Origin of the sequence: Pseudomonas sp. URMO17WK12:I11 (genome assembly GCF_007677725.1) — a bacterium.
Classification (GTDB): domain Bacteria; phylum Pseudomonadota; class Gammaproteobacteria; order Pseudomonadales; family Pseudomonadaceae; genus Aquipseudomonas.
In genome coordinates, this window is sequence record NZ_VEDF01000012.1 from 57,672 (window position 1) to 115,342 (window position 57,671).

Sequence of the window (57,671 nt, forward strand, 5' to 3'; positions counted from 1 at the left end):
AGCGATCACAGTCTGTATCTGCTCAATGAGCAGAGCCGCAACATCTGGATCACGCCGGAGAACTATCAAGAAGTGGCCGTGGTGTTCGACCAGGCTTTTCTCGCCCGTCATGGGGTGGATCCGCAGCGTCTTGAAGGGTTGTTCATGGTGCCGTTGGGCAGTGGCCAGAACGCATTGTTCGGCAGTTGGCTGAGCGCAATGCTCACCCGCCTGGGGCAGGCTGATTGCCGGTTGCAATCGCAGGCGCTGGCCGAGCAATTGCTGGAGGACTGTCTGTTCATCCTCGATAACGCCTGTCAGCGGCTGCAGGGTGGCGCGCTGGGGCGGCGGGATGAAGAGCGGGCGATCATGCGGCGGGTGAGTCAATGGGCTGCCGATTGTCCTGAGGATACGCTCAATCTTGTCGAGCTGGCCGATGTGGCTGGGGTGTCGTTGCGGCAGTTGCAGCAGGCGTTCAAAGGGTTTACCGGGATGCCGCCTGGGCAGTGGCTGCGAATGCGGCGGCTTAATGGGGCGCGTCGGGATTTGCTGGTGGGTGAGGGTGTGACCGTGGCTGAGGTTGCCATGCGTTGGTCGTTTTGGCATTTGGGAAGGTTTTCAGAGAGTTATCGGCAGTTGTTCAAGGAGTTTCCGAGTGAGACTATTCGGCGGCGGGGTAGGGCTTCTGTTTGAGTTGGGCTGCGGTTCTGGTTCTGGTTCTGGTTGTGGATCCGGTTCGGATTCGAATTCTGGCATTGGCTTTCACGTACGGTGCGCATTCATTGGCGATGTGGGCGCATAGGCACCTTTTCGCCTTTACGGCGAGTCCTTTTTGACGGGGCAAAAAGGAACCAAAAACCCCTGCTCCTACATCCGGCCCCTGCGCTGCGCTCCGGGGTTCCCTCACTCCGGCGCCTTGCGGGCCCTGCGCGGCCACAACTTGCTACGCAAGTCGTACAGCTCGCGTCCTCCGGCTACGCCGTCGGGGGTGCTACGCACCCTGGGCCCTCCAGACGCCTACGTTCGGCCTCCTGAAGTCGCGATCTGCGTCGCTTGGACTATCGCGCGCTTAGAAGCAGAAGCAGAAGCAGAAGCAGGAGCAGGAGCAGAAGCAGAAGCAGAAAGTATTAAGTCGTGAACTTCAATTGATAACAAACGGCGTTAGCATATTGGACCTGCTTTTCTCGCAGCCTCTTTGCTTTGCTTTGCTTTGCTTTGCTTTGCTTTGCTTTGCTTTTGATCCTAAGCGCGCGATAGTTCAGGCAACGCAAATTGCGACCTCAGGAGGCTGAGCGTAGGTGTCTGGAGGGCCCAGGGTGCGTAGCACCCCCGACGGCGTAGCCGGAGGACGCGAGCTGTACGACTTGCGAAGCAAGTTGTGGCCGCGCAGGGCCCGCAAGACGCCGAAGCGAGGGGACCCCGGAGCGCAGCGCAGGGGCCGGATGTGGGAGCGAGGGGTTTTTGTGGGCTTGTCCCGTGACAACGGACGCCAAGAAGCGATACTTAAATCGTTCTCTTGGAGGTTGCCATGTATCCATCAACGCGCCGCAACTACACCGATGACTTCAAGGCTCAGGCGGTAGCCCTCGCTGAAACGGTGGGCAGAACCGAGGCTGCTCGCCAGTTGGAAATTTCCGTCAAAACCCTCGACAACTGGGTCGATGCCGTTCGCAGAGGCAAGCCATTGAGCTCACCTGAGCGCAAACCCGTTACCAAGGAAGACAGCGAACTTGCCCGCCTGCGTGCCGAGGTCGCAGAACTGAAAATGGAGCGTGAAATCCTAAAAAAGGCGGCGGTATTCTTTGCCAAAGAGTCCAGGTGAGATACGCCTTCGTCGCTGCTGAGAGGACTCGATACCCGGTGCGAGTGTTGTGCCGGGTGATGGAAGTCTCGGTTTCAGGCTTTTATGATTTCACACATCGTCGGCTTCGCCCTGACCCTGACAATCAGGTTCGCATTGATTTACGCAGCGTTTTTGCAGCCAGTCGAAACACCTATGGCCGACCTCGACTGGTCGCAGCCTTGCGTCAGAAATCGCATTCAGTGGGCCACAAACGGGTCAGGCGGTTGATGCAGGAGGAACATATCCGGGCCAAGTCCAAAGGCGGATTCAGGCCCTGTACCACGGACAGCAGCCATCATATGCCGGTGGCTGGTAATGTGCTGGATCGTCAGTTTTCCATCGATAACCCCAGGCCAACCTGGGTCAGTGACATCACCTACCTTCCCACCAAGGAAGGATGGCTCTATCTGGCTGTCGTTTTGAGCATCCAGACGCGCCAGGTACTGGGCTATAGCCTTTCGGATCGGATGCCGGACACGTTGGTTGAAAACGCCTTTCTGAATGCGTGGAACGCTTGCTCCGGCACGGGTGGAGAGATCTTTCACTCGGACCAGGGCCGCCAGTACGCTAGTGGCAAGTTTCGGCAGACGTTGGCTTCTAAAGACGTCCAGCAAAGCATGAGTCGTAGAGGAAATTGCTGGGACAACGCAGTGGCTGAGAGCTTTTTCGCTACGCTGAAAAGGGAGGAAGCCTGTGGGGTCTACCCCACCAAAAGACACGCTCAGCTGGGGATTGCTAGCTACGTGCATGGGTTCTATAACAGCAGCCGACTGCACTCAGCGTTGGGTTATCGTTCACCTAACGATTACGCGAGGTGGTTGAAGCATAAAGCTGTGTAGCTGGCTTCTTGGCGTCCGTTGTCACGGGACAGGTCCATTGGTTCCTTTTTGCCCCGTCAAAAAGGGACTCGCCGTAAAGGCGAAAAGGTGATTACGCGTCGCTATAGCAATTGAATACCGCAGCAGTGCTCAAAACAACCACGGCCTCACACTAGCAGTCACAAGTTCCAAGCCGCAAGTTCCAAGTAAAAGCAGACGGCATAGACACCAGGACCAAGTTGGCTTGCAGCGCACAGCTCGAAAGGCCAGCGCGGCAGTCAACATCACCCCAGCCCACCCCAGCCCAACCCCCAGCATCCAAAGCGGAAACTTGCTATCGTGCACACCAGTTTCCACCCGAGATAGCTGATGTTCTACCTGCCCCTGACCAGCGAGCAAGCCGACCACCTGGCCACCCCATCCGACGCCACCGATTTCTTCAAGGCCGCCAGCCTGCTCGAAGCCGCCGCCGTGTTGTTCGTGCAAAACGTCCCCCGCCAGCCGGCCAATGCCACCGCGGACACCCAGGAACGCCGTTTCGCCGAGATCGTGCGCATCGCCAATGACGTCGAACAAGCAGCCCCTGACCGCTTCCAGAGCCACGTCGCGCAGCGGTTCGAGCGCGAAGCGTTCGCCATGGGCCTGGGCCTGCTCGGCGAGAACGGCGTCGCACTGGTATCTGCCGAAACCCAATACCAGCCCGCCGAATTTCTCGACCCCGACGGCCAGTGGAATTTCCAGTTCGCCAGCAGCTACCGGCAACGCGTCACCCCGCTGCACCCGGTGCACCTACCCGCCCTGGCCAGCGACCTCACGCTCAGCGACCAGCAGCATCGCCTGCTGCGCGAGTTCCTCTGCGGCGTCGAGGAGTCGGTGGCCGTGCAGGGCTTCGCCGGTACCGGCAAGACCTTCCTCATTCACCAGTTCGCCCGCCTGCTCGAGCCCCAGCGCACCCTGTTGCTGGCCCTGACCGAAGGCCAATTACGGGCGCTGCGGGCACGCGTCAAAGACCCCGAGGCCTACACTGCATTGACCTTCGGCCAATTGGCCGACGAAATCCTCAACCGCGACCTGACCAGTAATGGCTGGCGGCTGCGCGACCCGTATCGCACCAAGCTGTCCTGGCGGCCGCAGGAAGCGCAGGTGGTACGCTGGCTGAACATTCCCGACATTGGCCCGCTGGCCGCCTGCGACGTCGTCGCCCTGTGCATCAAGGCAGTGCGCAGTTTCTGCCGCAGTGGCGACAGCGACGTGCAACTGCACCACTTGCCATGGGCCGGGCCGGGCAGCACGCCGTTGGACCAGCAGGTGCTGTTGGAGAAGGCGCGGCTGTATTGGCAGGAACTGATACGCCCATCCGCGCGCGAGATCCAGTTACCGGTGCGTGATTATCATCGGGTCAAGCTGCTGTCGTTGACCGCTGAGGTGATCGACAGCCGCTACCGCCATGTCATCGTCGATGAAGCCCATGAACTGTCCGCGCCCATGCTGGCGTTGCTCGATCGCAGCCCGCAGTCGGTCATCGCCCTGGGCGACGAGCTGCAGAACCTCAACGGCCTGAGCCCCCACCATGGCAGCTTCATCCGCCAGCGCTGCATCGATCACTCGCTGCGCGCAGGCCCTGCCATGGACGGGGTGCTGAACCCGCTGATCCAGGCCCATCCGGCAGCGATTCAAGGTGCCTTCAGCGGCAGCGCCGAGCACTACACGCGGGTCAGTTTCTTCGACACGGTGAGCGTTCCCGAGCAACCTACCGCGTTGATCGTCGATGACGAATGGGGCTTGTTCGGCTGGTTCCAGCGTCTGACCCACCAGGGCGTGCCGTTCGTGCTGCTCAAGGGCGCGCGCAAGGACTTCGAACTGTTCGTCGAAGACTGCATCGAGCTGTACCGCTACGGCACCCGAGCACGTCACCCGATGCTGTTTCGCTATCCCAGCTGGCACGCGTTGGAGCAAGACAAGGGCGACGACAAAGCCTTCATTGCCGTGGCCGGCATGCTGCGCAAGGGCTATACCGCTGAACACTTCGCCAAGGCCAAGGGCCGTTATCGCTGGGACAAGGCGCCCAAGCTTTTCCTGGGCCGGGTCTGCGATGTGAAGAACATGGAGTTTGCCCGGGTGATGGTTTCGCCCGAGCTGATGGTCGCGCCGGGCGCCGCCGGCAACCGCAACGAGCGTGCGCGCATGCTGGCAGGGCTGTACACGGCCTGTTCGCGTGCCCGGCACGAACTGATCGTACCGGGTGGGATGCTCGATTGGGTCAAGGACCAGACGCGCAGTTGAGCGTCGGGGCTGCCAGGCAGCCCCAAGGGCTGATCAGTTGCGATCCAGCCAAACGGTCTGGGCGTTGGTGAATTCACGCACACCAAAGTGCGACAGCTCACGCCCAAAACCACTCTTTTTCACGCCGCCAAAGGCGACCCGTGGGTCGGAGGCGCAGTAACCGTTGATGAACACCGCGCCGGTATCCAGCGCTGCGGTCATGCGCTCGGCCAGCGCATAGTCGGCGGTGTAGATGGTCGAGGCCAGGCCAAATTCACTGTCATTGGCCAGCTCCACGGCATGCTCGGCGTCACGCGCGGTGATGATCGCCGCCACCGGCCCGAACAGCTCCTGCTTGAACGCGGTCATGTCCGGCGTGACGTTGGCGAACACGGTGGGCGCGTAGAAGTTGCCCACGCCTTCGAGCTTGTTGCCACCGAGCAGCAGCGTCGCGCCTTCGGCCAAAGTAGCCTGCACCTGGCCATCGAGCTCGTCGCGCAGGTCATAGCGAGCCATGGGGCCAATGTAGGTGTCGTCCTGCAACGGGTTGCCGATGTTCAGCTGGCGGGTGGCCGCGACGAATTTCTGAGTGAACGCCTCGGCAATGCTCTGCTCGACGATCAGGCGCTTGGCCGCCGCGCACACCTGGCCGGTGTTTTGGTAGCGGCCGATTACCGCCGCCTGCACGGCCGCGTCCAGGTCGGCATCGGCGAGGACGATGAAGGGGTCTGAGCCACCCAGCTCCAGCACGCATTTCTTCAGCGCAGCCCCGGCTTGCGCGCCGATGGCCATGCCCGCACGGACGCTGCCGGTCAGGGTCACGGCGACGATGCGCGGGTCGTTGATGGCACGGGTCACGCCCTCAGGGGTCACGTTCAGCACCTCGAACACGCCGCTTGGCACACCGGCCTCCCTGAACAGCTCACCCAGCAGGTAGGCGCTGCCCATCACGTTTGGCGCGTGCTTGAGTACATAGGTGTTGCCCGCCAGGATCGCCGGTACCGCACCGCGCAGCACCTGCCAGATCGGGAAGTTCCAGGGCATCACCGCAAGGATCGGGCCCAGCGGGCGGTATTCGATACGGGCTTTTTCCACCTGCGTAGGTTCGGCAGCGAGCATCGCCGGGCCATGTTCGGCGTACCAGCGGCACAGACCGACGCATTTGGCGACTTCACCGCGGGCCTGGGTGATCGGCTTGCCGATTTCACGGCTGATCATCTTCGCAAAGGCTTCGGTCTTGGCCTCAAGCGTGCTGGCCAGGGCAAGCAGGTATTCGCTGCGCTGACCCAGCGACACCTGCCGCCATTGGCCATAGCCAGCCTTGGCGCGTTGCAGCGCCGCTTCCAGTGCGGCGTCGGTGTCATAGGGATAGGCGCCAATCTGCTCGCCGCTGAACGGGTCGACGGAGATGGCGTGGGTCAGGCTGCTGATCGCGCTCATGGCTGGACACTCTCACTGCTTTGGTTAGTGAGTCCAGATTAGTGGGCTATGGGTTTGATGAAAACTGAATAATAATGAGCGAAACATTCACGTTTGGAGAATGACTGTGGACTTGGTGCAACTGGAAATCTTCAAGGCGGTGGCCGAGCAGGGCAGCATCAGCGCTGCCGCCCAGCATATACACCGAGTGCCGTCCAACCTGACCACGCGGATCAAGCAGCTGGAGGAGGACCTGGGAGTGGCGCTGTTCATCCGTGAAAAGAGCCGCTTGCGCCTGTCTCCGGCCGGCTGGAATTTTCTTGAATACACTCGGCGCATTCTCGACCTGGTGCACGAGGCGCGCTTGACCGTGGCCGGCGAGGATCCTCAAGGCACTTTCGCCCTGGGCTCGCTGGAGAGCACCGCTGCAGTGCGTATCCCGGCGCTACTGGCCGCCTATAACCAGCGCTACCCTAAAGTCGACCTCGACCTGTCCACCGGGCCATCGGGGACCATGCTCGAAGGGGTTCTGGCCGGGCGCCTGGTAGCCGCCTTCGTCGACGGCCCGGTACTGCACCCCACGCTTGAGGGCATCCCGGTATTCGAGGAAGAGATGGTCGTCATCTCGCCGCTCAACCATGCGCCCGTCAGCCGTGCCCAGGACGTCAACGGCGCGAGCATCTATGCATTTCGCGCCAACTGCTCGTATCGCCATCATTTCGAGAACTGGTTCGTCCAGGATCAGGCAGTGCCCGGCAAGATTCATGAAATGGAGTCCTATCACGGCATGCTCGCCTGCGTCAGTGCCGGCGCGGGCCTGGCCATGCTGCCGCGCAGCATGCTCGACAACATGCCCGGCTGCAGCACCGTGTGTGCATGGCCCATGCAGGAAGATTTTCGCTACCTAAAGACCTGGCTGGTATGGCGCCGCGGCACGGTATCGCGCAGCCTGAGCATGTTCGTGAAACTGCTGGAAGAACGCCGTGCTCAGTGAAGGTGTCCGGATGCGCTCAACATTGGGCAGAAATGGCCGATAAATATCAGACGATAGTGGCATTTCACTTTCATCTTTCTGATTAACTGGACAATAATCAAAAAAGTATTACGTCTTGTGACAGATGGCGACATCTGTCACTGAAAAATCGAGGGGCATGAGCCCCCAATTGCCAGCAGCCGTCACCGTACCGGTCACGGCTCTTTGGTATTGACCATCAGGAGAAGTCGTTGATGAAAACCCGTCTTGCCAGCACCCTGGCTGCTGCGCTATTGGCCTTGGCCGGCACAAGCTTCGCCCAGGCCGCGCAGATTTCCGGAGCCGTGGGTGTCACCAGCCAGGGCGACATGACCTACCGCGTCGGCATGTCGTTCGACTGGGACAAGAAATGGCTGCAAAGCGACGTAGGTTACGTGTCCGGCTACTGGGATGCGGCCTACACCTACTGGGAAGGCGGCGAAGCCAGCGCGGCGCATTCGCTGTCGTTCAGCCCCGTGTTCACCTATGAATTCAGCGGCTTCACCTACACCCCTTACATTGAAGCCGGTATCGGTATCGCTGCATTCTCCAAGACCGACGTCGGTGATCAGCGCCTGGGTTCCTCGTTCAACTTCGAAGACCGCATCGGCTTCGGCGTGAAACTGCCGGGCGAGCAGAAAGTGGGCGTGCGCGCCATCCATTATTCCAACGCCGGTATCAAGGAACCCAACGACGGTATCGAGTCGTACTCGCTGTTCTACAGCAAAGGCTTCTGATGCACAGGGGGCCGCCTCGCGGCCCCCGCTCATTCAGAAGGTGTAGGCAATCCCTGCCTGCACCGTGCGCGGCGCGCCGGGGTAAGCGTAGGTGTTGAAGGCGCCTTCGTCATAGCCTTTGTTGAACAGGTTCTTGACGTCCAGGTTCAAGCGCACGTGCTCGTTGAGCTTGTAGAAGCTCAGCAGGTCGACCACGCTGTAGCGCTGCATTGTGTAGGTACTGGCGGCTGTCTGCCCAGCGCGGTCATCGACGTACTTCACCCCCATCCCCAGGCCAAGTCCTTTGGCCAGCCCATCCTGAAACTCGTAGGTATTGAGCAGGCTGAAGCTGCTGCGCGGGATGTTGGCCAAACGTGTACCGCTCGGTATGACGTTGTCCTTGGTCACCTCGGCATCGACATACGCGTAGCCCCCGATCATGCGCCATTCAGGCGTCAGGTTGCCGGCCACATTGATGTCCAGGCCGCGACTGCGCACTTGCCCGGCTGCCACGCTGTAAGTCCCGCTTGGGTCGTTGGGGTCGCGGGTCAGCACGTTTTCCTTGACGATGTGGTACACCGCGGCATCGATGCTCAGCTGGCGATCGAGCGCCTCCCACTTCACGCCGAGCTCGTATGACTTGCCTTTTTCCGGGTCAAAACCGCTGCCTTGCAGGCTGGCGCCACTGTTGGGCTTGAACGAGCGCGCGGTGTTGGCATAGATCGCCAGCGTATCGGTCAGATCAAAGATCAGGCCCAGGCGCGGGGTCACGCCGTTCTCGCCTTTGCTGAAATCGCCGGCATTGTTCAGTTTGTTGTCATAGTCGTGTTCGAAGCGTTCGAAGCGCACCCCGGCCAGGGCCTTGAGGCGATCGGTGAGCGCCACCTGGTCCTGCACGAACGCCGCCCAGGTCTTGAGGTTTTCCTTGTCGTGGGTGGTGGTGCGGGTGAGGGCAGGGCGCGCCTGACCCAGAACCGGGTCGAAAATATCGATCGGGTAGGCGCCGGCACCTGCCGCCGAACGCTGGATGATCGAGTTGTAGTCATAATCCTCATACTCGATGCCGGTCAGCAGGGTATGAGAGAAACTGCCTGTGTCGAAGTAGCCGGTGAGGTTGAGCTGGTAGTCGCGGTCGGTCCATTGCAGCTTGCGGTAGTTGAAGTTGCGTCCCAGGGTACGGCCATCGGCCTGCAGGCCGTTGGCTTCCACCGCATTGCCCTTGAGCGAGCCGTCCAGCCACTGCATGCCACCGCCCAGTGTCCAGTTGTCGTTGAGCAGGTGCTCGAAGCGCAGCTGGGCCATGTTGTTGTCATTGTGCAGCAGGTTGTCGCTGCCTTTCTCCCAGATGTTGGTGTCGCGCGAAGCGTTGCCGCGCTGGCCGGGCAGGCGGGTCAAACCCCGGTCCAACGGGTGGTTGTTGCGCATGAAGTCGCCTTCGAAGATGACCTTGGTGGCCTCGTTGACTTGCCAGCTGAGCACCGGCGCGACGTCATAGCGTTCGCTTTCGACGTCGTCGCGAAAGCTCTCGCCGCCTTCGCCAAGTACATTCAGGCGATAGGCCAGCGAGCCGTCGGTGTTCAACGGGCCGCTGGCATCCAGGGTGGCGCGATGCATGCCTTGGTCGTTCAACTGACTGCCCAAGGTCACCTTCGGCTCGGCCAGTGGTTGCTTGCTGACCACGTTGAAGGTCCCGCCCGGATCGCCACGGCCATACAAACTGGTGGCGGGGCCGCGAATCACTTCCAGGCGCTCGACGGTATTGGCGTCAGGGGCATTGGGGTAGCCACGGTTGATCGGAAAGCCGTTGCGGTAGAACTCACCCGTGGTAAAGCCGCGTACGGTAAACGTGGTCAACCCCTGGCCGCCGAAGTTGTTGGCGCGGCCGACGCCACCGGCGTAGTCGAGGCCGTCTTGCAAGCGGGTGGCGCCGGTGTCTTGCAGCACGTCCTTGGGCACCACGCTGACCGATTGCGAGGTGTCGTGCAGGGCGGTATCGGTGCGCGTGGCAGAGGCCGAGCGGCTGGCTTTGTAACCTTCGACCGGGCCGTCGACGCGTTCGCTGTCAGCGGCGCTGGTGATGCTCAAGGCCTGGAGTTCGATGAGACTTTGGCCGGGAAGCGGTTCGGGTTCGGCAAAAGCCAAGGGGCAGACAGCGTGAAGCACACAAAGCGAGACGAATGTGCGGCGCATCGACGGTACGATCCTGATCAAGAACGCTAATGGGAAAGTAAAAGCGCCGCGAAAGTACTACGAACCATTATCAAACGCATTATCTTTATATGGCACGCGTGTGCCAGATAGCCCGCCGCTGTGCGCGTCGCGCCACCCCCCGCCCAGGGCGCTATACAGATTCACCTCGGCCACCAACTGGGCCAAACGGTCGCCGATCAAGTCCTGCTGGGCGCTGAACAACGAGCGCTGCGCATCGAGAAACGTCAGGCTGCTGTCCACGCCGATGCGGTAGCGGTGCTCGGCCAGTCGGTAGTAACGCTGATTGGCCGCCACCCGTTCGCGCTGCGCCTGTAACTGGCGCTGGTAGGTCGCGCGTGCGGCCAGGCCATCGGCGACCTCCTGGAAGGCGCTTTGCAGGGTCTTCTCGTAGTGCGCTATCTGGACGTCCTTTTGCACGGCGGCGTAGTCCAGGCTCGCTTGCAGGCTGCCGGCGTTGAAAATGGGCAGGTTTATCTGAGGCTGGAACAGCCAGGTGCCAGTGCCCGCATCGAACAGCCCAGCCAACTGCCGGCTGCTGCTACCGGCGTTGGCGGTGAGGCTGATGCTCGGAAAAAACGCTGCCCGCGCAGCGCCGATATTGGCGTTGGCGGCACGCAACTGATATTCGGCCTGGTTGACGTCCGGGCGCCGGCGCAGCAGCTCGGAGGGCAGGCCTGCTGGCAGACCAGCGATCTGTTCGGCGGCCAGAGGAAGGGCAGCCAGTCGCTCGTTGACGTTGACGCCAACCAGCAGGGTCAGCTGGTTGAGGTCTTGGGCGGCCTGGCGCCGGTAACGTGCTACCGCAGCGCGCGTGCTGTCGACGCTGGTGCGCGACTGGATCTGCGCGAGCGCCGATACTGAACCTGCGCGGCGCTGGGCGCTGGTCAAGCGCAGGCTGCGCTCATCGGCGGCCAGGGTTTGCTGTGCCAGCACCAGCAGCTCCTGGTCGGCTCGCCACCTCAGGTAGGCGCTGGCCACGCTGCTCACCAGCCCGAGCTCAGTGGCGCGTTGCGCCTGTTCACTGGCCAGGTAGGTCAACAGCGCCTGATCGCTGAGGCTGCGTACCCGGCCGAACAGATCCAGCTCATAGGCACTGATGCCCAGCGTTGCGGTATGGGCCGAACTGATCACGCCCTGACCGGTGCCGGTCATGCCACGGGGCAGGTATTGGCGTTTGCCCTGCGCATTGGCCGCGATCTTCGGCAGCAGCTCGGCGCGCTGGATGCGGTACTGCGCGCGGTAGGCTTCGACATTCAAGGCCACTTGGTGCAGGTCACGGTTATGCGCCAGGGCGCTGTCAATCAACTGGCGCAGCGCCGGGTCGAGAAATACCTGGCGCCAGTCCTCGGCCTCTGCGCGCCTCGAGGCATCGCCTTGATAGGCCGGCCCCTGCGGGAACTGATCGGCAACGGGAGTCGCTGGGCGGTGGTAGGCGGGCGCCAGGGCGCAGCCGCCGAGCAGGGCGGCACAGAGCGTGAGGGCGGGTCTGAGCATCGCAGGGGTTCTCGTGCAATCAGGCGCCGGCCATCCATTTTGCCAGCCCGTGGCGGCCACTGACCCCGAGCTTGGCGGTGGCGCGCTTGAGGTAGGTTTCGATAGAGCTGTTCTTGACGCTGAGCTTCTGCGCCATCTGCGCCACGGTCGCGCCGGTCAGCAAGCCGATGCAGACCTCCTGTTCGCGGCTGGAGAGCTTGGCCCCTTCCTGTGCCAAACGCTCGTTGAAGGCGCAGCGCAGTGACCCAACCTGGATGTCGTCCAGCGCTGCGCCCGCTCGCCGTGGCAGGCCTTGGTCGAGCAATTGCCCGTGATGCTCGACCAGCGGCAGCAAGGTGTCGGAAAGGCTCTTGAGCTGCGACAGTTCCGTCAGCGAGAAGGCGCGTTGTTCAGGCAGTCGGTGGAAGCAGATCATCCAGCGACGGTCGCCACTGCAGGACACCAGGTGGCACTGATGGGCGCGCTGGGCGTCCAGCGGCGCCTTGAATTCGATCAGCAACGGGTCATCCATCTGCATGATGCTTTGCAGCAAAGGGTGGCGCAGGGTCTGCGGGCTGGGGCGCTGCGGTTGCACACCGGCAGTGCCCAGCAAGCGGATACGGCTGACACTGGCCTGGCGTGGGTCAAGCGTCCATTCGCTGATCTCGAGTCTGTGGATTGGCACCTGGGCATCGACCAGGCGCAGCATCTGCGAGGCAAACCTGTCAGCGCCGGTGCTGGCGATCAGTTCGCCCAATTGCAGGTAGAGTTGCGGATCGGCGTGGTGTGCGAGGCTGGCGGTCAGCTTCATGGAGGTTCTTCCTTGATTTAAAGCATTACGGCGGGTGATCTCGCGCACTCCGGGTTAGGGCTCTGTGGCGCTATTCAAGCGGTCGGCGGGGTGGCCGTCTGTAATGGAAAACCGGGACACAACATGCCAGCAAACTGGGCCGGCGGGCGTAGCCGTCACCCGTGCGGGCCTACGCACACTCTCCCCAAAGCCGGCAATTGCCGGCCCTGCGGCGGCCGTTCGGCGGTTTTCGCGTTGGGGCGGCAGGCAGGTAAGCCTTTCGAGGAGGCGCCCTATGGCTGTTTTCCTACACGGATTTCAGCCTCTGTAACTGCACGGTGCCGTGTCCGGGTTAATGGGGCCATACAGCGTGCAAGCGCGATGCTTGAATCCGCGGTTATTCAAGCCAACAAGGATGTGCCACCCCATGCATGCCGCCGAAACCTTCGCCCTGACCGCTGCCCAGCGTGACATCTGGCTGGACCAGATCGGCCATGGCCATTCGCCGCTGTACAACATCGGGGCTTACGTCGAGATCCATGCTGCTGTCGAGGTGCAGCGGTTACGCCAGGCGTTGGCACATCTTGTGGCGCAACACGAAGGCCTGCGCACGGTGTTGTTAGCAGGCGAAGGGCAGGCTGGCCTACCGCGACAGCGCTTTGCCCGAACGCTGGAAGCGCCCTTGAGCGAGCATGACCTGCGCGCCGAACCCGATCCGTTCGGCGCAGCCCAGGCGCTGCTCGCCACGCGCATGCAAAGGCCCTTCATTCAAATGGCTGATGCCCTGTGGGCGACTCAGCTGATTCGCCTGGGCGAGCAGCGCTACCTGCTGGCGTTGCAGGCTCATCATCTGATCCTCGATGGCTGGGGCGTGGACCTTTGGTTCAAGCAGCTCGCCGATGGTTACGCCCGCCTGGGTAAGGGCCATGCGCTGTCCGACGAAGAGGCGCCGGCCTACCGCGCGTTCATCGAAGACGACAGCCGCTACCAGAACTCTGCGCGCCGTGACCGTGACAGAGACTATTGGTTGGCGAAGTTTCGTCAATTGCCCGATGCCTTGCTCGCGCCACGCGGGCGCACGATGACCGTGGGCGGCACGCCCAGCGCCGCCCTGGAACTGGCCTTCGACGGGCAACTGCTGGCACGCATGCGGGCGCTGGCGGGCGAGCTGCAGGCCTCGGTGTTCCATGTGTTGCTGGCGGCCATGCATGTGTGTTGCACACGCACCTGGCAGTGCGACGAATGGGTCGTCGGCATGCCGGTGCGCAATCGCGGCAATGCCCGTCACAAGGCAACGCTCGGCTTGTTTACCCAGGTCAGTGCCGTGCGCATGGATTTCGGCCGCGATCTATCCTTTGCCGCGCTGCTACGCCGCATTGGCGAGGCGCTGAAACAAGATTTTCGCCACCAGCGGTTTCCCCTCAGTGAGGTCAACCGCGCCCTCGGCACCTTGCGCGAACAACGCTCGCAGCTGTTCGAACTGATGGCGTCCTATGAAGAAGACAGCCATGCCCTTTGCTTTGGTGAGGGGTACGGGCACACGGTGATGACCTGCAACGGCCATGAGCCCACGCCATTGAGCCTGCACCTGCGTTGCAACGTGCACAGTGGCGAGGCGCGCCTGCACCTGGTCCACAGCCTGGCCTGGTTCGGCGAAGCCGAGGTCGCCGCGTTTGCCGAGCGATTGCTGCAGGTGCTGGCGCAAGGGGTGCGACAGCCCGAGCTACGCATCCGCGACTTCGAGGTGCTCACCCCTGGCGAACACCAGCGCTTGCAGCAGTGGAACCAGGCCGCCGTGGTCGCGGGCCAGCCAGAGCAGTTGATCCACCGCCGTGTCGAGGCCCAGGCCCGGCAACGCCCCAATGCATCGGCGGCGCTACACGACGGTCAACAGCTCAGTTACGGCGAACTCGATAGGCGCGCCAACGGCTTGGCCAAGCGTCTCATCAAGCTGGGCGCAGGCCCAGAGCAGCGCGTGGCCGTGGTGGCCCAGCGCGGGCTGGATACCCTTGTCGGGCTGCTGGCGGTGCTCAAGGCCGGCGCTGCCTATGTGCCGATCGACCCGGCGCACCCCGCCGAACGTCTGGCCTACCTGCTCGAGGACAGCGGGCCGTGTGTGGTACTGACCCAAGCGCGTTTCAGCGCGCGCCTGCCCAAGCAGGAGGTAGTGCAGATCGAACTGGACCGCCTGGTTTGGGAGGACATGGACCAGACCCCGGTGAGCCCGGCGCCTACCCCCGATAACCTGGTCTACGTGATCTACACCTCTGGTTCCACCGGCTTGCCCAAGGGTGTGATGGTCGAGCACCGCATGCTGGCCAACCTGGTCGATTGGCACTGCGCGACCTTCGACCTGGGCCCGGGCCGCCACCAGTCGAGCGTGGCAGGTTTTGGCTTCGACGCGATGGCCTGGGAAGTCTGGCCTGCGCTGTGCAGCGGCGCCACGCTGCATCTGGCGCCTGCGCGCGAAGGCGCGGAGGATGTCGAAGCGTTGCTGCGATGGTGGCGCGCGCAGCCGCTGGACGTGAGCTTTCTGCCAACGCCGGTGGCCGAGCATGCCTTTGCTCAGGGCGAGTTGCACCCGACCTTGCAGACTCTGCTGATCGGCGGCGACCGTCTGCGCCGTTTGGCGCGTGAGCGCCGCTACCGGGTCATCAACAACTACGGCCCCACCGAGACTTGCGTGGTGGCGACGTCCGGCCAGGTGCAAGCCGGGCAGGCGCTGCACATTGGCAGCGCCATCGCCAATACCTGCTTGTATGTGCTCGATGAACAACGCCAGTTGCTGCCCATCGGTGCCAGCGGTGAGTTGTACATCGGCGGCAGCGGGGTGGCGCGCGGTTACCTGCACCGTCCGCAATTGAGCGCCGAGCGTTTTCTGCATGACCCGTTCAACCCGACGCCTGGCGCGCGCATGTACCGCAGTGGCGACCTGGTGCGCTGGCGTCCAGACGGTACCTTGGAATACTTGGGGCGCAATGACGACCAGGTGAAGATCCGAGGCGTGCGCGTGGAGTTGGCGGAGATCGAAGCCGCCCTGTGCAGTCACCCCGCACTGCGCGAGAGCGTGGTACTGCTGCGCGAAGGCCAACTGCAGGCGTGGTACCTCGGTACACCCTTGGCACCGGCCGACCTGCACGTCCACCTGCGTGAGCGCTTGCCCGCGGCGTTGCTGCCGGTGGCCTATGTGCATCTGCCGGGCTGGCCGCTGACCGCCAACGGCAAGCTCGACCGCCGTGCCTTGCCCAGCGCAGACGATGCGCACCGGGTGCGCGGCGAGCATCAAGCGCCGCAAGGCGACATCGAACAACGCTTGGCGGTGCTATGGCGCGAGCTGCTGCAGGTCGAGCAGGTAGGGCGCCAGGATCACTTCTTCGAGCTGGGCGGCCATTCACTGTTGGCCGTGCAGTTGATCGAACGCATGCGCGAGCAGGGTCTGCAAGCGGACGTGCAGGTGCTGTTCGGGCAATCGACCCTGGCTGCGCTGGCTGCGGCAGTGGTGCAGGGCGAGGCCATGCATGTGCCCGCCAACGCAGTGCCACCCGGCTGTGCGCGCATAACCACAGATATGCTGCGCCTGACCGTACTGGACCAGGCTGCCATCGACCAGATTGTCGCGCAGGTGCCGGGCGGCGCGGCCAACGTTCAGGAAATCTACCCGCTCGCGCCGCTGCAGCAGGGTCTGCTCTATCACCATGTCACCGACGCCCATGACCCGTACCAGCAACAGGTCTTGTTGGCCTTCGCCAATGCCGCCCAACTGCAGGCGTTCGTCACCGCCTTGCAGCAGGTCATCGACCGCCACGACATCCTGCGCACGAGCCTTGCCTGGGAAGGCCTGGAACAACCGCAACAGGTGGTCTGGCGCACGGCGCAGCTGCCGCTCGAGCATTGGGCGGGGGCCTCAGAACCAGGGAATTGCGCGACGCAGTTGTGCCAGGCCTACGCTCCCCGACGGCGGCCGTTGGATCTGCGCCAGGCGCCGATGATGGCCATGGTGAGCGCCGAGGATCCGGCCCACGCCCGCTGGCTCGGCTTGCTGCGCTTCCACCATCTGGTCAACGATGCGGTATCGCTGCAAGTCCTGCTCGGTGAACTGGACGCGCTGATGCATGGGCGCGCTGCGCACCTGCTGCCAGCAGTGCCGTATCGCAATTACGTTGCGCTGAGCAACGCCGCCAAGCGCCAGGCTGAGCACGAGGCTTATTTCCGCGAGCGACTGGCAGGTGTGCAACCGGCGCCGGTGCTGGCCGGATTGGGCGCAGCGCCTGTCGACCACGACGACCTGCATCGCCATGACGCCGAACTTGACGCCGGACTCACCGCTCGCTTGCGCCGCCTGGCCCGCCAGCATGGCGCTAGCCTGGCCAGTGTCATGCACCTGGCGTGGGCACAGGTGCTGGGCAGTCTGGCCGGGGCCGATCAGGTGGTGCTGGGCACGGTGCTGCTGGGCCGCGCCACGGCTGGCGAGGGCGCCGAGCGCGCCTTGGGCATGTTCGTCAACAGCTTGCCGCTGCGCCTGGAACTGGCCGGCTTGACCCTGCCTGAGGCGCTGACCCTGGCCCACGCAGGCCTGGCCGGCTTGCTCGCGCATGCCGATGCGCCGCTGCTGTTGGCCCAGCGCTGCAGTGGGCTGCCCGTAGGCACGCCCTTGTTCAGCGGCCTGATCAATTATCGGCAAGGGGCTTTGCCCGCCGGCGAGGTGCTGCCGGGCGTCACGTTGCTAGAGGCCAGCGAAGTCCATAGCCACGCGCTGGTGCTGAGCATCGATGACCTGGGTGACACGCTGCAGCTTGAAATACGGGCGCCGCGGGCGCTGGGTGCGGCTCGGGTTCTGGACTTTTTGCTGACCACACTCGGCCAATTTGCCGATGCCCCAGAGGCAGCGCTGACTGCGCTGTGCAGCGTGCCGGCCAGCGAGCGCCAGCGCCTGCTGCACAGCTTCAACCAGAGCGATGATCCCCTGAGCCCGTTGAGCTGCACCTGGCCCGCGTTGTTCGAGGCGCAGGTACAGCGCAGCCCTACGGCGGTTGCCGTGCAGACCGACGCAACGAGCCTGGACTACCGCAGCCTCAACGCCCGGGCCAACCAACTGGCCCATGCGCTGATCGAGCGGGGCGTTGGCCCGGACGTACGGGTGGCAATCTGTGTCGAACGCGGTATCGAGCTGATGGTCGCCTTGCTGGCTGTACTCAAGGCGGGCGGCGCCTATGTGCCGCTGGATCCCGGCTACCCGACCGCGCGCCTGCGCTTCATGCTCGAGGACTGCACCCCAGCCGTGCTCCTGGTGCATGACGCGACCCAGGGGCTGTTCGACAGCCTGCAAGCGCCGCTGCTGAACCTGGACACCGATGACTGGCGCACCGGCCGCGATGACAATCCGCACGTGCAGGGTCTGGGCCCGAGCAACCTGGCCTACGTGATGTATACCTCAGGCTCCACCGGCACGCCGAAGGGGGTGATGATCGAGCACCGGGGGCTGTGCAATTTGATGCACTGGGGTTCCCAGATCTGCCCGCCAGGTACCGACGATGCCTTGCTGCAACGGGCGCCGTTCAGCTTCGATGGGTCGGTGTGGGAACTGTTCTGGCCTCTGGTCGCGGGCCTGCGTCTGGTACTGGCTCGGCCCGATGGCCACCGCGATCCGGCCTACCTGGTACAACGGGTGCAGGCTTGTGGCGTGACCACGGTAAAGTTCGTTCCGGCCTTGCTCCATGCGTTTCTCGACGAGCCTGGCGTGGAATGCTGTACCAGCCTCACGGATATCTTCTGCGGCGGGGGTGAATTGACCTTGGCACTGCTGCAGCGCGTGCGCCAGCGCTTGCCCCAGGCGCGCGTGCACAACGTCTATGGCCCGACCGAAGCCACCGTCGATAGCACAGCCTGGAGCGTGTTGCCTGATCAGCCGCTGCCGCAGCAGGCGCCACCGATCGGTCGGCCGATCGCCAACACGCGCCTCTATGTGCTCGACGCCCATGACCGACCGGTGCCCTTGGGCGTGGTGGGGCAGTTGCACATCGGCGGTGTCGGCGTGGCGCGCGGTTACCTGGGCTTGCCGGCGCTGCAAGCCGAGCGATTCATCGACAGCCCTTTCGTCGCGGGCGAGCGTTTGTACCGTACCGGGGACCTGGTGCGTTATCGTCACGACGGTGAACTCGAGTTCATCGGCCGCAATGATTTTCAGGTCAAGCTACGCGGTTTACGCGTGGAGCTTGGTGAGATCGAAGCGGGCCTGGCGGCGCACCCGGCCGTGGCGCAAGGCGTGGTACTGATGCGTGAAGAGCGCCTGGTGGCCTATTTCACCTGCCGGCCAGGTGGTGTAGCGCCAACGCCCCAGGGCTTGCGTGCTCATCTGCTCGCGCGCATGCCAGAGTACATGGTGCCGCAGGCCTTCGTGGTCCTTGCCCAGTTGCCGCTCACTCCGAACGGCAAGCTCGATCGCCAGGCCCTGCCAGCGCCGGGCGCCGAGGCGATCATCAGCCGCGACTACCAGGCCCCCGAGGGCGAGCTGGAAACGGCGCTGGCTGCCATCTGGACCGAGGTATTGAAAATCGAGCAAGTCGGCCGCGAAGACAATTTCTTCGAGTTGGGCGGCCATTCCTTGTTGGCGGTAAGCTTGGTCGCGCGTATGCGCCAGGCCGGGCTGCATGTCGATGCGCGCACGCTGTTCAGCCAGCCGACCCTGGCAGAACTGGCCGCCAGCACCCAGCGCCAGCGCGCGGAGGTGGCCATTGCGCAAACCACCATCCCGACCCTGAGCAAACGCAGGCGCCTGTGAGGGGCAGCGCGAGGCTGCAAGCTTCAAGCTTGCAGCTTGCCGCCGCGCGCCCGGATAATGCCCGGCAATTCGTTATGCACGGCCAAAACACGGTACCCCTCGCATGGAAATCAAAGTCAACTTTCTCGACAACTTGCGCCTAGAGGCCAAGTTCGACGACTTCACCGTCATCGCCGACCAGCCCATTCGCTACAAGGGCGACGGCTCGGCGCCCGGCCCATTCGACTATTTCCTCGCCTCATCGGCCCTGTGCGCGGCTTACTTCGTCAAGTTGTATTGCCAGACCCGCAACATCCCGACCGACAATATCCGCCTGTCGCAGAACAACATCGTCGACCCGGAAAACCGCTACCAGCAGATCTTCAAGATTCAGGTCGAGCTGCCCGAGGACATCAGTGACAAGGACCGCCAGGGCATCCTGCGCTCGATCGACCGCTGCACCGTGAAGAAAGTGGTGCAGACCGGCCCCGAGTTCGTCATTGAGCACGTCGAGAACCTCGACGCCGATGCCCAGGGCCTGCTGATGCCGGTTGCCGATACCCGCACCTGTATCCCTGGCAAGGACCTGCCCCTGGAGCAGACCATCGGCAACATGTCCGCCATCCTCGCGGGCCTGGGCATGAAGATCGAAATTGCCTCATGGCGCAATATCGTGCCCAACGTCTGGTCGCTGCATGTGCGGGATGCGCAATCGCCGATGTGCTTTACCAACGGCAAAGGTTCGACCAAGGAAGCGGCGCTGGCTTCGGCGCTGGGCGAGTTCATCGAGCGCCTGAACTGCAACTTCTTCTACAACGATCAGTTCTGGGGCGAAGAAATCGCCAATGCAGCTTTCGTGCATTACCCCAACGAGCAGTGGTTCAAGCCAGGCCCCGGCGACGCGCTGCCGGTCGAGATTCTCGACCCGTATTGCCGGCAGATCTACGACGCCGACGGCGAGTTGCGCGGCTCGCACCTGTATGACACCAACTCTGGCAATACCGAGCGAGGCATCTGTTCGCTGCCATTCGTGCGTCAGTCCGATCAGCAGGTGGTGTACTTCCCCTCCAACCTCATCGAAAACCTGTTCCTGAGCAACGGCATGAGCGCTGGCAACACCTTGGCCGAAGCCCAGGTGCAGTGCCTGTCGGAAATCTTCGAGCGCGCGGTCAAGCGCGAGATCCTCGAAGGCGAGCTGTGCCTGCCGGACGTGCCGCAAACGGTGCTGGCCAAGTACCCAGGCATCGTCGCCGGTATTCAAGGGCTGGAGGAGCAGGGCTTTCCGGTGCTGGTCAAGGACGCCTCGCTGGGCGGTGAGTTCCCGGTCATGTGCGTGACCTTGATGAACCCCCGCACCGGCGGTGTGTTCGCCTCCTTCGGTGCGCACCCAAGCTTCGAGGTGGCGTTGGAGCGCAGCCTTACCGAACTGCTGCAAGGGCGCAGTTTCGAGGGGCTCAACGACCTGCCGCAGCCGACCTTCGAGAGCCATGCGCTGACCGAGCCGAACAACTTCGTCGAACATTTCATCGACTCGAGCGGGGTGGTGTCGTGGCGCTTCTTCAGCGCCAAGGCCGATTTTGAATTCGTCGAGTGGGACTTTTCAGGCCAGGGTGAAGATTCCAACGCCGAGGAAGCCGCGACGCTGTTCGGCATCCTGGACGACCTGGGCAAAGAGGCGTACATGGCCGTGTATGACAACCTTGGTGCCACCGCCTGTCGTATCCTGGTGCCGGGTTACTCGGAAATCTATCCGGTGGAGGACCTGATCTGGGACAACACCAACCGCGCCTTGGCCTTCCGCGCCGACATCCTCAACCTGCATAGCCTCGACAACCGCGCCCTGCGCGCGCTGCGCAAGCGCCTGGAGAACTGCGAGGTCGATGACTACACCACCATCACCACCCTGATCGGCGTCGAGTTCGACGACAACACCGTGTGGGGCCAGCTCACCATCCTTGAACTGAAATTGCTGATCTGCCTGGCGCTCAAACGTTTCGAGGATGCCAAGGAATTGGTCGAAGCGTTCCTGCAATTCAACGACAACACTGTCGAACGGGGGCTGTTCTACCAAGCGCTGAATGCAGTGCTCGAGGTGCAGCTCGATGACGAACTGGAACTGGCCGACTATGAGGCTAACCTGCGGCGGATGTTCGGCAACCCACGCATGGATGCGGTGTTGGGTTCGCTCGACGGCAGCGTGCGCTTTTACGGCCTGACCCCCACCAGCCTCAAGCTAGAAGGCCTGGATCGCCATCAGCGCCTGATCGAGAGCTACAAGAAGCTGCATGCTGCTCGGGCCAGGATGGCCTGACCGAGCGCTCGCCAGGGGTGTCGCTCAGTGCTTGCACTTGGCCAACACCACCTGGCAAGTGTTTGGCGTGCCACCGGAGCGGCCTGCATAGCGAATGCAGTTGTTCAGCGATTTCTGCCGCGCGACGCTCAGGCTGTTGCCCCATGCCAGGCCGCCTTCGCCAGAGCGCGGTACGGCCTTGGCGTAGCAGTTGGCGGCAGGCACGGCAGCGTAATGCCGCGCCTTGTTCGCCTTGCTCGCGCACCCAGCGGTGAGCGCCAGGGCCAGTACCAGCAAGGCCGGCGCGGACAGGCGCGGGAGGAAGGTCGAGCGGTGACGGTTCATGCTGGTGTTCTCGCTGTGGCGTGGCAAATTTTTCAGAATATTTCTATCAAGCCAAGCGCTGAACTATCCGAACGTCAAGGTGATCCTTTCTTAAGCGCACCCCGCGCATGCCTGATGGACCAGACCCTGTCCCGGTCCGCCAGCCCGGGTCACCGACTGATTAAGGAGGCGCCGTGACCGCTACCGAGCAATCCCTCTACCGATGCACGCCCAGTCCGCTGCATGCCATTCTGCTGGCCGGCACGGTTCCGCTGTTTCTCGGCGCCTTGCTGAGCGACATCGCCTACTTCAAGAGCTACCAGATCCAGTGGAGCAATTTCGCCGCCTGGCTGATTGCCGGGGGCCTGCTGTTCTGCGGCCTGGCCCTGCTGTTCGCGCTGGTCAACCTGATCCGTGCCCGGCGCAAAGGTGGCCGGCCAACCCTGTACTTCCTGCTGTTGCTGGTGACCTGGGGCCTTGGCCTGGTCAATGCCTTCGAGCACGCCAAGGACGCGTGGGCGGTGATGCCCGCTGGACTGGTGCTGTCGATCATCGTCACGGTCCTGGCCTGCGTCGCGGCCTGGCTGGGCATGAGCAACCTGCGTTCGGGAGATGAAGCATGAAGCCACTGCATGGTCTGTCGATGTTGAGCGTGGCGCTGCTGCTGGCCGCGTGTGGCGGGGAAGGCGAGCCTAACCAGGCATTGGGCCCTGACCCGAAGTTGCCGGCGCCTGAGCGCGGCCTGTTGCCGAGCATGAAGATCGCCGAACCTGTGTTGTGGGGCGATCAGAAACCCACGGTGCCTGAAGGGTTCAACATCACCGCGATCGCCACCGACCTGAAGATCCCGCGCCAGACCCTGGTGCTGCCCAACGGCGATATTCTGGTGGCCGAAGGGCGCGGCGGCAGTGCCGCCAAACTCAAGCCCAAGGACGTCATTGCCAGCCAGATCAAGGCCAAGGGCAACACCCAGGTCAAGGGCGGCAACCGCCTGACCCTGTTGCGCGATGCCGACGGCGATGGCACCTACGAGGTCAAGACGGTGTTCGCCGAGGGCCTGAATGCACCGTACGGCCTCGCGTTCGCCGACAACAAGCTGTACGTCGCCAACCAGGACGCGCTGGTACGCTTTGACTACACCGAAGGTCAGACCAAGGCAGGTGGCCCGCCCACCAAGCTCACCGACTTGCCGGCCGAGGTCAATCATCATTGGACCAAGGCGCTGACCATCAGCCCTGATGGGCGCTACCTGTATGTCGGTATTGGTTCGAACAGCAACATCACCGAGCGCGGCATGGAGGTTGAAATCGACCGCGCCATGGTCTGGCAGATCGACGCCGTCAGTGGCGCGCACAAGCCCTACGCCACAGGCCTGCGCAACCCCACGGCGCTGGCGATCCAGCCAGACACCGGGCAACTGTGGACCGTGGTCAACGAGCGCGATGAGCTTGGCCCGGACCTGGTACCGGACTACCTGACGTCAGTGCGCGAAGGTGGCTTCTATGGCTGGCCTTACAGTTACTGGGGGCAGAATGTCGATGAGCGGGTCAAGCCGCAGAATCCGGACAAGGTCGCTGCGGCCATCAAGCCGGATTACAGCCTGGGTTCCCATGTTGCCGCGCTGGGCGTGGACTTTTCCATCGCCGCCATGGGCGAGCGCTTTGCCAATGGTGTATTCGTCGGCGAGCATGGCAGCTGGAACCGACCCAACCCGGTGGGCTACAAGGTGATCTTCGTACCATTCAGCGGCGGCAAACCGTCGGGCGAGCCGGTCGACTTCGCCACCGGCTTTCGCGGTGAAGACGGCAAGACCCGGGGCCGCCCGGTGGGCGTGACGGTTGACCCACGCGGTGCGCTGATCATCGCCGACGACCTGGCCAACACCATCTGGCGCGTGACCCCCAAATGATCGGCTGAGTCACGCCGCATCGGCGCCGCTCCCGCAATCGCTGCCGGAGCGGCGTCATTCGCCAGCGCCAGGGCGGCTCCCACGCCCGCTCGCACATGGGTATACTCGCGCCCCTGTTCTACAGTAATCCGAGTATTCCAATGGGTCTTTCCACCACCGCCACACCCGAACCGCGCCGTCTGGGCGCGCCCCTGATCGCGCTAGCCTTGCTGCTGGCCGGTGCCTGGTTCCTCAATCTCAACGTCGGCTTCAAGCACGTGTTGCTGCTCGTGCTCGGCGCCGCGCTGGGCCTGACGCTCTACCATGCCGCCTTTGGCTTCACCTCGGCGTGGCGCGTGTTCATCAACGAACGCCGCGGTGCCGGTTTGCGCGCGCAGATGCTCATGCTGGCCTTGGCCGTGCTGCTGTTCTTCCCGGCGCTTTCGGCCGGCAGCCTGTTCGGTAATCCGGTAACCGGACTGGTGGCCCCGGCAGGCGTGTCGGTGATCTTCGGCGCGTTCATTTTCGGCATCGGCATGCAACTGGGCGGCGGCTGCGCGTCGGGCACCTTGTTCACTGTGGGTGGGGGCAACGCGCGGATGTTGGTGACCTTGCTGTTCTTCATCATCGGTTCCGTAGCTGCCACGCACCACGCCGACTGGTGGTTTGCCTTGCCGTCGCTGCCGGCCACCTCGATCGTCCAGGCTTGGGGCTTGATCCCCGCGCTGCTGGTAAGCCTGGCCGTATTCGCTGTCATCGCCTGGCTTACGCTGGTGTTGGAAAAACGCCGCCACGGAGCCTTGCAAACGCCGGTGAGCAGCGCGCACCACGGCCTGCGCCGCTTCCTGCGCGGGCCCTGGCCGCTGGTGTGGGGCGCCATCGCCCTGGCCGTGCTCAATTATGCGACCCTGGCGCTGGCTGGTAGACCCTGGGGGATCACCTCGGCCTTCGCCCTGTGGGGGGCCAAGACGCTGTCCAGCTTCGGTGTCGACGTGGGCAGCTGGGTGTTCTGGCAGGCCCCGGCCAATGCCAAGGCCCTAGCTGCACCGGTATGGCAGGACATCACCACGGTCATGGATATCGGCATCGTCCTGGGCGCCCTGCTGGCGGCCGGGCTGGCGGGTCGATTCGCGCCGAGCTTGAAGATTCCACTGCCGTCACTGATCGCCGCGGTGCTTGGTGGCCTGCTGCTGGGCTATGGTTCGCGATTGGCCTACGGCTGCAACATCGGGGCCTACTTCAGCGGCATCGCCTCGGGCAGCGTGCATGGTTGGCTGTGGCTGATCGCCGCCTACTGCGGCAACGTGGTCGGTGTGCGCTTGCGCCCGCTGTTCTTTGCCGGTGAGCGGCCAGCGACCGCATTGAGCGGCTGTTGAGCGCAATCTAGAAATTGTTTAGATAAGCCTTATAAACAACTGATTTATAAGGCTTACCGCTTGGCGACTGCATGCTGGACGCATTGCTCGTAGTAGGTTTTCTTGATCGCTGCAGGCTTGAGGCGTGAGCGACTGTTGTAGGTCTGCTCGGTGATGCCGAAAGCCGTCATGCGCATCCACGGTTTGGCGAACCTGCGCACTTGGAGTTTTTTCCGCGTGGCGTACAAGGTCACCCCCGACAGCTTGGCCTGCTGGGCCTCGGCCGCGATCTGCGAGCCCCAGTTGCAGGCCTGGCGATCGTTCGCACTAAGCGCCTTGGCTTGGGCGCTGCAGCCGGCCATGGCCAGTACGCAACCGGCTATCGCACCTAGAATGTTTCGCATGTTGCTGTCCTAAGCATCTGAAGAGGCTCGAAGTTTGCCTTCACTCTCGATGCCTAGGGGCCATTATTTTCCCATCAGTCAGTCGCCCTCTGCAGGCGCGCCGTCGGCGCCCCGCGCATGCTGCTGACCGCCAGTGCCGCCACCCAGAGCACACAGATGCCATAGTTGAGGCGCTGGTACAGGCCGAACAGCTGGCCGCTTTCGGCCGCCTGGGCCATCATCATCACGGTGAGCAGCGAGCCGATCAGGCATACCAATGACCCTACGCTAAGCGCTCCGGAGCCCGCGAGGCGCGCCCCTAGCCAGACCCATAGCGCGCTGGCCACCGTCAGCGAGAGAAACATCACCAGCCCGCTCAGATTGTGCAGGAGCTGCGAGGTGGAGGGATGTACTGGCGCGCAGCCTTGATCGCAGGCGAACACACCGGTGCCAAGGCTGCCGATACCGTGCAGGAGCACCAGCAGCGCGCTGGCCTGGGCAAGCCTGGAGCCCTGCCAGCGGCGCGCCAGCCCCCAGGCGAAGGCGATGAACAAGACGGCCAGCGGAAAGTTGTTGAGCGCCGCCGACCATGAATGGGTCGGCGCACCCACCGCGCCAAGCTGGCTCATCGCCTGTTGCAGGTGGTCGTAGCCAGGGTAGAACCTGGCGGTGAGCCAGACGCCTAGCAGCAACCACACTGGTATGAACAGGCCAGCGGCGAGCAGGACGCGGTCGAGCGCTTTCATAGGGGACTTCCTTCCTTGGAAAAGCGCCCACAGTACGTGAGAATGCTGGCGCCTGCATGCAAATAAATAGCGCGTTGCGCGTATGTGATCGTACAACTGCATGCGCTATGATGGCGGTTGTCTTTCAAGGTGAAATACAGGGCATGACAGAGCAGCAGGTACAGGCCAGGGTCCGGCGCAAGCCGCGCAGTCTGGCCCAGGAACTGGTCACGGTGCTGACCGAGCGCATCCGCAGCGGGCAGATCAAGCGCGGCGAGAAGCTGCCGACCGAGTCGCAGATCATGGCCGAAGAGGGCGTCAGCCGCACGGTGGTGCGTGAGGCCATCTCGCGGCTGCAAGCGGCCGGTCAGGTGGAAACGCGGCACGGCATCGGCACCTTCGTGCTGGACGCACCCACCACCGGCGGTTTTCGCATCGACCCCGCAACGGTGGTGACGTTGCGCGAGGTGCTGGCGGTGCTGGAACTGCGGATCGCGCTGGAAATCGAGTCAGCCGGGCTGGCCGCGCAGCGCCGCAGCGATGAAGCGCTGGCTGGCATGCGCGCGGCGCTGGATGAGCTCAACGAGGGCGCGGCCCATGCCACTGACGCGGTGTCGGCGGATTTCCAGTTCCACCTGCGCATCGCCCAGGCCAGCGGCAACCATTACTTCGCCGACATCATCAATCACTTGGGCACCAGTATCATTCCCCGGACCCGTTTGAACTCGGCGCGTCTGGCCCATGATGACCAGGCGCATTACATGAGCCGCCTGAGGCATGAGCACGAAGCGATTTATGAGGCGATCGCGCGAGGCGACAGTGAAGGGGCGAAGATGGCCATGCGCATGCACCTGAGCAACAGCCGCGAGCGCTTGCGCCAAGCCCATGAGCAGGCGCAAGCGCAGCCGGATTGAGTCATTGACGATCGCTGGGGTTGCACAGCGCCCCCAGCGATCTCTCTACCTCACAGCCATCAGACCGCTGCTTCGCTCCACTGGCCATTGACCAGGCGACGCAGCCCCAGCGGGTTTTCGTCGCGCAGCGCTTCAGGCAGCAGTGCCTGCGGGTAGTTCTGGTAGCAAACCGGGCGCAGGAAACGGTCGATGGCCAAGGTGCCGACCGAGGTGCCACGGGCATCGGAGGTGGCTGGGTAGGGGCCGCCATGGACCATGGCGTCACACACCTCGACCCCGGTTGGATAGCCGTTGACCAGGATCCGGCCAACCTTTTCTTCCAGCAGCGGCACGAGCCAGGCGTAGGCCTCGAAGTCTTCCGCCTCGCCGATCAAGGTGGCGGTCAACTGGCCGCGCAGGCCGCGCAGCGCCGCGCGCAGCTGAGCATCATCCTTGGCTTCGACCGCGACCGTGGTTGGGCCGAACACCTCTTCCTGCAACAGCGGGTCTGAATCCACCAGCAGCCGCGCATCGGCCTTGAACAGCTGGGCGCGCGCCTGCTTGCCCTGTTGCGTCTGGCCGGCCAGGTGCTCGATACCGGCGTGGGCTTGCAGGTGCTCCAGGCCGCCCACGTAGCTGCGCAGACCCCCAGCGTTAAGCATGGTCTGGCCGGCCTGTTGCTCCAGGTGCTGGCCCAGATCGCTCAGCAGCTGGCTGAATTCTGCCGATTGCAGGCCGATCACCAAGCCTGGGTTGGTGCAGAACTGCCCAGCGCCCATGCACACCGAGCCTGCCAGTTCACCGGCAATGGCCTTGCCACGCTTGGCCAAGGCGCCAGGCAGGACGATCACCGGATTGATGCTCGACATCTCGGCAAATACCGGGATTGGCTGCGCACGCTCTGCGGCCATGCGGCACAACGCATCGCCGCCCTTGAGCGAACCGGTGAAGCCTACGGCCTGGATGGCCGGGTGCTTGACCAGCGGCTCACCGACGCCTGCGCCGAATACCATGTTGAATACACCCATGGGCATGCCGGTGCGCTCGGCGGCGCGCTGGATGGCACAACCCACCAGGTCGGCGGTCGCCATGTGCCCGCTGTGCGCCTTGAACACCACCGGGCAACCGGCGGCCAGGGCTGCGGCGGTGTCGCCACCAGCCGTAGAGAACGCCAGCGGGAAGTTGCTGGCGCCAAATACCGCGACCGGTCCGACACCGATGCGCATCTGGCGCAAATCGACCCGCGGCAGCGGCTGGCGGTCTGGCAGGGCAAGGTCGATGCGTGCGCCAAGGAAGTCGCCACGGCGCAGCACGTGGGCGAACAGGCGCATCTGCCCGCTGGTACGCCCGCGCTCGCCTTGGATACGGGCGGCGGGCAGGGCGGTTTCACGGCAGACGATGGCGACGAAGGCGTCGTCCAGTTCGTCGAGCTCGGCGGCGATGGCGTCGAGGAATTCAGCGCGGCGGGCCGGGGCTAGCTGACGGTAGGTGACGAAGGCCGCCTGGGCCGCCTTGGCAGCCTGGTCGACTTCCGCCTCGGTCGCTTGCGCGAAGCTGTACGGCAGCGCTTCGCCAGTGGTGGCGTCCAGGCTCTGCAGGCGTTGCGAACCAGCGGCGCTGCGCTGGCCGGCGATGAAATTGTGGCCGAGGATCTCAGGCATGGGGTTACTCCTGTAGATGAGTGAAGGAAAAATCAGCAACGAGCATCAGGTAATCGGTGCCGGGTTGAACAGCGTGATGTCGTTATGCAGGCGGTGTCGTTCGGCCCAGGTCTGTTTGCGGCCACTGGCGACGTCCAGGTAGTAGTGGAACAGCTCCCAACCCAGCTCCTCGATACTCGAGCGGCCGCTGGCGATGCGCCCGGCGTCGATGTCGATCAGGTCCGGCCAGCGCTGCGCCAGTTCGGTACGTGTGCACACCTTGACCACTGGGGCCATGGCCAGGCCATAAGGTGTGCCGCGCCCGGTGGTGAACACGTGCAGGTTCATCCCGGCGGCCAGTTGCAGGGTGCCGCAAACAAAGTCGCTGGCCGGCGTTGCGCAGAAGATCAGGCCTTTGCGCTCGACGCGCTCGCCCGGGCCGAGCACGCCCTGAATGGCGCCACTGCCAGACTTGACGATGGAACCGAGGGACTTTTCGACGATGTTCGACAGGCCGCCTTTCTTGTTGCCTGGCGTGGTGTTGGCGCTGCGATCGGCCGCGCCTTGTTGCAAGTAGCGGTCGTACCAGTCCATCTCACGCACCAGCGCCTCGGCGACCTGCTGATTCTCGGCGCGCGAGGTCAGCATGTAGATGGCATCGCGCACCTCGGTGACTTCCGAGAACAATACCGTGGCACCTGCGCGCACCAGCAGGTCGGCGGCAAAACCGAGCGCAGGATTGGCGGTGATGCCGGAAAACGCATCGCTGCCACCGCATTGCATGCCCAGGATCAGTTCGCTGGCAGGCACCGTCTCGCGGCGGCGCTGATCGAGCTTGTTCAGGCGCGTTTCGGCCAGCGCCATGATCTGCTCGATCATCTCGGCAAAGCCCAGGCTGGCGTCCTGCAGGCGATACAGCCAGGGCTCGCTGAGGTCGACCGAAGGGTCGTTGTCATGCATCACCTGGCCCGCCTGCAGCTTCTCGCAGCCCAGGCTGATCACCAGCGCTTCGCCACCCAGGTTGGGGTTGCGCGCCAGGTTGCGAACCGTGCGAATGGGGATGTAGGCATCGCGCGCATTGATCGCCACGCCGCAGCCATAGCTGTGGGTGAGGGCGACCACGTCGTCGACGTGCGGGTATTTAGGCAACAACTCGGCGCGGATGCGCTTGACCGCGTGTTCGAGCACGCCAGTCACGCACTGCACGGTGGTCGTGATGCCGAGAATGTTACGCGTGCCGACCGTGCCGTCGGCGTTGCGGTAACCCTCGAAGGTGAAGCCTTGCAAAGGTGGCAACGCATCGGGCACCGCATCGCAGCGCGGCAGGCTGTCCAGCTCGGGCGCAGCAGGCATGGCCAACTGGCTTTCCTGCACCCAGCTGCCTTGACGCAGGTCTTGCAGCGCATAGCCGATGATCTGGCCGTAGCGGCGCACCGCTTCGCCCTTGGCGATCGGCACGGTGGCGACCTTGTGGCTCTGTGGCACGCCCTCGACCAGGGTCAAGCCGTCGGCGAAGCGGGCGCCTTCGCCCAGGCCGCCATCGTTGACCACCACCACGACATTGTCATCGTCGTGCAGGCGGACGTAGCGGGGCGAGTCGGAGTGTTCGATCAACTGCATGTGTGGGCCCTACTTGTCAGGTTCTCAGGCTTTTGTACATCCGCCCGCGGCGGCAGAGGCCGGCGCGGGCGTGTCACTTCAGGGTCGCGAGCTGGCCAGTTGCGTGGCGGCTGGCTCAGGCTCGGGCTTAGGGTCATCCTCGCGCAGCTCGATGCGCTTGATGGGACCTACGATCACCAGGTAGCTGAACACCGCTACCAAGGCATTGGCGCCCACATACACCAACGCCCATTTGAACGAGCCAGTGGCGCTGATGATGTAGCCGATGACGATCGGTGTAGTGATCGAGGCGATGTTGCCGAAGGTGTTGAACAACCCCCCGGACAGCCCGGCGATCTGCTTGGGCGAGGTGTCGGCGACCACCGCCCAGCCCAGCGCACCGATGCCTTTGCCGAAGAAAGCCAGGGTCATGAAGCCCACCACCATCCATTCGGCGTCGACATAGTTGCAGAACACCATGGTGGTGGAGAGCATCAGGCCGCAGACGATCGGCAGCTTGCGCGAGAAGGTCAGCGAATTGCCGCGACGCAGCAGCCAGTCGGAAATCACCCCGCCCAGTACCCCGCCGATGAAGCCGCACACGGCCGGCAAAGAGGCGATGAAGCCCGCCTTGAGGATGGTCATGCCGCGCTCCTGCACCAGGTACACCGGGAACCAGGTGAGGAAGAAGTAGGTAATGGCGTTGATGCAGTACTGGCCCAGGTAGACGCCCAGGAGCATGCGGCTGGTCAGCAATTGCTTGATGTAGCCCCACTTGGGGCCGTCGTTGCCGCGCTTCTGGTCCATGTCGACCAGGCCGCCGTTGTGCTCGATGTGCTCGAGTTCGGCGGGGCTGATGCGCGGATGCTGACGCGGGTTGTAGATGGTTTTGAGCCAGACCATGGAAAACACGATGCCCAGTGCGCCCATGACCACGAACACGTGCTCCCAGCCGAAGCTGAACACGATCCAGCCCATGATCGGTGCGAATAGGGCGGTGGCGAAGTACTGCGCCGAGTTGAAGATCGCCGACGCGGTGCCGCGTTCCTGGGTCGGGAACCAGGCGGCGACGATGCGCGCGTTGCCGGGGAACGAAGGCGCCTCGGCGAAACCAACCAGAAACCGCAAAGTGAACAGCGTGACCACGGCCCAGGCCACGGGCAGACCGCCGACGAAGCCCTGCAGGAGGGTGAACAGCGACCAGGTGAAGATGCTGAAGGCGTAGACGTTTTTCGAGCCGAAGCGGTCCAGCAACCAGCCACCGGGGATCTGCCCGGCGACGTAAGCCCATCCGAAGGCGGAGAAAATATAACCAAGGGTGACGGCGTCGATGCCGAGGTCTTTCTGCAGGCTGGAGCCTGCAATCGCGATGGTTGCTCGGTCTGCGTAGTTGATCGTGGTCACCAGGAACAGCATGAACAGGATCAGGTAGCGCACATGCGTCTTTTTAGTCGCTTGCATGCTGTAAATCTCCCACTAGTTATTTTTGTGCGGGCTCACGAGTTGTAGCCGGAGCGGGCTGGCCCACTCCGGTTGCGGCATTGGCAGGCCGCGGGGTGCGCTTATTGCGGACCCATCTTGTCCATCAGTGCGGCGAGCATTTCGTATTCTTCGCCGGTCAGGTCGGTCAGTGGCGTGCGTACTGGGCCTGCGTCGTAGCCGGCCAGCTTGGCCCCGGCCTTGACGATGCTGACGGCGTAGCCGGCCTTGCGGTTGCGGATGTCCAGGTAAGGCAGGAAGAAATCATCGATCAGCTTGGCCACGGTGGCGTGATCGTCCCGCGCGATGGCGTGGTAGAAGTCCATCGCGGTCTTGGGTACGAAGTTGAACACGGCCGAGGAATAGACCGGCACACCCAGCGCTTTGTAGGCCGCAGCATACACTTCGGCGGTCGGCAGGCCACCCAGGTAGCTGAAGCGATCACCCAGGCGGCGACGGATCGACACCATCAGCTCGATGTCGCCCAGGCCATCCTTGTAACCAATCAGGTTCGGGCAGCGCTCGGCCAACTGCTCGAGCAGGTTGGCATTGAGGCGGCAGACGTTGCGGTTGTACACCACTACGCCGATGTTGACCGACTTGCACACCGCCTCGACATGGGCGGCGACGCCGTCCTGGCTCGCTTCGGTCAGGTAGTGCGGCAGCAGCAACAGGCCCTTGGCGCCCAGGCGCTCGGCCTCTTGAGCGTATTCGATGGCCTGGCGGGTCGAGCCACCGACGCCTGCCAGGATGGGTACCGAGGTCGCGCAGGTGTCGACGGCAGTCTTGATCACCTGGCTGTACTCGCTGGCCGCCAGGGAGAAGAACTCACCGGTGCCACCGGCGGCGAACAGCGCGCTGGCGCCGTACGGGGCGAGCCATTCCAGGCGCTTGATGTAGCCTGCCTGGTTGAAATCGCCTTGGGCGTTGAAGTCGGTGACCGGGAAAGACAGCAGGCCGTGGGAGAGGATGGATTTCAGTTCTTGTGGCGTCATTGTTATTGGCATCCTGTGGCGCTTGGGGTGTAGGTGATGTGCTGCGGTGGAGGTAAGTTATCGTACAACCTCGGCTGTGGCTAGTCCCTGTGGGAGAAAATTTTCTGCAAATGGCCCGCCGCTTTCGCGGCTTATCGCGAGCTGCGCTCGCTCCTACGCTCGTAGAAGCGAGCGCAGCTCGCGATAAGCCGCACGGGCAGGCGCATAAAAGCGCAGCCCGCGATAAGCCGCACGGGCAGGCGCATAAGACGCCAGACGGCCACAGGGCAGTCATCATATCTCTTGGGAAAAAAAGATCGCGGAGACAGGCACGCGCCCGCCGCCCGCATCCACGGGAGGTGTTCTGGGACCAGCAGAGGGTGACCGGGGAAGCGGGGGCGGCCTTGCGCCGCCCCGCGATCAAAGCTAACGAAGCTGAATCAGCGGATCAGGCGGCCTGCTGGCGCTTGATCTGGGCTTTGCGCACCTGGGCGCGGCAGGCATCGCCGAAGGCCTGGAAGATCTTGATCGAGTCTGGGTTGCTCGCCGCCTGCCACTCCGGGTGCCACTGCACCGCGAACAGGAAAGGCGAAAGGCTCGGTGCGTGAATCGCCTCGACCAAACCGTCTTCGGCACGGGCGATGGCTTCGATTCCCTGACCGAGATTGCGCAGGCCCTGGCCGTGCAACGAGTTCACACGAATCTGATCGGTGCCCAACGTTTCATGCAACCAGCTGCCAGGTTCGATGGTCACGCTGTGGACCTGGGCGTATTGCACCTCGACCGGATCTTCCGGGTTTTCCCGGTGATCGTTGAAGCCAGGTTCGGCGTAGACCTTCTGGTAGATGTCGCCGCCCAGGGCCACGTTGATTTCCTGCATGCCGCGGCAGACCCCGAAAATCGGCAGGCCACGCTTGAGCGCTGCCTTGACCAGCGGGATATCGAACAGGTCGCGGTTCTTGTCCTGACCCTTGCCCGGCGTTTGGTTTTCCTGGCCGTACAGGGCAGGGTCGATGTTGCTGCCGGCACCGGTCAGGTACACACCGTCGGCCATGTCCAGATAGGTCTGCAGATCCTCGATGCCACAGCAAGTAGGCACCAGGACCGGGACGCAATCGGCGAAGTCGACCAGCGGGGTGATGTATTTGTGGGTCATGACCTGATAATCATGGCCTTTGCGCTCTTGGCTACCCATGGTCATCAGGACGACGGGTTTGCGCAGGGAAGGTTGCTTGTTGCCAATGTTGCTGTTGGACATATGTCACCTTATGACAGGGCTCTGCCTGTCGTTGTTGTGCAGGTGCACGGCGTTGGCCTGCAAGTGCTACCTGAAGTCCCGAGCACTGCCGGCTCGTCACTGGGCGATTCCGGTCGGGGCTTGGTGCTAGCTTGCCAGAGCCGTTCGATATGTCAAACAAGGGAAAGGGGCCTTGGGCGCCGTATTTCGGGGGCTGAAGCGATGCGAGCCTCAGCCGGCAAGGGTTTGCCGCGGGTTGAGGTCAATAATATTTAACGACGCAGTCGGCTCATTGCAGCGCTGCAATGTTCGGCACCGCGTGGATGATCTTGCTGGTCGAGACGCGCATTTTCTGTCATTTAAAAGGCTGTCGTTGCACAGCATCCCTGTCGCTTGCACAATTCCAACTCAGGAGCTTCAGATGTCCGCTTCCACGGCCAGCCCGCTGACCCGCATACCCTTGCACGACCTTCGCCAATTGCTGCGGCAGATATTCGAGCACCATGGCTGCAGCGAGACGGTTGCCGCCGTGCTGGCTGACAATTGCGCCTCGGCCCAGCGCGACGGCGCGCACAGCCACGGCATATTCCGCATGCCGGGCTATGTATCGACGCTCGACAGCGGCTGGGTCGATGGTCGCGCCACGCCTCATGTCACCGATGTCGCCGCAGGCTTCGTACAGGTCGATGCCGCCGGTGGCTTCGCCCAACCAGCCCTGGCTGCAGCACGCGCGCTGCTGCTGGACAAGGCGCGCAACGCCGGCATCGCCGTGCTGGCGATTCGCAACTCGCATCACTTCGCCGCGCTGTGGCCAGATGTCGAGCCTTTTGCCGAAGAGGGCCTGGTAGCGCTGAGCGTGGTCAATAGCATGACCTGCGTGGTGCCGCATGGCGCCCGCAAGCCGCTGTTCGGCACCAACCCAATCGCTTTCGCCGCCCCGTGCGCCGGCCAGCAGCCCATCGTCTTCGACATGGCCACCAGCGCCATGGCCCATGGCGATGTACAGATCGCCGCACGCGCCGGCCAGGCATTGCCAAGCGGCATCGGTGTGGATGCCCTGGGTCAGCCGACTTGCGACCCCAAGGCGATTCTCGACGGCGGCGCGCTATTGCCGTTCGGCGGGCACAAGGGCTCGGCGCTGTCGATGATGGTCGAGTTACTGGCCGCCGCACTGACCGGGGGGCATTTTTCCTGGGAGTTCGATTGGTCCCGGCACCCGGGCGCGAAAACGCCCTGGACCGGGCAGTTGATCATCGTCATCGACCCCAGCAAGGCACAAGGCAGTCACTTCGCCCAGCGCAGCGCCGGACTCGTTGCGCAGATGCAGGCCGCCGGGTTATCGCGCCTGCCTGGCGAGCGGCGCTATCGCGAGCGTGCCATCGCCGCACAGCAGGGGGTGGCGCTGACCCAGCAGGAACTCGACGCCTTGCAAGCCCTGCGCAATTGAGTGACGAGGCGGTCCGGCAGTGGGCGCAGCGCGCGGCTGTGCAAGGTTGCATAGACAACCTTGCACGCAGGTGATGTTCCTGGGCCTCGACTCCGGGTATTCTCGGGGCAGTCATTCCGAACTGTCCTGATCCAAGGAGCTGCACGCAGTGTTCAAACATGTCGATGCCTACGCCGGCGACCCGATTCTCTCGTTGATGGAAACCTTCAAGGCCGACCCGCGCGCCGACAAGGTCAACCTGAGTATCGGCCTGTACTACGATGAGGCCGGTGTGGTGCCGCAGCTCAAGGCAGTGGATGCGGTGGAAAAGCGCCTCGCCGGCCAAGCCCACGAGGCCTCGCTGTACCTGCCGATGGAAGGCTTGGCCAGCTACCGTGAAGCCATTCAGGCGCTGTTGTTCGGTGCCGATCACCCTGCGGTCACCGGCAAGCGGGTCGCCACCGTGCAGACCGTCGGCGGTTCCGGTGCCCTCAAGGTGGGGGCCGACTTCCTCAAGCGGTACTTCCCGCAGTCGCAGGTCTGGGTCAGCAACCCAACCTGGGACAACCATCGCGCCATCTTCGAAGGCGCGGGCTTCCAGGTGAACACTTACCCGTATTTCGACCAGGCCACCCGCGGCGTCGACTTCGACGGCATGCTCGCTGCGCTGCAGCACTTGCCCGCCAACAGCATCGTGCTGCTGCACCCGTGCTGCCATAACCCCACCGGCGTCGACCTGGAACAGGGCCAGTGGCAGCAGGTGGTCGAGGTGGTCAAGGCGCGCCAGCTGATCCCGTTCCTCGACATCGCCTACCAAGGCTTTGGCCAGGGTCTGGTCGAGGACGCCTTCGCCATTCGTGAAATGGCCCGCGCCGGTGTGCCGTGCCTGGTGAGCAACTCGTTCTCCAAGATCTTCTCGCTGTATGGCGAGCGTGTCGGCGGCTTGTCGGTGGTCTGTGACGACGAAGCCACCACCTTGAGCGTGCTCGGCCAGCTCAAGGCCACGGTGCGCCGCAACTATTCCAGCCCGCCCAACTTTGGCGCCCAGTTGGTGGCAGGCGTGCTTGCCGACGCCGATCTGAATGCCCAATGGGCGGCCGAGGTGGAAGTGATGCGCACGCGCATCCTTGCCATGCGCCAGGCCCTGGTCGATGCCCTGGCGGTGCTGCTGCCCGACCAGGACTTCCAGTTCTTCCTGCGTCAGCGCGGCATGTTCAGCTACACCGGTTTCAGCGTGCAGCAGGTGCGTCGCCTGCGCGATGAGTTCGGCGTGTACCTGATCGACAGCGGTCGGGTGTGCATGTCGGGGCTGCGTCCGGCCAACCTGCAACGGGTTGCCGAAGCCTTCGCGGCAGTGCAGCAGTAAGCGTGTACCGGGCCGCGTCGCGGCCCTTCTCTGCAAGTCAGCGGCCACGGGCCGTGGCGCTGACTTTTCGGTCAATAATGTTCCGGGCCTTCCCCACGCTATTGCGCTTGTAAAGACAAGTGCAACCGCCCCTCGGAAAAAGGCTTCGCAAGTGCAACCTTTCGGTGCACAATCGCGCCCCTCTTTATCCGGTTGAGTTGGGCGATCGCAGCGTTTCGCCATTCTCAGCCTGTTGCAGTCTTGCGAGTGGAGCGTCACCCGGAATGAATGAGCAGGCCCCAAGCGTTGAGCAACGCTATGCAGAATCGACCCCCGCCACCCTTGGCAACTGGTCGCGTCACGACACCACCTGGATGCTGGGCCTGTTTGGCACAGCCATCGGTGCAGGCACGCTGTTCCTGCCCATCAACGCCGGCCTCGGCGGCTTCTGGCCGTTGCTGATCCTCGCTGCGCTGGCGTTTCCCATGACCTATTTTTCGCACCGTGGCTTGACCCGCTTCGTGTTGTCCGGGCGCAGCGGCGGCGACATCACCGAGGTGGTCGAGGAGCATTTCGGCATCAAGGCCGGTGCACTGATCACCGTACTTTACTTCTTCGCGATCTTCCCGATCCTGCTGATCTACAGCGTGGCGCTGACCAACACCGTCAGCAGCTTCATCGAGCATCAGTTGCACATGGCGCCACCGCCGCGGGTGCTGTTGTCGTTCGTGCTGATCCTCGGCCTGCTGGCCATCGTGCGCTGCGGCGAGCAGGCCACGGTCAAGGTGATGAGCCTGCTGGTCTACCCGTTCATCGTGGCCTTGGGGCTGCTGGGTCTGTACCTGATTCCGCACTGGACCGGTGGGATTCTTGACAGCGCTGCACAGGTGCCGTCCGGCTCGGCTTTCCTGCACACGCTGTGGCTGGCGATTCCGGTGATGGTGTTCTCGTTCAACCATTCGCCGATCATCTCGGCCTTCGCCGTCGACCAGAAGCGCCGTTATGGCGAGCACGCCGACGCGCGCAGCGGGCAGATCCTGCGCCGCGCGCACTTGCTGATGGTGGTGATGGTGCTGTTCTTCGTGTTCAGCTGCGTGCTGACCCTCGACAGCGCTCAGTTGGCCGAAGCCAAGGCGCAGAACCTGTCGATCCTGTCATACCTGGCCAACCACTTCAGCAACCCGGCCATCGCCTTCGCCGCACCATTGATCGCTTTCGTCGCCATCGCCAAGTCCTTCCTGGGCCACTACATCGGTGCCAGCGAGGGCCTCAAGGGCATCATCGCCAAGACCGGCGCGCGCCCGGCAGCCAAGACCCTCGACCGCGTGGTCGCGGCCCTGATGCTGGTGGTGTGCTGGATCGTCGCCACCCTCAACCCAAGCATCCTTGGCATGATCGAGTCGCTGGGCGGGCCGATCCTGGCCGTGCTGCTGTTCCTGATGCCGATGTACGCCATTCGCCGGGTGCCGTCAATGCGCCAATACAGCGGTGCGCTGTCGAACATCTTCGTGGTGGTGATCGGCCTGGTCGCCCTGACTTCGGTGGTGTACGGCCTGATCGGCTGATTCGCCGCCGCCCGCGCTGCAGAGCAGCCCGGAGCGCCTTTGGCGTTCCGGGCTTTTTATTGTTCACAGAAAATGCCCCGTGATCGAACAATTTGCGCGCCTGCCCATAGGCACCCGCGCGCCTTCATGCTTAACTCAGTGTCCTTTTCAAACCCCGCATAAGGATTTCGTCATGGCTCAAGTGACTCTCAAAGGCAATCCGGTTCAGGTCAACGGCCAACTGCCGCAGGTTGGCGCCCAGGCGCCGGCATTTTCCCTGGTCGGTGAAGGCCTGGCGGACAAGTCGCTGCAGGATTACGCCGGCAAGCGCAAGGTGCTGAACATCTTCCCAAGCGTCGATACCCCGACCTGCGCCACCTCGGTACGCAAGTTCAACGCCCAGGCGAACGAGCTGAACAACACCGTGGTGCTGTGCATCTCCGCCGACCTGCCGTTCGCCCAGGCGCGTTTCTGCGGCGCCGAGGGTCTGGAAAACGTGAAGAACCTGTCGACCCTGCGCGGCCGCGAGTTCCTCGAGCAGTACGGTGTGGCCATCGCCGACGGCCCGCTGGCCGGCCTGGCTGCCCGCGCCGTGGTGGTGCTGGACGAGCAAGACAAAGTGCTGCACAGCGAGCTGGTCGGCGAGATCGCTGAAGAGCCGAACTACGAAGCAGCCCTGGCTGTGCTGAAGTAACGGGACGGCCTGGGGCAGGGCAGGTGCCGGAACTCGCCGGCCCACCCTTGCTCCAAGCAACACCGTGTAACGGCCCGGAACGCTTTCCGGGCCGTTTTCATTTAAAGTTCAAGCTTTTGGCAACGTAAGGCAAAGGTAAACCTCTGGTAAAGGACCTTTGCTAAAACACTGCCAGTGCTTATCGTTCACCCTCCCAAGCCGCCATTTTCTGAACAAGGTTCGTTCAACCCATGCAAGTGTCCAACTCCCGATCCCCTCGTCGCTGGCTCGTCGGCCTGCTGATCCTGCTGCTGGTGGCCTTGCTGGCCTGGTGGTTGTGGCCGGCGGCAGCACCTGAGCATAAGGACGCCAGCGCCGGGCGCGCGGGCAAGGGCATGGGCAGGCCCGGTTTCGGCGGTTCGACCGACCCGGTGCCGGTGCGCGTGGAGCCGGTGCGCGTAGGTGACTTCCCACTGTATTACAAAGCCCTGGGCACGGTCACCGCGACCAACACCGTGAACGTGCGCAGCCGCGTTGCGGGCGAGCTGGTGAAAATCCACTTCAAGGAAGGTCAGCAGGTCAAGGCCGGCGAGCTATTGGCCGAAATCGATCCGCGCCAGTACCGCATCGCCTTGCAGCAGGCCGAAGGTACGCTGGCGCAGAACCAGGCGCAGTTGAAGAACGCCCAGGTCGATGTCGCGCGTTACCAAGGCCTGTACGAACAGGACAGCATCGCCAAACAGACCCTGGACACCGCCCAGGCGCAAGTTGCGCAGTTCGCCGGTCTGGTCAAGACCAATCAGGCCCAGGTCAACGATGCGCGTCTGAACCTTGAGTTCACCCAGATCCGCGCGCCCATCAGTGGTCGAGTGGGCCTGCGTCAGCTCGACCTGGGTAACCTGGTCGCTGCCAACGACACCACCGCCTTGGTGGTGATCACCCAGACCGAGCCAATCAACGTCGCCTTCACCTTGCCGGAAACCGAGCTGGGCACGGTGCTCGAGCGCTACCGCAGCGGTGCCAGCCTGCCGGTCGAGGCCTGGGATCGCACCGACAGCAAATTGCAGGCGACCGGTGTGCTGGGCAGCATCGACAACCAGATCGACACCACCACCGGCACCCTGAAGTTCAAGGGGCTCTTCCAGAACAAGGATCTGGCCCTGTTCCCCAATCAGTTCGTCAATGTGCGTCTGCTGGCCGATACCCTCAAGCAAGTGGTCATGGCCCCCGCGGCGGCGGTGCAGTTCGGTAACGAAGGCTCGTTCGCCTATGTGGTCAACGGCGAGAACACGGTCAACATTCGCACGCTCAAGGTCGGCCCAAGCGATGGCCAGAACAGCGTGATCCTCGACGGCCTGAAGGCCGGTGACCGTCTGGTGCTCGAAGGCACCGACCGTCTGCGCGAGGGCACCAAGGTCGAGGTGGTCGAGGACAGTTCGCAGGTGCCGGCCACCCCTGGGCAGCAGTTGCAGGGGCAGGACGCCAAGGGCTCGGCGCAGAGTGACCCGGCAGCTTCGGGTACAGCGCCAGCCAAGGCGGGCGCATGAACCTGTCACGCCTGTTCATTCTGCGGCCGGTCGCGACCACGCTGACCATGCTGGCCATCGTGCTGGCCGGCCTGATCGCCTACAAGCTGCTGCCGGTGTCGGCCTTGCCCCAGGTCGACTACCCGACCATCCGGGTCATGACCCTGTACCCCGGCGCCAGCCCGCAGGTCATGACCAGCGCGGTCACCGCGCCGCTGGAGCGCCAGTTCGGCCAGATGCCCGGCCTGGAGCAGATGGCCTCGACCAGTTCCGGGGGGGCCTCGGTACTGACCCTGCGCTTCAGCCTGGACATGAACATGGACGTCGCCGAGCAGCAGGTGCAGGCCGCGATCAACGCCGCCAGCAACCTGCTGCCCAGCGACTTGCCGGCCCCGCCGGTGTACAACAAGGTCAACCCCGCCGACACGCCGGTCTTGACCCTGGCCATTTCCAGCAAGACCATGCCGTTGCCCAAGCTCAACGACCTGGTCGACACCCGTGTCGCGCAGAAGCTCGCGCAGATCAGCGGGGTGGGCATGGTCAGCATCGCCGGGGGTCAGCGCCAGGCGGTGCGGATCAAGGTCAACGTCGACGCCCTGGCGGCCAACGGCCTGAACCTTGATGATGTACGCACGTTGATCGGGGCGTCCAACGTCAACCAGCCCAAGGGCAATTTCGACGGTCCGACCCGAGTGTCGATGCTCGATGCCAACGATCAGCTGCGCTCGCCCGAGGAATACGCCAACCTGATCCTGGCCTACAACAACGGCGCGCCCCTGCGCCTGCGCGACGTTGCCGAGATCGTCGACGGCGCCGAGAACGAGCGCCTGGCGGCCTGGGCCAACCAGAACCAGGCGGTGCTGCTCAATATTCAGCGCCAGCCGGGTGCCAACGTCATCGAGGTCGTCGACCGCATCAAGCAACTGCTGCCGTCGATCACCGAAAACCTGCCAGCGGGCCTGGATGTGTCGGTGCTTACCGACCGTACGCAAACCATCCGCGCAGCGGTCAAGGACGTGCAGCATGAGCTGCTGATCGCCATCGTGCTCGTAGTGATGGTGACGTTCGTGTTCCTGCGTCGTTTCAGCGCCACCCTGATTCCATCGATCGCCGTGCCGTTGTCGCTGATCGGCACCTTCGGCGTCATGTACCTGGCCGGTTTTTCGATCAACAACCTGACCCTGATGGCACTCACCATTGCCACTGGGTTCGTGGTGGACGATGCCATCGTCATGCTCGAGAACATCTCGCGGCATATCGAGGAAGGTGAAACACCCTTGCAAGCTGCGCTCAAGGGCGCGCGGCAGATCGGCTTCACCTTGATTTCCCTGACCTTCTCGTTGATCGCGGTGTTGATTCCGCTGCTGTTCATGGCCGACGTGGTAGGGCGTCTGTTTCGCGAGTTCGCCATTACCCTGGCAGTGGCGATCCTGATTTCGCTGGTGGTGTCGCTGACGCTGACACCCATGATGTGCGCACGATTGCTCAAGCGCGAACCCAAGCCTGAAGAGCAGGGCCGTTTCTACCGCGCCAGCGGCGCCTGGATCGACTGGCTCATCGAACACTATGGGCGCGGTTTGCAGTGGGTGCTCAGGCACCAACCGCTGACCCTGCTGGTGGCGGTGGCCAGCCTCGCCTTGACGGTGCTGCTGTACCTGGCGGTGCCAAAGGGCTTCTTCCCGGTGCAGGACACCGGGGTCATCCAAGGCATCTCCGAGGCGCCGCAATCGACCTCGTTCGCCGCCATGAGCGAGCGTCAGCAGGCGCTGAGCGCGATCATCCTGCAAGACCCGGCGGTCCAGAGCCTGTCGTCCTATATTGGGGTCGATGGCGATAACGCCACCCTCAACAGCGGTCGTCTGCTGATCAACCTCAAGCCCCACGGCGAGCGCGACCTGACTGCAAGTGAAGTCATCGAGCGGCTGCAACCGCAACTTGACAAGCTGGTGGGCATTCGCCTGTTCATGCAGCCGGTGCAGGACTTGAGCATCGAGGACCGAGTCAGCCGGACCCAATATCAGTTCAGCCTATCGTCGCCTGATGCCGACCTGTTGGCGCAATGGAGCGGCAAGCTGGTCGAGGCCTTGCGACAACGCCCGCAGTTGCAGGACGTCGCCAGCGACCTGCAGGACAAAGGCCTGCAGGTGTACCTGGTGATCGACCGGGACATGGCCAGCCGCTTGGGCATCAGCGTGGCGCAGATCACCAACGCCTTGTACGATGCCTTCGGTCAGCGGCAGATCTCCACCATCTATACCCAGGCCAGTCAGTACCGTGTGGTGCTGCAGGCCCAGGATGCGGCGCTGATCGGCCCGTCGGCGCTGGAGTCGATACATGTCAAGGCGACCGACGGTGGCCAGGTACGCCTGTCGGCATTGGCGCACATCGAGCAGCGCCAGGCGCAGCTGGCCATCTCCCATATCGGCCAGTTCCCGGCAGTGACCCTGTCGTTCAACCTGGGGGCCGGGGCTTCGCTGGGCGAGGCGGTGGAGGTGATCGGCCAGGTGCAGCAGGACATCGGCATGCCGCTGGGCATCCAGACTCGCTTCCAGGGCGCTGCGGCAGCGTTTCAGGCGTCGCTGTCGAGCACCTTGCTGCTGATTCTGGCGGCGGTGGTCACCATGTATATCGTGCTGGGGGTGCTGTACGAGAGCTACATCCACCCGATCACCATTCTCTCGACCCTGCCATCGGCTGCGGTGGGTGCGTTGTTGGCGTTGATTCTCAGCGGCAACGACCTGGGCATGATCGCGATCATCGGCATCATCCTCTTGATCGGCATCGTCAAGAAGAACGCCATCATGATGATCGACTTCGCCCTGGAAGCGGAGCGGCACCAGGGCATGGCGCCGCACGAGGCGATCTACCAGGCGGCGCTGCTGCGCTTCCGGCCGATCCTGATGACCACCTTGGCGGCACTGTTCGGCGCGGTGCCGCTCATGCTGGCCACCGGCTCAGGCGCCGAGTTGCGCCAGCCGCTGGGCCTGGTGATGGTCGGCGGCTTGCTGGTCAGTCAGGTGTTGACCTTGTTCACCACGCCGGTGATCTACTTGTATTTCGACCGCCTGGCGCGCCGTTGGCGGCCAGCCACTGATGCGCAGCAGGCCGAGGCATGAATTTGTCCGCGCCGTTCATTCGCCGGCCAGTGGCGACCATGCTCCTGAGCCTGGCGATCATGCTCCTCGGCGGCGTCAGTTTCGGCCTTTTGCCGGTCTCGCCACTGCCGCAGATGGACTTTCCGGTGATCGTGGTGCAGGCCAACCTCTCCGGCGCCAGCCCCGAGGTCATGGCCGCGACCGTGGCCACGCCGCTTGAGCGCAAGCTTGGCAGTATTGCCGGCGTAACCACCCTGACCAGTAGCTCCAACCAGGGCTCGACGCGAGTGATCATCGGCTTCGAGATGGGCCGCGACATCGATGGCGCGGCGCGCGAGGTGCAGGCGGCGATCAACGCAACGCGCAACCTGCTGCCAAGCGGCATGCGCAGCATGCCCACCTACAAGAAGATCAACCCTTCGCAAGCGCCGATCATGGTGTTGTCGCTGACCTCCAGCGTGCTGCAGAAGGGCCAGCTGTACGACCTGGCCGACACCATCCTCTCGCAAAGCCTGGCCCAGGTCAGCGGGGTAGGGGAAGTGCAGATCGGCGGCAGCTCGCTGCCAGCCGTGCGCATTGCCGTCGAGCCGCAACTGCTCAACCAGTACAACCTGTCGCTGGACGAAGTACGCAGCGCCGTGGCCGATGCCAACCAGCGCCGGCCGATGGGCTTCGTCGAAGATGCCGAGCGCAATTGGCAGGTGCGCGCCAACGACCAGCTGGAAAAAGCCAAGGATTACCAGCCGATCGTCATCCGCCAGTCCAATGGCACGATCTTGCGCCTGTCCGATGTGGCCACGATCACTGACGGCGTCGAGAACCGCTACAACAGCGGTTTCTTCAACGACCAGGGCGCTGTCCTGTTGGTGGTCAACCGGCAAACCGGTGCCAACATCATCGAGACGGTCGACCAGATCAAGGCGCAGCTGCCGGCGCTGCAATCGCTGCTGCCGGCAAGCGTGCAACTGAACGTGGCCATGGACCGCTCGCCGGTGATCAAGGCCACCCTCAAGGAAGCCGAGCACACCCTGCTAATCGCCGTGGTGCTGGTGATACTGGTGGTCTACCTGTTTCTGGGCAGCCTGCGGGCGTCGTTGATTCCGAGCCTCGCAGTGCCGGTCTCGTTGGTCGGCACGTTCGCGGTGATGTACCTGTGCGGTTTTTCCCTGAACAACCTGTCGCTGATGGCGCTGATCCTTGCCACCGGGCTGGTGGTGGACGACGCCATCGTGGTGCTTGAGAACATCTCCCGGCATATCGAGGACGGCCAGCCGCCCATGCGCGCCGCGTTCCTGGGGTCCAAGGAAGTCGGCTTCACCTTGCTGTCGATGAATGTCTCGCTGGTGGCGGTGTTCGTCTCGATCCTGTTCATGGGCGGCATCGTGCGCAACCTGTTCCAGGAGTTCTCGATCACCCTGGCAGCGTCGATCATCGTGTCGCTGGTGGTATCGCTGACGTTGACGCCAATGCTCTGTGCGCGTTGGCTCAAACCCCACCGCAGCCAGCAAACCCGCTTGCAACGCTGGAGCGACAAGGTGCACAAGCGCATGGTCGATGCCTATGACCGCAGCCTGGGATGGGCCTTGCGTCACCGGCGCCTGACGCTGATCAGTCTGCTGGCTACCATCGGCCTGAACATTGCGCTGTACGTCGTGGTGCCCAAGACCCTCATCCCGCAGCAGGATACCGGCCAGTTGCAGGGCTTCATTCGCGGCGACGATGGCTTGTCGTTCAGCGTCATGCAGCCAAAGATGGAAATCTATCGCCGGGCGCTGCTGGCCGATCCAGCGGTAGAAAGCGTGGCCGGTTTCATCGGCGGCAACAGCGGCACCAACAACGCCTTCGTGCTGGTGCGCCTCAAGCCCATCGCCGAACGCCGTGAAGACGCACAGAAAGTCATCGAACGCCTGCGCAAAGAGATGCCCAAGGTGCCCGGCGGGCGCCTGTTTCTGATGGCCGACCAGGACTTGCAGCTCGGTGGCGGGGGGCGTGACCAGACCTCATCGCAGTATCTGTACACCCTGCAGAGCGGCGACCTGGCGGCGCTGCGTCAGTGGTTCCCGAAGGTGGTCGCGGCCCTGCGTGCACTGCCGGAGCTGACCGCGATCGACGCCCGCGACGGCTCCGGCACGCAGCAGGTGACGCTGGTGGTCGACCGGGACCAGGCCAAGCGCCTGGGCATCGACATGGACATGGTCACGGCGGTGCTCAATAACGCCTACAGCCAGCGCCAGATCTCGACCATCTACGACAGCCTCAACCAGTACCAGGTGGTGCTGGAGATCAACCCCAAATATGCCTGGGACCCCAGCACGCTGGAGCAGGTGCAGGTGATCACCAGCGACGGTGCTCGGGTACCGTTGTCGACCATTGCCCGCTACGAAAACAGCCTGGCGAACGACCGCGTCAGCCATGAAGGCCAGTTTGCTTCGGAAGACATCGCCTTCGACGTTGCCGCAGGCTATAGCCCCGATCAGGCCATGGCGGCAGTCGAACGCGCCGTGGCCCGGCTCGGCCTGCCCGAAGGCGTGATCGCCAAGCTTGGCGGCACCGCCAGTGCCTTCACCGAAACCCAGAAAGGCCAGCCGTTCATGATTCTCGGCGCACTGCTGTTGGTGTACCTGGTGTTGGGGATTCTGTACGAGAGCTACATCCACCCGCTGACGATTCTGTCGACCTTGCCTTCGGCAGGCGTTGGCGCATTGCTGGCGTTGTACGCGACCGGTGGCGAGTTCAGCCTGATCTCCTTGCTGGGCTTGTTCCTGCTGATTGGGGTGGTGAAGAAAAACGCCATCCTGATGATCGACCTGGCGTTGCAACTGGAGCGCCACCAAGGCTTGAGCCCAGAAGAATCGATCCGCCGTGCCTGCCTGCTCAGGCTGCGGCCGATTCTGATGACCACCCTGGCGGCCATCCTCGGCGCCCTGCCGTTGATGCTGAGCCGCGCCGAAGGTGCGGAAATGCGCCAGCCCTTGGGCCTGACCATCATCGGCGGGCTGGTCGTTAGCCAGTTGTTGACCCTTTATACGACGCCTGTGGTGTACCTGTACCTGGACCGCCTGCGTCATCGCTTCAACCATTGGCGCGGTGTACGCACCGACGCCTCGCTGGATACGCCGCTATGAACTTCGCCCAGACTCCACTTCACCGTGCCTTGCAACTGCTGACTCGGGGCCGCGGCTCACGCCTGGCCGGGGCCGGGCTCTGCCTGGTGATGCTCAGTGCTTGTACCCTGAGCCCGGATTATCAACGCCCGACGCTGAGCACCCCGGCGCAGTACAAACAGGCCGACGGCTGGACTCAAGCCAAACCGTCCGATGCCATCGCCCGCGGTGCCTGGTGGGAAATTTACGGTGACAGCGGGCTGAACGCCCTGGTCGAAGAGCTCAATCGCAGCAACCAGACGGTTGCCCAGTCAGAAGCGCAGTACCGGCAGGCACAGGCCTTGATCCGCAGCAGCCGCGCTTCGCTGTTCCCCACGCTGGACCTGACCACCACTAAGAATCGCTCGGCGCAAGGGACGGGCAGCTCCAGCTCCAGCCTGTCCAACAACAGCAGCGGTATCCGTGACACCTACAACGCGCAGTTGGGTGTGAGTTGGGAGATCGACCTGTGGGGCAAGCTGCGCGAAACGCTCAATGCCAACCAAGCCAGCGCCGAAGCAAGCTTTGCCGACCTGGCGTCGATTCGCTTGAGCCAGCAGTCGGAACTGGTGCAGAACTACCTGCAGCTGCGCGTGATCGATGAACAGAAGCGCCTGCTCGAGGCAACCGTCGCCACTTACGAGCGGTCGCTGCGCATGACCGAGAACCAGTACCGTGCCGGGGTATCCGGACCGGACGCAGTGGCCCAGGCGCGGACCCAGCTCAAGTCCACCCAGGCCGATCTGATCGACCTGATCTGGCAACGGGCGCAGTTCGAGAATGCCATTGCCGTGCTGCTCGGCAGGGCGCCGGCCGATTTTTCCCTGGCCGACAGCAAGACCATCCCGGCGCTGCCGCAGATCCCGGTGACGCTTCCCTCGCAGCTGCTGGAGCGGCGTCCGGATATCGCTGCGGCGGAGCGCAACGTGATGGCGGCCAACGCCAACATTGGCGTCGCCCGCGCCGCGTATTTTCCCGACCTGAGCCTGAGCATGAGCGGTGGTTACTCCAGCAGCAGCTTCAACAACTGGATCGAGTTGCCCAACCGCTACTGGTCGGTGGGGCCGCAACTGGCCCTGACCTTGTTCGATGCCGGTAAGCGCAGCGCCGAAGTCGACCGGGTCCAGGCGGTATACGATCAAACCGTGGCGCAATACCGGCAAACGGTACTCGACGGTTTCCGCGAAGTTGAAAACTACCTGGTGCAGCTGAAGGTGTATGCCGATGAAGCCGGGGTGCGTCAGGAGGCCCTCGATGCTGCGCGCGAATCATTGCGGCTGACCGAGAATCAGTACCGTGCCGGCCTGATCGGCTACCTTGACGTCGTCAATGTGCAAACCACGGCGCTGAGTAACGAGCGCAGTGTGCTGAATCTGCTGCAAGGCCGCCTGGTGGCCAGCGTGCAATTGATCGCCGCGTTGGGTGGTGGCTGGGACGCCGATCAGGCATTTGCCGAGCAACAGTGATGCGCTGGGCTGAAATCTGACCTGTTTGACAGGAACCTGTGGCGGCAACACGTGCCACAGGTGAGTCAAGCGACAGGTGGCAGAATGCCGCTATCTGGGTGGGGAGGCCTCTATTTCGCGGGTTTACAGCGTAGAACGCGCTCATTGGATCCATTCCCATTCGCATAAACCCCGTGCGTTTCGCCAAAGCTTGAGTACAATCGTCAGTTTTTCGGGCCCCCTTGACCCGACCCTGGTAATCCGAATGCTGACCGGTAGTTATTCCTCTGCGCTGGTACTGATCTCACTCTGCGTAGCCATTCTGGCTTCCTACACAGCCCTCGACATGACAGGGCGCATCGCCACCGCCAAAGGCCGGGCAGTGCCGCTGTGGATGGTCGGCGGCGCGCTGGCCATGGGCATCGGCATCTGGTCGATGCATTTCATCGGCATGCTCGCTTTCAGCCTGCCGGTCGATCTGGGCTATGACATCGGCCTGACTGCCTTTTCCCTGCTGATCGCCGTGCTGTCTTCAGGCTTCGCCCTGTGGCTGGTCAATCAGCCGCAGCTGCCCGCCTGGCAATTGGCGCTCGGCGCGCTGATCATGGGCACCGGCATCGCCTGCATGCACTACACCGGCATGGCGGCGCTGCGCATGCTGCCTGGAATCGACTACGACCCGGCGTTGTTCTCAGCATCCCTGGCGATAGCCGTCGGCGCATCGGCAGCCGCCCTGTGGATTGCCTTCCGCTTGCGTCTGCACACGCCCTACGTGCGGCAGATTCGCGGCCTTGCGGCCATGCTCATGGGCTTTGCCATCGTCGGTATGCACTACACCGGCATGGCTGCAGCGAATTTTCCGCAAGGCAGTTACTGCGGCGCCCTGGCCAATGGGCTGCAGGGCAATGGTCTGGTCTACCTGGTACTGATCACCACCCTGGCGGTGCTGGCGGTGGCGTTGCTCACCTCGGTGCTCGATGCGCGCATGGAGTCACGCACCGCAGCGCTGGCCCACTCCCTGACCCTGGCCAACCAGGAACTTACCCAGCTGGCGCTGCACGATACCTTGACCGGGTTGCCCAATCGCACGCTGCTGGCCGACCGGATCGACCAGGCGATTGGCAAAGTGGCGGAGCAGGGCGGCTGCTTTGCCTTGATGTTCATTGATTTGGATGGCTTCAAACCGGTCAATGACGCGTTTGGCCATCACGTCGGTGACCTGCTCCTGAAGGCCGTCGCGAGCCGCTTGCGCGGTCATCTGCACAGTCAGGATACCCTCGCCCGCATCGGCGGCGACGAGTTTGTCCTGCTGGTCGAGCTGCGCGAGCCTGAAGACGCCATGGACGTAGCGGTCAAGCAAGTGAACCTGGTATCCCGGGCCTTTTGCGTAGCCGAGCATGAGCTGCAGTTGACCGCCAGCCTCGGGATCGTGCTGTACCCAGGCAACGGCCACGATCAGCTGGAGTTGCTGCGCAATGCCGACGCCGCCATGTATCACGCCAAGAGCGTCGGCAAGAACGGCTACAGCTTCTTCGATGCCTCGATGAACAGCAACGCCCGCCAGCAGCTGCAACTGTTGCAGGACCTGCGTGTAGCCCTCGAGCAGCGCCAGTTTCGGCTGCATTACCAACCTAAGTTCGACGCCCAGGCGTGCGTCGCGATCGGCGCCGAGGCATTGTTGCGCTGGGAGCATCCGGTACACGGCCTCATACCCCCGGACCGTTTCATTGGGCTGGCAGAAAAAACCGGTCTGATCATCGCGGTCGGGGAATGGGTGCTGGATGAAGCGTGCCGGCAGATGCGGCTGTGGCTCGATGAGGGGTATGCGGGCTGGCGCATTGCAGTGAACCTATCGGCCATTCAGTTCTGCCATGCCGGCCTGGTGGACAGCGTCGCCCGTGCCTTGCAGGCCAACGGTCTGCCAGCCAACCGCCTGACGCTGGAAATCACCGAAAGCACGGCCATGCACGATGCCGACGTCAGCCTGAACGTACTGCAGCGCCTCGCGGACATGGGCGTGGACTTGTCCATCGATGACTTCGGCACGGGCTATTCCAGCTTGATGTACCTCAAGCGACTGCCGGCCAATGAGCTGAAGATCGACCGCGGTTTCGTGCGTGACCTTGAGCAGGACAGCGACGATGCGGCAATCATTACCGCGATCGTCGCACTGGGGCAGGCGCTAGGGCTGCGGATCGTGGCGGAGGGGGTCGAGACCGAAGGGCAGCAGGCGTTTCTAACCCATCTGGGCTGCGATGCCCTGCAGGGCTATTTGCTTGGCCAGCCCGTGCCGCCGGATCAGTTCATGGCCAACTTGCAAGCCTGGCATCTGCAGCGCGCCCTGGCTATCTAGCCGACTTCGCGCAGCGGCAACACAGGGGCGAACGTGTCCAGTTCGACCTCGACCGCTTCGATGATGCGTTCGACGTCCGCTGCGGCCATGATGGCCGTGCACGGGATGCCGGCAATGGCCAGCAAGGTCTCGCCCGTGGCACGATCGAACAACCGGACGACCATGCTGCGCGGGGCATCCATACAGGCTTCGAAGCCCAGTGGATGAAAGTGCCAGCGCATTACCTGGCAAGCATTGGGAAACGTCATCTTGTTCATGCCTGCCTCCTTGTCCGCATCGGGACCTGTTCGGCGAATGGGCGCTGGCGGGGCTGTCGGGAAGGTAACGATAGCACCTGACATAGACCACAATGCTGGTGAAATAAGGCAATTGTTCGAGCCCATGAAACCGTTCACATTGCTCGGCGATGGCGCTTGCAGCCGGATAGGCGTGCGCAAACGCTTGCCTGCCACATTCTAAAGGCACATCGCGTTCATTCGGCGAAGTTGCGCTGACCCAGCACGCTGTAGCTTTCTGACGGGCGGTAGGCATTGCCGGTCTTGGTCGACCTAGCCGAGCAAGCCGGCCGCAATATTGATGGTGAAGCCTAGAATGGCCGTATTGAAGACGAATCCAACCAAGGATTGCGCCAGCACCACCCTGCGCATGGCCCGACCACCCACCCCGACATCGGAGGTCTGCACTGCGACACCGATGGTGAAAGAAAAATAGTGGAAATCCCAGTAATCCGGGTTGCGCTCGTCGTCAGCGAAACGCAGCGTTGGTTGTGAGCCATCGTGGGTATAGAAGAGGCGTGCGTAATGCAGGCTGAATATGCAGCCAATGAGCAGCCATGAACCCGCTACTGTGAGCCCGGTGTAGAGGTAGTGCAAAGCCTGGGCGCTGCCATGCAAGCCGCGGCTCGACGCCAACTGCAAGGTGACCGCCGCCAGGCTGGCAATCGCGGCCAGGCAGACCGCGAACAGGACCAGACGGGCATTTTCGTCCTCCACCTGGGCGACCTGCCGCACTTTGTCCGCACTGGCGCTGCAGGTCAGCCACAACACCAGCAGCAGGTACAGCCACACACCGCAGTTCCAGCCCGCGAGCATGCGTTGGATCGGGTCGTCGGCCGGTAGCAGCCAGGCACCGACGACGCCGACCAGCGCGGCGATGCTCAGGCGGGGATGAGTGCGGGTCAAGCGATGAAGCGCCATAGGGTCTCGCAGCTGTCGGTCAGGGCCAATCCCTTTACAGCACAGACTGCCGACGGCAGTCCCGGTTCGATCACGCGCTGCGCTTTACGGTACCATGGCGGTCAGTTGCCCCCCGATTCGCTGCAGGATTCCTGTTTTGTCCGATCTACCGCCTAACCCATTGCTGCAATACCTTGCCCGCCTGGCACCTTCCAGCCAGCAGACCATGCGCTACATTCTGCAAGATGCAGCCGACCGGCTTGGCTTCATCGACTGCAATCTGTCCGAGGTGCCCTGGCACCGCCTGGAGCCGGGCCATGTGATCGGTCTGGTGGCAGCACTGCGTACCGACGGCTATGCGCCCAACAGCTCCTCGTTGTACGTCAATGCGGTGCGCGGGGTGATGAATGAAGCGTGGCGCCAGGGCCTGATCGATCATGAGCACTTGCTGCGCATGCGTGAGGTCAAGCCAGCTTCCGGCAGCCGCCTGCCGCCGGGCCGCAACTTGCGGCGCAGCCTGATCCGAGAGTTGATCGACGTCTGCGAGGCCGATCCGCGGCCTCAAGGGATTCGCGATGCGGCGATCATTGCCTTGCTGTACGGCACCGGCATGCGCAAGTCAGAGTCGGTGGACATAGACCTTGAGCAAGTCGATTTTGAAGCGCGTAGCCTGCAGGTGACAGGCAAAGGCAATCGCCAACTGATCAAATATGCCCCGGCGTGGGCATTCGACAAACTCAATGCGTGGCTGCAAGTTCGCCGTGATGCATTGCCTGCAGGCGCGGCGGATGACTCATTTCTGTTCAACCGGATCCGCCGAGGCAATCACATCACCCGTGCCAGGATCACCAAGCATGCGATCTACTACATCGCACGACAGCGCGGTGCGCAGGTGGGCGTGAAGATCATGCCGCACGATTTTCGCCGCGCGTTCATCACTCGGGTAATTGAGGAGCATGATCTGTCGATTGCTCAGAAATTGGCACACCATGCCAACATCCAGACCACGGCCAGTTACGACCGGCGCGACGACAATGAACGACGCCGCGCGGTCGATCGCTTCGATTACTGAGCGCACGCGTCAGCGCTGTGCGCCGCCACCTTCGCCGCCGGCGCCTTCCGAGCCCGTGCCGTCCATGCCAGGCAGGTCGCGGTTGTCCTTGGTTGTGGTCGGAGGACTGTCAGGGTCGTTGCCCTGCAGGCGTGGATCGGTATCCCTCGGCATGGGCTTCTCAATCGGGTTGAGGGTACTGTCCACACCCGGCTGTGGCGCCGGGTTGTGCGGATCATCGGGATAGGTTGGGCCAGTGCCCACCGCCAGGGCCAGCGGCGAGGTCAGCAGGGCAGCCAACAGCAGGGTTGATCGGGTCATGGCAGGCTCCTTTGCATCGATTGGGGTCACGTGTTGGAGCCTGTGCGTCAACCTCAGGTGCCATGGACCCGATCAGCGGTCAAACCACCGTCGACAGCAGCATGATGAAGATGATGCCGACCACCGAAAGAATGGTTTCCATCATGCTCCAGGTCTTGAAGGTCTCTGCCACGGTCATGTTGAAGTACTGCTTGACCAGCCAGAAGCCTGCATCGTTGACGTGCGACAGGATCAGCGAGCCGGCGCCGGTGGCCAGCACCAGCAGTTCACGGTTGACCCCAGGCACCAGGTCGATCACGGGCGCGACGATACCGGCACCGGTAATGGTGGCCACGGTCGCAGAGCCCGTGGCGATACGAATCACCGCCGCCACCAACCACGCAAGCAGGATCGGCGAGATTTCGGCCTGGACCGCCATCTGGCCGATGACATTGCCCACGCCGGTGTCCACCAGCATTTGCTTGAAGCCACCACCGGCACCGACGATCAGCACGATGGCCGCAGTCGGTGCCAGGCTCTGGTCGAGCATCTTCATGATCTGCTGGCGGCTGAACCCGCGTGCCGAGCCAAAGGTATAGAAGGCCAGCAGCAAGGCGGCCAGCAGCGCAGTGATCGGGTGGCCGATCAGGTCCATCCATTGGCGGAAGATGTGCTCGGCCGGCAATACCACGTCGGCGAACGTCTTGAGCAGCATCAGGGCCACCGGCAGCAATACCGTGACCAGGGTGATGGTGAAACTGGGCAGGTTGCTCTGGTCCGACTCCTTGGCGATCTGATCCATCAGCTCCTGCGACGGGTTGCCAGGGATGTAGCGGGCGATGAAATTGCCGAACAGGGGGCCGGCGATCACTGCCGTCGGCAGCGCTACCAGCAGGCCGTAAAAGATGGTCTTGCCGATGTCAGCGTGAAAGATGCCAATCGCCAGCAGCGGCCCTGGATGCGGAGGCACCAACCCGTGAACCACCGACAAGCCGGCCAGCAGCGGAATGCCGATCTTGATCAGCGATACGCCCGAGCGGCGGGCGACGATGAACACCAGCGGAATCAACAGCACGAAGCCGATTTCGAAGAACAGGGGAATGCCCACGAGGAACGCGGCGAACATCATCGCCCAGTGCACATTCTTTTTGCCAAAGGCGCGAATCAGCGTCTGCGCGATCTGGTCGGCCCCGCCAGAGTCGGCCATCAGCTTGCCCAGCATGGTACCCAAGGCAAGCACGATGCCGACAAAACCAAGCACCCCGCCGAAGCCGTCCTGGAACGACTTCATGACCTTGGCCACCGGCATGCCTGAGGTCAGGCCGAGAAAACCTGCGGCCAGGGTCAGGGCGACGAAGGGGTGCACCTTGAAATGCGTGATCAGCACAATCAGCCCGACGATGGTGACCAGCGCATCGAGCAGCAGGAAGGTATCTGTAGCCAGTCCGAACATGATAGTAAGGCCTCGATCTTATCGTTGTTTTTTGGCGTAACGTTGGGTTGAACTTTTACCGCCGCGAGGCGTCGAGACAGCGCTGTCTCTGGTGAGCCGGAAAAACCGCCGGTTCAGGCAGTCTGCGCCAGGCTCCGCTCACCGTGCGGCTTTAGCCAGGCATCTACCGCCTCGGCCAGCACGGCAATGGGTTGGGTGGCATCCAGCGGCACGGTCAAAGGTTCACCGTGGGGCGCCTCGAGGGCGGCGAACTGGCTGTCGATCAGGCTCGCTGGCATGAAGTGTCCAGGGCGAGCGAGCACACGCTTCTCAGCTTCTTCCGGGGTCAGTTCGAGAAACACGAAAACCAGCCCAGGGACAGCTGCGCGCAGGGTATCGCGGTACCTGCGCTTGAGCGCCGAACAGGTCAGGATCGGCCGCTCGCCAGCTTTCATGACCGCTTGCAGCTCCTCGCCCAGGCGCACCAGCCAACCGGCGCGGTCGTCATCGTCGAGCGGGATGCCCGCGCTCATCTTGCGGATGTTTTCGGCAGGGTGAAAGGCGTCGCCTTCGATCAGGCGACCACCGCTTCGCAAGGCGATGGCGGCGCCGACGCAGCTTTTGCCGCATCCGGCCACGCCCATCACCACGATGGCAGACAGGGAAGAATTCATCAGTACCTCCTGCGGGGTGAGACAGCGCTGTCTTGAAGCGAACGCACAGCCGTCTCCCCGGTGTTATTGATCTTGTCCTAACGCAGTATGGACGCTCGGCAGCGTGCTGCAGGCGCAGCACTGAAGATTAGGTTTGCCTGCGTCCTGAGACAGCGCTACCTTAGTGGCCGTTCCTTCATCCTGCAAGCGGTAAAAAATTACACACTCCATGGCGCGCATAGGCTCACGTACCACCGGTCGTCCCACCCTGGCAGAAGTCGCCAGGTTGTCTGGGGTTTCCCCCATTACCGCCTCACGCGCGTTGCGCGGTGTCAGCACGGTTGCACCTGCGCTGGTCGAGAAAGTCATGGCCGCTGCCGCGAGCCTGGGCTACGTCGCCAATCCGGCGGCCCGCGCCCTGGCATCGGCGCGCAGCCAATCGGTGGTGGTGTTGATCCCGTCGCTGTCCAACCAGCTGTTCATCGATACGCTCGAGGCCATTCACGATGTGATGCGCCCGCGCGGCCTGGAGGTGCTGATCGGCAACTACCATTACGACATCGATGAAGAAGAGAACCTGATCCGCAATTACCTGGCCTATCAACCCTGCGGCATGCTACTCACAGGTTTTGATCGCAGCGACGCTTCGCGGCAGATGCTCGCCGCCAGCGCCGTGCCCTGCGTGCACATGATGGAGCTGGGCGGCGAGCCCGGCACGTTGTCGGTCGGTTTTTCCCAGCAGCAGGCAGGACGTGCTGCCGCCAGGCACCTGATCGAGCGAGGCCGGCGCCGTTTGGCATTCATTGCCGCGCAGCTCGACCCACGCGTGATGCAACGCGCCGAGGGCTTTCGGCAGGCACTGCGCGAGGCCGGCCTGCATGCCAGCGAGCTGGAGGTTCTTGCCCCGCAACCGTCTTCCATCGCATTGGGCAGCGAGCTGTTCAGCCAACTGATGGCGCAGGCACCCGACGTCGACGGCATATTTTTCTGCAACGACGACCTGGCTCAAGGCGCGGTTTTGCAAGCGCTGCGCCAGGGCATCGAGGTGCCGCGCGAAGTCGCCATGGTCGGTTTCAACGACCTGCCGGCCTCCGCCCACATGGTGCCGCGCCTGACCTCCATTCGCACGCCGCGGGCCGCCGTCGGGCGTAGCGCGGCGCAGGCGTTACTGGCCTTGCTCGACGGTAAACGGGTCAGCGATGAGCAGCAGGATCTGGGCTTTGAGCTGATGGTGCGCGAAAGCTCCTGAAGCCTGCGGGTTGGCGCGCGCCAGGCACCTTCACCGGGTGATGAAAGGCGGCTTGCAGGGCGACAAGGGCGATCTATGCTCATGAAAAATCCGCCCAGCAAGGACGCGCCATGTTCGATTTTCATCGCAAGTCTGACCTCCTTGAAATCCAGCGCAGCCACGCGGCCTTGGCCCAGGTCCAGGCCAAGCTTGCAGCGATCAGCCGCTGCATGGCGATGATCGAGTTCGCGCCTGACGGCACCATCCTCGATGCCAACGCGCAGTTCTGCCAGGCGATGGGTTACAGCGCGGACGAATTGCGCGGCAAGCACCACCGGCTGTTTTGTGAGCCTGCCTATGCCAGCAGTGCCGAGTACCAGCAGCTCTGGCGCGAGCTGGCCCAGGGCAGGGCGCTCAGCGGCACCTTCGAGCGGATCGACAAGGCGGGGCGCGAGGTGTGGCTGGAGGCGAGCTACATGCCGGTGCTCGACGAGCAGCAGCAGGTCAGCAGCGTCATCAAGGTGGCGGCCGACATCAGTCAGCGGATCAAGCAAGAGCACGAGAGCGAAAGCCTGCTCAACGCCATCGGCCGGTCGATGGCGGTGGTGGAGTTCACCCCACAGGGGCGCGTTAGCACAGCCAATCGAAATTTCCTCGACACCATGGGCTACCAGCTCGAGGAAGTGCAAGGTCGCCATCATGGCCTGTTCTGTCACCCTCATGAGCGCGAGTCGGCCGGGTATCGTGAATTCTGGGCCTCGCTCAATCGCGGGGAGTACCACTCGCACCGTTTCGAGCGGGTCAACAAGCACGGCCAGACCGTTTACCTGGAGGCTTCATACAACCCCATCTTCGACAGCAAAGGGCGGCTGTACAAGGTGGTCAAGTTCGCCACCGACATCACCGCCCAGGTCAGCACCCAGCAAAGTGCCGCAGACGCGGCCCATGCCAGCTCGGTGCAAACCGACGCCTGCGCGCGCAAGGGTACCGAGGTGGTACAGCAGACGGTCGCGGTCATCGAGCAGATATCCCAGGAATTGAGCGATGCCGCGCGCAGCATCGATGCGGTGAGCAGGCAGTCGGATGTGATCGGGCAGATTGTCCTGACCATCCGCGGCATCGCCGATCAAACCAACCTCCTGGCGCTGAACGCCGCTATCGAGGCAGCCCGTGCCGGTGAGCATGGCCGTGGCTTTGCCGTGGTCGCCGACGAGG

At 63.3% G+C, this 57,671-nt stretch carries 40 protein-coding genes and 2 pseudogenes (2 of these 42 cut by a window edge); 25 read left to right on the plus strand and 17 right to left on the minus strand.

Features of this window, described 5'->3' with window-relative positions:
• The 4 genes from FS665_RS20005 to FS665_RS20020 all read left to right on the plus strand — a co-directional run.
• Positions 1–672, plus strand: partial view of a helix-turn-helix domain-containing protein gene (locus tag FS665_RS20005; protein ID WP_145192614.1) — the 3' portion only. It extends 237 nt beyond the left edge of the window; 672 of the gene's 909 nt are visible here — the last part of the coding sequence; its start codon lies beyond the left edge, outside the window; its stop codon occupies positions 670–672.
• Between the two features lie 835 nt (positions 673–1,507).
• Entirely contained in the window at positions 1,508–1,801 is a 294-nt protein-coding gene (locus FS665_RS20010) for a transposase (RefSeq protein WP_145192481.1), read from the plus strand.
• The gene (locus FS665_RS20015) at positions 1,798–2,661 is read left to right on the plus strand and encodes an IS3 family transposase (RefSeq protein WP_178108379.1); all 864 of its coding nucleotides are present in this window, start codon (positions 1,798–1,800) and stop codon (positions 2,659–2,661) included. Before FS665_RS20010 ends, FS665_RS20015 begins: the two co-directional genes overlap by 4 nt.
• Before the next feature lie 348 nt (positions 2,662–3,009).
• A complete protein-coding gene (locus FS665_RS20020) occupies positions 3,010–4,923 on the plus strand; it encodes an AAA family ATPase (RefSeq protein ID WP_145192487.1) in 1,914 nt (637 codons plus the stop codon).
• 33 nt (positions 4,924–4,956) lie between these two features.
• Here FS665_RS20020 and FS665_RS20025 read toward each other — a convergent pair whose 3' ends face one another.
• The gene (locus tag FS665_RS20025) at positions 4,957–6,342 is read right to left on the minus strand and encodes an aldehyde dehydrogenase family protein (RefSeq protein WP_145192490.1); all 1,386 of its coding nucleotides are present in this window, start codon (positions 6,340–6,342) and stop codon (positions 4,957–4,959) included.
• A 106-nt stretch (positions 6,343–6,448) separates the two neighbouring features.
• Between FS665_RS20025 and FS665_RS20030 the strand changes: the two genes are divergently transcribed.
• Together FS665_RS20030 and FS665_RS20035 are read left to right on the plus strand one after the other, a co-directional pair.
• Positions 6,449–7,315: a LysR family transcriptional regulator gene (locus tag FS665_RS20030; protein WP_145192617.1), complete on the plus strand. Its 867-nt coding sequence runs from the start codon at positions 6,449–6,451 to the stop codon at positions 7,313–7,315.
• A gap of 233 nt (positions 7,316–7,548) precedes the next feature.
• Positions 7,549–8,070 carry an acyloxyacyl hydrolase gene (locus tag FS665_RS20035; protein WP_145192492.1) on the plus strand — a complete coding sequence of 174 codons (522 nt, stop codon included), beginning with the start codon at positions 7,549–7,551 and terminating at the stop codon, positions 8,068–8,070.
• A gap of 33 nt (positions 8,071–8,103) precedes the next feature.
• Here the strand turns inward: FS665_RS20035 and FS665_RS20040 are convergent, their stop codons facing one another.
• The 3 genes from FS665_RS20040 to FS665_RS20050 are packed head-to-tail and all read right to left on the minus strand — an operon-like array spanning position 8,104 to position 12,544.
• On the minus strand, positions 8,104–10,239 hold the full coding sequence (locus FS665_RS20040) for a TonB-dependent siderophore receptor (RefSeq protein WP_145192494.1): 2,136 nt from the start codon (positions 10,237–10,239) through the stop codon (positions 8,104–8,106).
• A 57-nt stretch (positions 10,240–10,296) separates the two neighbouring features.
• Positions 10,297–11,754, minus strand: a complete 1,458-nt coding sequence (locus FS665_RS20045) for an efflux transporter outer membrane subunit (RefSeq protein ID WP_145192497.1) — start codon at positions 11,752–11,754, stop codon at positions 10,297–10,299.
• A gap of 19 nt (positions 11,755–11,773) precedes the next feature.
• On the minus strand, positions 11,774–12,544 hold the full coding sequence (locus FS665_RS20050) for a helix-turn-helix transcriptional regulator (RefSeq protein ID WP_145192500.1): 771 nt from the start codon (positions 12,542–12,544) through the stop codon (positions 11,774–11,776).
• 406 nt (positions 12,545–12,950) lie between these two features.
• Between FS665_RS20050 and FS665_RS20055 the strand changes: the two genes are divergently transcribed.
• A complete protein-coding gene (locus FS665_RS20055; protein ID WP_145192502.1) occupies positions 12,951–19,301 on the plus strand; it encodes a non-ribosomal peptide synthetase in 6,351 nt (2,116 codons plus the stop codon).
• A gap of 103 nt (positions 19,302–19,404) precedes the next feature.
• A complete protein-coding gene (locus FS665_RS20060; protein WP_145192505.1) occupies positions 19,405–21,591 on the plus strand; it encodes an OsmC domain/YcaO domain-containing protein in 2,187 nt (728 codons plus the stop codon).
• A gap of 24 nt (positions 21,592–21,615) precedes the next feature.
• Here FS665_RS20060 and FS665_RS20065 read toward each other — a convergent pair whose 3' ends face one another.
• The gene (locus tag FS665_RS20065; RefSeq protein ID WP_145192509.1) at positions 21,616–21,915 is read right to left on the minus strand and encodes a hypothetical protein; all 300 of its coding nucleotides are present in this window, start codon (positions 21,913–21,915) and stop codon (positions 21,616–21,618) included.
• A 173-nt stretch (positions 21,916–22,088) separates the two neighbouring features.
• On the opposite strand from FS665_RS20065, the gene FS665_RS20070 reads away from it, so the two are divergent.
• The 3 genes from FS665_RS20070 (at position 22,089) to FS665_RS20080 (ending at position 25,158) form a co-directional block, all read left to right on the plus strand.
• The gene (locus FS665_RS20070; protein WP_145192512.1) at positions 22,089–22,517 is read left to right on the plus strand and encodes a DUF2231 domain-containing protein; all 429 of its coding nucleotides are present in this window, start codon (positions 22,089–22,091) and stop codon (positions 22,515–22,517) included.
• Positions 22,514–23,803 (plus strand): sorbosone dehydrogenase family protein, encoded by a 1,290-nt coding sequence (locus tag FS665_RS20075; RefSeq protein ID WP_145192515.1) that lies wholly within the window; start codon positions 22,514–22,516, stop codon positions 23,801–23,803. The genes FS665_RS20070 and FS665_RS20075 overlap by 4 nt, the downstream gene beginning before the upstream one ends.
• Positions 23,804–23,943: 140 nt before the next feature.
• On the plus strand, positions 23,944–25,158 hold the full coding sequence (locus tag FS665_RS20080; RefSeq protein ID WP_145192518.1) for a YeeE/YedE family protein: 1,215 nt from the start codon (positions 23,944–23,946) through the stop codon (positions 25,156–25,158).
• A 53-nt stretch (positions 25,159–25,211) separates the two neighbouring features.
• On the opposite strand, the gene FS665_RS20085 is transcribed toward FS665_RS20080, so the two are convergent.
• Positions 25,212–25,541 carry a hypothetical protein gene (locus FS665_RS20085; protein WP_145192521.1) on the minus strand — a complete coding sequence of 110 codons (330 nt, stop codon included), beginning with the start codon at positions 25,539–25,541 and terminating at the stop codon, positions 25,212–25,214.
• A 74-nt stretch (positions 25,542–25,615) separates the two neighbouring features.
• Positions 25,616–26,266: a DUF998 domain-containing protein gene (locus FS665_RS20090; protein ID WP_145192524.1), complete on the minus strand. Its 651-nt coding sequence runs from the start codon at positions 26,264–26,266 to the stop codon at positions 25,616–25,618.
• Positions 26,267–26,409: 143 nt separating this feature from the next.
• Between FS665_RS20090 and FS665_RS20095 the strand changes: the two genes are divergently transcribed.
• The gene (locus tag FS665_RS20095; RefSeq protein WP_145192527.1) at positions 26,410–27,159 is read left to right on the plus strand and encodes a FadR/GntR family transcriptional regulator; all 750 of its coding nucleotides are present in this window, start codon (positions 26,410–26,412) and stop codon (positions 27,157–27,159) included.
• Positions 27,160–27,218: 59 nt separating this feature from the next.
• Here FS665_RS20095 and FS665_RS20100 read toward each other — a convergent pair whose 3' ends face one another.
• The 5 genes from FS665_RS20100 to FS665_RS20120 form a co-directional block, all read right to left on the minus strand.
• Entirely contained in the window at positions 27,219–28,799 is a 1,581-nt protein-coding gene (locus tag FS665_RS20100; RefSeq protein ID WP_145192530.1) for an aldehyde dehydrogenase (NADP(+)), read from the minus strand.
• 45 nt (positions 28,800–28,844) lie between these two features.
• Positions 28,845–30,398 (minus strand): galactarate dehydratase, encoded by a 1,554-nt coding sequence (gene garD, locus FS665_RS20105; RefSeq protein ID WP_145192533.1) that lies wholly within the window; start codon positions 30,396–30,398, stop codon positions 28,845–28,847.
• A 78-nt stretch (positions 30,399–30,476) separates the two neighbouring features.
• Positions 30,477–31,838 (minus strand): MFS transporter, encoded by a 1,362-nt coding sequence (locus tag FS665_RS20110; RefSeq protein WP_145192536.1) that lies wholly within the window; start codon positions 31,836–31,838, stop codon positions 30,477–30,479.
• A gap of 101 nt (positions 31,839–31,939) precedes the next feature.
• Positions 31,940–32,851 carry a 5-dehydro-4-deoxyglucarate dehydratase gene (kdgD, locus tag FS665_RS20115; RefSeq protein WP_145192539.1) on the minus strand — a complete coding sequence of 304 codons (912 nt, stop codon included), beginning with the start codon at positions 32,849–32,851 and terminating at the stop codon, positions 31,940–31,942.
• A 427-nt stretch (positions 32,852–33,278) separates the two neighbouring features.
• Entirely contained in the window at positions 33,279–34,088 is an 810-nt protein-coding gene (locus tag FS665_RS20120; RefSeq protein WP_145192542.1) for a gamma-glutamyl-gamma-aminobutyrate hydrolase family protein, read from the minus strand.
• A gap of 400 nt (positions 34,089–34,488) precedes the next feature.
• Between FS665_RS20120 and FS665_RS20125 the strand changes: the two genes are divergently transcribed.
• The 9 genes from FS665_RS20125 to FS665_RS20165 all read left to right on the plus strand — a co-directional run bounded on the left by FS665_RS20125 (position 34,489) and on the right by FS665_RS20165 (position 50,617).
• Entirely contained in the window at positions 34,489–35,514 is a 1,026-nt protein-coding gene (locus tag FS665_RS20125; protein ID WP_145192544.1) for an Ldh family oxidoreductase, read from the plus strand.
• Between the two features lie 148 nt (positions 35,515–35,662).
• Entirely contained in the window at positions 35,663–36,859 is a 1,197-nt protein-coding gene (locus FS665_RS20130) for an amino acid aminotransferase (RefSeq protein ID WP_145192547.1), read from the plus strand.
• Between the two features lie 263 nt (positions 36,860–37,122).
• Positions 37,123–38,403, plus strand: coding sequence for a serine/threonine transporter (locus FS665_RS20135; RefSeq protein WP_145192550.1), 1,281 nt, complete (start codon positions 37,123–37,125; stop codon positions 38,401–38,403).
• A gap of 172 nt (positions 38,404–38,575) precedes the next feature.
• Entirely contained in the window at positions 38,576–39,076 is a 501-nt protein-coding gene (tpx, locus tag FS665_RS20140; RefSeq protein ID WP_145192553.1) for a thiol peroxidase, read from the plus strand.
• A gap of 230 nt (positions 39,077–39,306) precedes the next feature.
• Complete coding sequence (locus tag FS665_RS20145; RefSeq protein ID WP_145192556.1) at positions 39,307–40,602, plus strand: MdtA/MuxA family multidrug efflux RND transporter periplasmic adaptor subunit; 1,296 nt, start codon at positions 39,307–39,309, stop codon at positions 40,600–40,602.
• Positions 40,599–43,697 carry an MdtB/MuxB family multidrug efflux RND transporter permease subunit gene (locus tag FS665_RS20150; RefSeq protein WP_145192558.1) on the plus strand — a complete coding sequence of 1,033 codons (3,099 nt, stop codon included), beginning with the start codon at positions 40,599–40,601 and terminating at the stop codon, positions 43,695–43,697. The genes FS665_RS20145 and FS665_RS20150 overlap by 4 nt, the downstream gene beginning before the upstream one ends.
• Complete coding sequence (locus FS665_RS20155; protein ID WP_145192561.1) at positions 43,694–46,801, plus strand: efflux RND transporter permease subunit; 3,108 nt, start codon at positions 43,694–43,696, stop codon at positions 46,799–46,801. The genes FS665_RS20150 and FS665_RS20155 overlap by 4 nt, the downstream gene beginning before the upstream one ends.
• Positions 46,798–48,285, plus strand: a complete 1,488-nt coding sequence (locus FS665_RS20160) for an efflux transporter outer membrane subunit (protein ID WP_145192564.1) — start codon at positions 46,798–46,800, stop codon at positions 48,283–48,285. The genes FS665_RS20155 and FS665_RS20160 overlap by 4 nt, the downstream gene beginning before the upstream one ends.
• A 244-nt stretch (positions 48,286–48,529) precedes the next feature.
• Entirely contained in the window at positions 48,530–50,617 is a 2,088-nt protein-coding gene (locus tag FS665_RS20165) for a bifunctional diguanylate cyclase/phosphodiesterase (RefSeq protein ID WP_145192567.1), read from the plus strand.
• Here the strand turns inward: FS665_RS20165 and FS665_RS20170 are convergent.
• Both FS665_RS20170 and FS665_RS20175 read right to left on the minus strand, forming a co-directional pair.
• On the minus strand, positions 50,614–50,874 hold the full coding sequence (locus FS665_RS20170) for a DUF1652 domain-containing protein (protein WP_145192570.1): 261 nt from the start codon (positions 50,872–50,874) through the stop codon (positions 50,614–50,616). The two genes, FS665_RS20165 and FS665_RS20170, sit on opposite strands and share 4 nt — an antisense overlap.
• A 291-nt stretch (positions 50,875–51,165) precedes the next feature.
• On the minus strand, positions 51,166–51,813 hold the full coding sequence (locus FS665_RS20175) for a DUF1345 domain-containing protein (protein WP_145192573.1): 648 nt from the start codon (positions 51,811–51,813) through the stop codon (positions 51,166–51,168).
• Between the two features lie 136 nt (positions 51,814–51,949).
• Here FS665_RS20175 and xerC point away from each other — a divergent pair, with 136 nt between their 5' ends.
• Entirely contained in the window at positions 51,950–52,864 is a 915-nt protein-coding gene (gene xerC / locus FS665_RS20180) for a tyrosine recombinase XerC (protein WP_145192576.1), read from the plus strand.
• 9 nt (positions 52,865–52,873) lie between these two features.
• On the opposite strand, the gene FS665_RS20185 is transcribed toward xerC, so the two are convergent.
• The 3 genes from FS665_RS20185 to FS665_RS20195 all read right to left on the minus strand — a co-directional run bounded on the left by FS665_RS20185 (position 52,874) and on the right by FS665_RS20195 (position 55,249).
• Complete coding sequence (locus tag FS665_RS20185; protein ID WP_145192579.1) at positions 52,874–53,164, minus strand: hypothetical protein; 291 nt, start codon at positions 53,162–53,164, stop codon at positions 52,874–52,876.
• Positions 53,165–53,243: 79 nt separating this feature from the next.
• Positions 53,244–54,596, minus strand: a complete 1,353-nt coding sequence (locus FS665_RS20190) for a GntP family permease (protein WP_145192582.1) — start codon at positions 54,594–54,596, stop codon at positions 53,244–53,246.
• Between the two features lie 113 nt (positions 54,597–54,709).
• Positions 54,710–55,249: a gluconokinase gene (locus FS665_RS20195; RefSeq protein WP_145192584.1), complete on the minus strand. Its 540-nt coding sequence runs from the start codon at positions 55,247–55,249 to the stop codon at positions 54,710–54,712.
• 208 nt (positions 55,250–55,457) lie between these two features.
• Here FS665_RS20195 and FS665_RS20200 point away from each other — a divergent pair, with 208 nt between their 5' ends.
• The 3 genes and pseudogenes from FS665_RS20200 to FS665_RS24010 form a co-directional block, all read left to right on the plus strand.
• Positions 55,458–56,477 (plus strand): LacI family DNA-binding transcriptional regulator, encoded by a 1,020-nt coding sequence (locus FS665_RS20200; RefSeq protein ID WP_145192587.1) that lies wholly within the window; start codon positions 55,458–55,460, stop codon positions 56,475–56,477.
• 215 nt (positions 56,478–56,692) lie between these two features.
• Positions 56,693–57,370: pseudogene (locus FS665_RS24005) on the plus strand (PAS domain-containing protein); the annotation flags it as partial.
• Positions 57,371–57,472: 102 nt separating this feature from the next.
• Positions 57,473–57,671: pseudogene (locus FS665_RS24010) on the plus strand (methyl-accepting chemotaxis protein); its annotated part runs 236 nt beyond the window's last position; the annotation flags it as partial.

Coding starts and splice junctions, on each gene's coding strand:
- FS665_RS20010 (WP_145192481.1), top strand. CDS start 1,508: ATGTATCCATCAACGCGCCGCAACTACACCGATGACTTCAAGGCTCAG.
- FS665_RS20020 (WP_145192487.1), top strand. CDS start 3,010: ATGTTCTACCTGCCCCTGACCAGCGAGCAAGCCGACCACCTGGCCACC.
- FS665_RS20025 (WP_145192490.1), bottom strand. CDS start 6,342: ATGAGCGCGATCAGCAGCCTGACCCACGCCATCTCCGTCGACCCGTTC.
- FS665_RS20035 (WP_145192492.1), top strand. CDS start 7,549: ATGAAAACCCGTCTTGCCAGCACCCTGGCTGCTGCGCTATTGGCCTTG.
- FS665_RS20040 (WP_145192494.1), bottom strand. CDS start 10,239: ATGCGCCGCACATTCGTCTCGCTTTGTGTGCTTCACGCTGTCTGCCCC.
- FS665_RS20045 (WP_145192497.1), bottom strand. CDS start 11,754: ATGCTCAGACCCGCCCTCACGCTCTGTGCCGCCCTGCTCGGCGGCTGC.
- FS665_RS20050 (WP_145192500.1), bottom strand. CDS start 12,544: ATGAAGCTGACCGCCAGCCTCGCACACCACGCCGATCCGCAACTCTAC.
- FS665_RS20055 (WP_145192502.1), top strand. CDS start 12,951: ATGCATGCCGCCGAAACCTTCGCCCTGACCGCTGCCCAGCGTGACATC.
- FS665_RS20060 (WP_145192505.1), top strand. CDS start 19,405: ATGGAAATCAAAGTCAACTTTCTCGACAACTTGCGCCTAGAGGCCAAG.
- FS665_RS20065 (WP_145192509.1), bottom strand. CDS start 21,915: ATGAACCGTCACCGCTCGACCTTCCTCCCGCGCCTGTCCGCGCCGGCC.
- FS665_RS20075 (WP_145192515.1), top strand. CDS start 22,514: ATGAAGCCACTGCATGGTCTGTCGATGTTGAGCGTGGCGCTGCTGCTG.
- FS665_RS20080 (WP_145192518.1), top strand. CDS start 23,944: ATGGGTCTTTCCACCACCGCCACACCCGAACCGCGCCGTCTGGGCGCG.
- FS665_RS20085 (WP_145192521.1), bottom strand. CDS start 25,541: ATGCGAAACATTCTAGGTGCGATAGCCGGTTGCGTACTGGCCATGGCC.
- FS665_RS20090 (WP_145192524.1), bottom strand. CDS start 26,266: ATGAAAGCGCTCGACCGCGTCCTGCTCGCCGCTGGCCTGTTCATACCA.
- FS665_RS20095 (WP_145192527.1), top strand. CDS start 26,410: ATGACAGAGCAGCAGGTACAGGCCAGGGTCCGGCGCAAGCCGCGCAGT.
- FS665_RS20100 (WP_145192530.1), bottom strand. CDS start 28,799: ATGCCTGAGATCCTCGGCCACAATTTCATCGCCGGCCAGCGCAGCGCC.
- garD (WP_145192533.1), bottom strand. CDS start 30,398: ATGCAGTTGATCGAACACTCCGACTCGCCCCGCTACGTCCGCCTGCAC.
- FS665_RS20110 (WP_145192536.1), bottom strand. CDS start 31,838: ATGCAAGCGACTAAAAAGACGCATGTGCGCTACCTGATCCTGTTCATG.
- kdgD (WP_145192539.1), bottom strand. CDS start 32,851: ATGACGCCACAAGAACTGAAATCCATCCTCTCCCACGGCCTGCTGTCT.
- FS665_RS20120 (WP_145192542.1), bottom strand. CDS start 34,088: ATGTCCAACAGCAACATTGGCAACAAGCAACCTTCCCTGCGCAAACCC.
- FS665_RS20125 (WP_145192544.1), top strand. CDS start 34,489: ATGTCCGCTTCCACGGCCAGCCCGCTGACCCGCATACCCTTGCACGAC.
- FS665_RS20135 (WP_145192550.1), top strand. CDS start 37,123: ATGAATGAGCAGGCCCCAAGCGTTGAGCAACGCTATGCAGAATCGACC.
- tpx (WP_145192553.1), top strand. CDS start 38,576: ATGGCTCAAGTGACTCTCAAAGGCAATCCGGTTCAGGTCAACGGCCAA.
- FS665_RS20145 (WP_145192556.1), top strand. CDS start 39,307: ATGCAAGTGTCCAACTCCCGATCCCCTCGTCGCTGGCTCGTCGGCCTG.
- FS665_RS20150 (WP_145192558.1), top strand. CDS start 40,599: ATGAACCTGTCACGCCTGTTCATTCTGCGGCCGGTCGCGACCACGCTG.
- FS665_RS20155 (WP_145192561.1), top strand. CDS start 43,694: ATGAATTTGTCCGCGCCGTTCATTCGCCGGCCAGTGGCGACCATGCTC.
- FS665_RS20160 (WP_145192564.1), top strand. CDS start 46,798: ATGAACTTCGCCCAGACTCCACTTCACCGTGCCTTGCAACTGCTGACT.
- FS665_RS20165 (WP_145192567.1), top strand. CDS start 48,530: ATGCTGACCGGTAGTTATTCCTCTGCGCTGGTACTGATCTCACTCTGC.
- FS665_RS20170 (WP_145192570.1), bottom strand. CDS start 50,874: ATGAACAAGATGACGTTTCCCAATGCTTGCCAGGTAATGCGCTGGCAC.
- FS665_RS20175 (WP_145192573.1), bottom strand. CDS start 51,813: ATGGCGCTTCATCGCTTGACCCGCACTCATCCCCGCCTGAGCATCGCC.
- FS665_RS20185 (WP_145192579.1), bottom strand. CDS start 53,164: ATGACCCGATCAACCCTGCTGTTGGCTGCCCTGCTGACCTCGCCGCTG.
- FS665_RS20190 (WP_145192582.1), bottom strand. CDS start 54,596: ATGTTCGGACTGGCTACAGATACCTTCCTGCTGCTCGATGCGCTGGTC.
- FS665_RS20195 (WP_145192584.1), bottom strand. CDS start 55,249: ATGAATTCTTCCCTGTCTGCCATCGTGGTGATGGGCGTGGCCGGATGC.
- FS665_RS20200 (WP_145192587.1), top strand. CDS start 55,458: ATGGCGCGCATAGGCTCACGTACCACCGGTCGTCCCACCCTGGCAGAA.